General features: G+C 51.7%; 50 protein-coding genes and 1 pseudogene (2 of these 51 cut by a window edge). 37 read left to right on the top strand and 14 right to left on the bottom strand.

Annotated features, from left to right (window positions below; genetic code table 11):
• Together LY264_RS23020 and LY264_RS23015 are read right to left on the bottom strand one after the other, a co-directional pair.
• A protein-coding gene (locus tag LY264_RS23020) for an SDR family oxidoreductase (protein ID WP_048227498.1) crosses the window boundary here: on the bottom strand, window positions 1–653 show its 5' portion. It extends 154 nt beyond the left edge of the window; the window shows 653 of its 807 coding nt (coding positions 1–653); the start codon lies at window positions 651–653; the stop codon falls past the left edge of the window.
• 69 nt (window positions 654–722) lie between these two features.
• On the bottom strand, window positions 723–1,676 hold the full coding sequence (locus LY264_RS23015) for a sugar-binding transcriptional regulator (RefSeq protein WP_032942077.1): 954 nt from the start codon (window positions 1,674–1,676) through the stop codon (window positions 723–725).
• Window positions 1,677–2,019: 343 nt separating this feature from the next.
• On the opposite strand from LY264_RS23015, the gene rluF reads away from it, so the two are divergent.
• Window positions 2,020–2,895, top strand: a complete 876-nt coding sequence (gene rluF, locus LY264_RS23010) for a 23S rRNA pseudouridine(2604) synthase RluF (protein WP_008786901.1) — start codon at window positions 2,020–2,022, stop codon at window positions 2,893–2,895.
• Here the strand turns inward: rluF and LY264_RS23005 are convergent.
• Window positions 2,892–3,164, bottom strand: coding sequence for a YjbD family protein (locus tag LY264_RS23005; RefSeq protein WP_003826541.1), 273 nt, complete (start codon window positions 3,162–3,164; stop codon window positions 2,892–2,894). The two genes, rluF and LY264_RS23005, sit on opposite strands and share 4 nt — an antisense overlap.
• A gap of 191 nt (window positions 3,165–3,355) precedes the next feature.
• Between LY264_RS23005 and LY264_RS23000 the strand changes: the two are divergent.
• Both LY264_RS23000 and LY264_RS22995 read left to right on the top strand, forming a co-directional pair.
• Window positions 3,356–3,711: pseudogene (locus LY264_RS23000) on the top strand (type II toxin-antitoxin system RelE/ParE family toxin).
• A complete protein-coding gene (locus LY264_RS22995; protein ID WP_048227497.1) occupies window positions 3,708–4,046 on the top strand; it encodes a helix-turn-helix domain-containing protein in 339 nt (112 codons plus the stop codon). The pseudogene LY264_RS23000 and the gene LY264_RS22995 overlap by 4 nt, the downstream one beginning before the upstream one ends.
• A 13-nt stretch (window positions 4,047–4,059) precedes the next feature.
• Here LY264_RS22995 and rtcR read toward each other — a convergent pair whose 3' ends face one another.
• The gene (gene rtcR / locus LY264_RS22990) at window positions 4,060–5,646 is read right to left on the bottom strand and encodes an RNA repair transcriptional activator RtcR (RefSeq protein WP_048227496.1); all 1,587 of its coding nucleotides are present in this window, start codon (window positions 5,644–5,646) and stop codon (window positions 4,060–4,062) included.
• 450 nt (window positions 5,647–6,096) lie between these two features.
• Here rtcR and LY264_RS22985 point away from each other — a divergent pair, with 450 nt between their 5' ends.
• The gene (locus LY264_RS22985; protein ID WP_048227495.1) at window positions 6,097–7,224 is read left to right on the top strand and encodes a slipin family protein; all 1,128 of its coding nucleotides are present in this window, start codon (window positions 6,097–6,099) and stop codon (window positions 7,222–7,224) included.
• 5 nt (window positions 7,225–7,229) lie between these two features.
• Window positions 7,230–8,015: a nucleotidyltransferase domain-containing protein gene (locus LY264_RS22980; protein WP_048227494.1), complete on the top strand. Its 786-nt coding sequence runs from the start codon at window positions 7,230–7,232 to the stop codon at window positions 8,013–8,015.
• Between the two features lie 42 nt (window positions 8,016–8,057).
• Here the strand turns inward: LY264_RS22980 and lysC are convergent, their stop codons facing one another.
• Window positions 8,058–9,407 (bottom strand): lysine-sensitive aspartokinase 3, encoded by a 1,350-nt coding sequence (lysC, locus tag LY264_RS22975; RefSeq protein WP_048227493.1) that lies wholly within the window; start codon window positions 9,405–9,407, stop codon window positions 8,058–8,060.
• Between the two features lie 314 nt (window positions 9,408–9,721).
• On the opposite strand from lysC, the gene pgi reads away from it, so the two are divergent.
• The 5 genes from pgi (at window position 9,722) to LY264_RS22950 (ending at window position 15,592) form a co-directional block, all read left to right on the top strand.
• Window positions 9,722–11,371: a glucose-6-phosphate isomerase gene (gene pgi, locus LY264_RS22970; protein ID WP_003826559.1), complete on the top strand. Its 1,650-nt coding sequence runs from the start codon at window positions 9,722–9,724 to the stop codon at window positions 11,369–11,371.
• 391 nt (window positions 11,372–11,762) lie between these two features.
• Window positions 11,763–12,005 carry an exopolysaccharide production protein YjbE gene (yjbE, locus tag LY264_RS22965; RefSeq protein WP_003826562.1) on the top strand — a complete coding sequence of 81 codons (243 nt, stop codon included), beginning with the start codon at window positions 11,763–11,765 and terminating at the stop codon, window positions 12,003–12,005.
• A gap of 118 nt (window positions 12,006–12,123) precedes the next feature.
• Window positions 12,124–12,762 (top strand): YjbF family lipoprotein, encoded by a 639-nt coding sequence (locus tag LY264_RS22960; RefSeq protein WP_020996091.1) that lies wholly within the window; start codon window positions 12,124–12,126, stop codon window positions 12,760–12,762.
• Window positions 12,759–13,496, top strand: coding sequence for a capsule biosynthesis GfcC family protein (locus LY264_RS22955; RefSeq protein WP_048227492.1), 738 nt, complete (start codon window positions 12,759–12,761; stop codon window positions 13,494–13,496). The genes LY264_RS22960 and LY264_RS22955 overlap by 4 nt, the downstream gene beginning before the upstream one ends.
• A complete protein-coding gene (locus tag LY264_RS22950; protein WP_048227491.1) occupies window positions 13,496–15,592 on the top strand; it encodes a YjbH domain-containing protein in 2,097 nt (698 codons plus the stop codon). Before LY264_RS22955 ends, LY264_RS22950 begins: the two co-directional genes overlap by 1 nt.
• Window positions 15,593–15,689: 97 nt before the next feature.
• Here LY264_RS22950 and LY264_RS22945 read toward each other — a convergent pair whose 3' ends face one another.
• Window positions 15,690–16,142 carry an acyltransferase gene (locus tag LY264_RS22945; protein WP_008786912.1) on the bottom strand — a complete coding sequence of 151 codons (453 nt, stop codon included), beginning with the start codon at window positions 16,140–16,142 and terminating at the stop codon, window positions 15,690–15,692.
• A gap of 138 nt (window positions 16,143–16,280) precedes the next feature.
• Between LY264_RS22945 and psiE the strand changes: the two genes are divergently transcribed.
• Complete coding sequence (gene psiE / locus LY264_RS22940; RefSeq protein ID WP_003031674.1) at window positions 16,281–16,691, top strand: phosphate-starvation-inducible protein PsiE; 411 nt, start codon at window positions 16,281–16,283, stop codon at window positions 16,689–16,691.
• Between the two features lie 45 nt (window positions 16,692–16,736).
• Here the strand turns inward: psiE and xylE are convergent, their stop codons facing one another.
• The 4 genes from xylE to malE all read right to left on the bottom strand — a co-directional run bounded on the left by xylE (window position 16,737) and on the right by malE (window position 22,306).
• The gene (gene xylE / locus LY264_RS22935; RefSeq protein WP_249457473.1) at window positions 16,737–18,212 is read right to left on the bottom strand and encodes a D-xylose transporter XylE; all 1,476 of its coding nucleotides are present in this window, start codon (window positions 18,210–18,212) and stop codon (window positions 16,737–16,739) included.
• A 323-nt stretch (window positions 18,213–18,535) separates the two neighbouring features.
• Window positions 18,536–19,426 (bottom strand): maltose ABC transporter permease MalG, encoded by an 891-nt coding sequence (malG, locus tag LY264_RS22930; protein WP_003826575.1) that lies wholly within the window; start codon window positions 19,424–19,426, stop codon window positions 18,536–18,538.
• A 14-nt stretch (window positions 19,427–19,440) separates the two neighbouring features.
• Entirely contained in the window at window positions 19,441–20,985 is a 1,545-nt protein-coding gene (gene malF / locus LY264_RS22925; RefSeq protein ID WP_048215136.1) for a maltose ABC transporter permease MalF, read from the bottom strand.
• Between the two features lie 130 nt (window positions 20,986–21,115).
• Entirely contained in the window at window positions 21,116–22,306 is a 1,191-nt protein-coding gene (gene malE, locus LY264_RS22920; protein WP_048215135.1) for a maltose/maltodextrin ABC transporter substrate-binding protein MalE, read from the bottom strand.
• Between the two features lie 360 nt (window positions 22,307–22,666).
• Between malE and malK the strand changes: the two genes are divergently transcribed.
• From malK to ubiA, 5 genes are all read left to right on the top strand, one after another.
• Window positions 22,667–23,776 carry a maltose/maltodextrin ABC transporter ATP-binding protein MalK gene (gene malK, locus LY264_RS22915; RefSeq protein ID WP_008786916.1) on the top strand — a complete coding sequence of 370 codons (1,110 nt, stop codon included), beginning with the start codon at window positions 22,667–22,669 and terminating at the stop codon, window positions 23,774–23,776.
• Between the two features lie 91 nt (window positions 23,777–23,867).
• A complete protein-coding gene (locus tag LY264_RS22910; RefSeq protein ID WP_038636248.1) occupies window positions 23,868–25,223 on the top strand; it encodes a maltoporin in 1,356 nt (451 codons plus the stop codon).
• Window positions 25,224–25,336: 113 nt separating this feature from the next.
• The gene (malM, locus tag LY264_RS22905; RefSeq protein ID WP_008786918.1) at window positions 25,337–26,284 is read left to right on the top strand and encodes a maltose operon protein MalM; all 948 of its coding nucleotides are present in this window, start codon (window positions 25,337–25,339) and stop codon (window positions 26,282–26,284) included.
• 180 nt (window positions 26,285–26,464) lie between these two features.
• Window positions 26,465–26,962, top strand: a complete 498-nt coding sequence (gene ubiC, locus LY264_RS22900; RefSeq protein WP_032942095.1) for a chorismate lyase — start codon at window positions 26,465–26,467, stop codon at window positions 26,960–26,962.
• Window positions 26,963–26,975: 13 nt separating this feature from the next.
• Window positions 26,976–27,848: a 4-hydroxybenzoate octaprenyltransferase gene (ubiA, locus tag LY264_RS22895; RefSeq protein WP_048227490.1), complete on the top strand. Its 873-nt coding sequence runs from the start codon at window positions 26,976–26,978 to the stop codon at window positions 27,846–27,848.
• Between the two features lie 60 nt (window positions 27,849–27,908).
• On the opposite strand, the gene plsB is transcribed toward ubiA, so the two are convergent.
• Window positions 27,909–30,329: a glycerol-3-phosphate 1-O-acyltransferase PlsB gene (plsB, locus tag LY264_RS22890; RefSeq protein WP_008786919.1), complete on the bottom strand. Its 2,421-nt coding sequence runs from the start codon at window positions 30,327–30,329 to the stop codon at window positions 27,909–27,911.
• 170 nt (window positions 30,330–30,499) lie between these two features.
• Here plsB and LY264_RS22885 point away from each other — a divergent pair, with 170 nt between their 5' ends.
• The 4 genes from LY264_RS22885 (at window position 30,500) to LY264_RS22870 (ending at window position 33,383) form a co-directional block, all read left to right on the top strand.
• On the top strand, window positions 30,500–30,868 hold the full coding sequence (locus tag LY264_RS22885) for a diacylglycerol kinase (RefSeq protein WP_003826594.1): 369 nt from the start codon (window positions 30,500–30,502) through the stop codon (window positions 30,866–30,868).
• Between the two features lie 109 nt (window positions 30,869–30,977).
• Complete coding sequence (gene lexA, locus LY264_RS22880) at window positions 30,978–31,586, top strand: transcriptional repressor LexA (protein ID WP_003826596.1); 609 nt, start codon at window positions 30,978–30,980, stop codon at window positions 31,584–31,586.
• Window positions 31,587–31,717: 131 nt separating this feature from the next.
• Window positions 31,718–33,037, top strand: a complete 1,320-nt coding sequence (gene dinF, locus LY264_RS22875; RefSeq protein WP_048227489.1) for an MATE family efflux transporter DinF — start codon at window positions 31,718–31,720, stop codon at window positions 33,035–33,037.
• Window positions 33,038–33,173: 136 nt separating this feature from the next.
• A complete protein-coding gene (locus LY264_RS22870) occupies window positions 33,174–33,383 on the top strand; it encodes a CsbD family protein (RefSeq protein ID WP_003031706.1) in 210 nt (69 codons plus the stop codon).
• Between the two features lie 48 nt (window positions 33,384–33,431).
• Here LY264_RS22870 and zur read toward each other — a convergent pair whose 3' ends face one another.
• Window positions 33,432–33,950 (bottom strand): zinc uptake transcriptional repressor Zur, encoded by a 519-nt coding sequence (zur, locus tag LY264_RS22865; protein ID WP_003031709.1) that lies wholly within the window; start codon window positions 33,948–33,950, stop codon window positions 33,432–33,434.
• 115 nt (window positions 33,951–34,065) lie between these two features.
• Between zur and LY264_RS22860 the strand changes: the two genes are divergently transcribed.
• The 3 genes from LY264_RS22860 (at window position 34,066) to pspG (ending at window position 36,036) form a co-directional block, all read left to right on the top strand.
• Entirely contained in the window at window positions 34,066–34,554 is a 489-nt protein-coding gene (locus LY264_RS22860; protein ID WP_003031710.1) for a cupin domain-containing protein, read from the top strand.
• Window positions 34,555–34,661: 107 nt separating this feature from the next.
• Window positions 34,662–35,660 (top strand): tRNA dihydrouridine(20/20a) synthase DusA, encoded by a 999-nt coding sequence (gene dusA, locus LY264_RS22855; RefSeq protein WP_048227488.1) that lies wholly within the window; start codon window positions 34,662–34,664, stop codon window positions 35,658–35,660.
• Between the two features lie 133 nt (window positions 35,661–35,793).
• Window positions 35,794–36,036, top strand: a complete 243-nt coding sequence (gene pspG, locus LY264_RS22850) for an envelope stress response protein PspG (protein ID WP_048227487.1) — start codon at window positions 35,794–35,796, stop codon at window positions 36,034–36,036.
• A 178-nt stretch (window positions 36,037–36,214) separates the two neighbouring features.
• On the opposite strand, the gene LY264_RS22845 is transcribed toward pspG, so the two are convergent.
• Entirely contained in the window at window positions 36,215–37,198 is a 984-nt protein-coding gene (locus LY264_RS22845; RefSeq protein ID WP_008786924.1) for a quinone oxidoreductase, read from the bottom strand.
• A 64-nt stretch (window positions 37,199–37,262) separates the two neighbouring features.
• Between LY264_RS22845 and dnaB the strand changes: the two genes are divergently transcribed.
• The 5 genes from dnaB (at window position 37,263) to LY264_RS22820 (ending at window position 42,676) form a co-directional block, all read left to right on the top strand.
• Window positions 37,263–38,678 (top strand): replicative DNA helicase, encoded by a 1,416-nt coding sequence (dnaB, locus tag LY264_RS22840; RefSeq protein WP_003826610.1) that lies wholly within the window; start codon window positions 37,263–37,265, stop codon window positions 38,676–38,678.
• A 214-nt stretch (window positions 38,679–38,892) separates the two neighbouring features.
• On the top strand, window positions 38,893–39,972 hold the full coding sequence (alr, locus tag LY264_RS22835; protein WP_003826612.1) for an alanine racemase: 1,080 nt from the start codon (window positions 38,893–38,895) through the stop codon (window positions 39,970–39,972).
• 128 nt (window positions 39,973–40,100) lie between these two features.
• The gene (gene tyrB / locus LY264_RS22830) at window positions 40,101–41,294 is read left to right on the top strand and encodes an aromatic amino acid transaminase (protein WP_048227486.1); all 1,194 of its coding nucleotides are present in this window, start codon (window positions 40,101–40,103) and stop codon (window positions 41,292–41,294) included.
• Between the two features lie 184 nt (window positions 41,295–41,478).
• Complete coding sequence (aphA, locus tag LY264_RS22825; RefSeq protein WP_048227485.1) at window positions 41,479–42,192, top strand: acid phosphatase AphA; 714 nt, start codon at window positions 41,479–41,481, stop codon at window positions 42,190–42,192.
• Between the two features lie 127 nt (window positions 42,193–42,319).
• Window positions 42,320–42,676, top strand: a complete 357-nt coding sequence (locus LY264_RS22820; RefSeq protein WP_008786927.1) for an MmcQ/YjbR family DNA-binding protein — start codon at window positions 42,320–42,322, stop codon at window positions 42,674–42,676.
• Between the two features lie 282 nt (window positions 42,677–42,958).
• Here LY264_RS22820 and uvrA read toward each other — a convergent pair whose 3' ends face one another.
• Entirely contained in the window at window positions 42,959–45,781 is a 2,823-nt protein-coding gene (gene uvrA / locus LY264_RS22815) for an excinuclease ABC subunit UvrA (protein WP_048227484.1), read from the bottom strand.
• 251 nt (window positions 45,782–46,032) lie between these two features.
• Between uvrA and ssb1 the strand changes: the two genes are divergently transcribed.
• The 9 genes from ssb1 to LY264_RS22770 form a co-directional block, all read left to right on the top strand.
• Window positions 46,033–46,557, top strand: a complete 525-nt coding sequence (gene ssb1, locus LY264_RS22810) for a single-stranded DNA-binding protein SSB1 (protein WP_003826621.1) — start codon at window positions 46,033–46,035, stop codon at window positions 46,555–46,557.
• Window positions 46,558–46,776: 219 nt separating this feature from the next.
• Window positions 46,777–47,949, top strand: a complete 1,173-nt coding sequence (locus LY264_RS22805; protein WP_072667565.1) for a tyrosine-type recombinase/integrase — start codon at window positions 46,777–46,779, stop codon at window positions 47,947–47,949.
• 5 nt (window positions 47,950–47,954) lie between these two features.
• Window positions 47,955–49,538: a site-specific integrase gene (locus LY264_RS22800; RefSeq protein WP_064115021.1), complete on the top strand. Its 1,584-nt coding sequence runs from the start codon at window positions 47,955–47,957 to the stop codon at window positions 49,536–49,538.
• Window positions 49,531–51,540 (top strand): integrase, encoded by a 2,010-nt coding sequence (locus tag LY264_RS22795; RefSeq protein ID WP_072667564.1) that lies wholly within the window; start codon window positions 49,531–49,533, stop codon window positions 51,538–51,540. The genes LY264_RS22800 and LY264_RS22795 overlap by 8 nt, the downstream gene beginning before the upstream one ends.
• A complete protein-coding gene (locus LY264_RS22790; protein ID WP_064115023.1) occupies window positions 51,533–52,009 on the top strand; it encodes a hypothetical protein in 477 nt (158 codons plus the stop codon). The genes LY264_RS22795 and LY264_RS22790 overlap by 8 nt, the downstream gene beginning before the upstream one ends.
• A gap of 89 nt (window positions 52,010–52,098) precedes the next feature.
• Window positions 52,099–52,338 carry an HTH-like domain-containing protein gene (locus LY264_RS22785; RefSeq protein ID WP_050185833.1) on the top strand — a complete coding sequence of 80 codons (240 nt, stop codon included), beginning with the start codon at window positions 52,099–52,101 and terminating at the stop codon, window positions 52,336–52,338.
• Between the two features lie 52 nt (window positions 52,339–52,390).
• On the top strand, window positions 52,391–54,850 hold the full coding sequence (locus LY264_RS22780; protein ID WP_072667563.1) for a type I restriction-modification system subunit M: 2,460 nt from the start codon (window positions 52,391–52,393) through the stop codon (window positions 54,848–54,850).
• On the top strand, window positions 54,847–56,346 hold the full coding sequence (locus LY264_RS22775) for a restriction endonuclease subunit S (RefSeq protein ID WP_072667562.1): 1,500 nt from the start codon (window positions 54,847–54,849) through the stop codon (window positions 56,344–56,346). The genes LY264_RS22780 and LY264_RS22775 overlap by 4 nt, the downstream gene beginning before the upstream one ends.
• Window positions 56,339–57,671, top strand: the 5' portion of a protein-coding gene (locus tag LY264_RS22770; RefSeq protein WP_072667561.1) for a TrlF family AAA-like ATPase. Its footprint extends 1,295 nt past the window's final position; 1,333 of the gene's 2,628 nt are visible here — the first part of the coding sequence; its start codon is at window positions 56,339–56,341; its stop codon lies beyond the right edge, outside the window. Before LY264_RS22775 ends, LY264_RS22770 begins: the two co-directional genes overlap by 8 nt.

The following is a 57,671-nucleotide window of genomic DNA, read 5'->3' as shown; positions in this document are numbered from 1 at the left end:
TGTTCGACGGTGATGTTGCGGGTCCAGGCCAGCGCTTCTTCATACTCGGGGGTCCGCAGTCCGGTTTTTTCCAGAATGCCAGGTGCAATACCAACCACGCGGATGCCGTGTTTGCCCAACTCTTTCGACCAGGAACGGGTAAAACTATTCAATGCGGCTTTGGTCGCGGCGTAACAGCTTTGACCTTCAGAACCTTCCAGTCCGCTTTCGGAAGAGACATTCACAATCACGCCGTTACGCTGTTTTATCATTTGGCGTGCCGCTGCCTGCGACATTAAGAACACACCTTTCTGGTTGATATTAACCATTTTTTCGAAAGCAGCTTCGTTGAGTTCGTATTGCCCGGCGGGTGCTTTTTCATCGACCAGCAGACGCGGAAAATTAACGCCAGCATTATTTACCAGCCCATCAATATGTCCGTAGCGTTGGATAATTTCAGCGACAGTATGATTAACCTCTTTGGCACTGGAAATATCCGTTGGCCAGAATTGATACCCGTCATGGCTATCGTATTTACCTTCTCCACCATGAATATCTGCCATTTGTACATTAGCGCCTTGCGCTAATAACTCTTCGACAATCGCCAGACCAATTCCGGATGCACCACCGGTAACAATAATGACTTTGTCCTGCAAGTTTAACCACGTTTGCATAATAAACTCCCGATTCAGATAAGGGGATCCCACATAAAATTAATTATGGCAGGACCAATTAGAATTTATTTACTTCAACAATAATTCAGCGGTATGACTGTTGGTGACTAAACAGTTAATATAATTCCCACGTAATGCGCCTAATATCCCACTGTATTTTTCTTCACCCATTGCAATGCCAATGGAGTAACGCGCCTGTTTTAATTTATTGGTTTCGATGGAGAGCGTCTTTTCACTCATATTGGTCTCTACGGTTACACCGTTGATATCGTAAAAGCGCGAGCAAATGTCTCCGGCGACCTGGCGGGCATGCAGGTCATCACTCTCTTCACTGCCGTAAAAGGCGTGCCAGTTGGCGCCATCACGTATCGCCGGAGATCCAATCCCGACCAGCGCGATGTCCAGATTATCCCAGTACGCAGAAATCGATTTAAAATGTCGTGACTGCATGATCCCGTTACGGATCAGCGGGTTTTCCAGCAGCGCCGGGAAATCTGCCAGGTGTGATTCCCCTTTGAGCTTTGCCGCAGCGCCGTAGGTCAGCGTATTGACGTGGTAGCGGCTTTCAAGCTTGCCGGATGGTCCGCCGATAATCGGCACACAGATCAGCTGGCGCGACTGGCTGGCAGGAGATAATCCTTCCACCAGTCCCCGTACCGCGCGGCCCCATGAGAACCCGATAATGTCCCCAGGTTCCAGTAAGCGTTCCAGCAACTGTGCGCCATGTACGCCCATCATATTAAGTTGTTCATCTTCCTGCTCGCTATCGCAGGAGACTACGACCGCCTCTTTCAGGCCAAATTTCTGTTTTAGCTGCTGTTCCAGCCACAGATTTTCGTTGTAGTCGTAATTAATGGCGATGGTGACGATACCCTGCTCGCGTCCACGTTTTAGTAACCGGCTGATCGTGGTGCGATAAATACCCAGCTCGCGGGCGATTTGCGCTTGTGTCATATCCTGTTCGTAATACAGCTGCGCTATTTTTACGATCAGGCGGATATCATCGCTGTTTTCCGTCGCCATTTTTGGACTCCTGCACATTTGTGCAAATCACGAAATTGCCTTCTTAATCTGATATAACCCCATCTGTTCTCCATCTCAAAGCTATTTTCACTTATTTCAGCGCCCTGAAATGACCGATTGTGTTGCACATTTGATGTGGTGATGGCGCGTTGTCGGCACAGATGTGCATACCTCTCTAATGTATTGATTCTGCTTGTTTTCACTCAACAAAATTGCAGGGATGGATCGCTGACACTTTTGTGTCAAAAGGTGTGACGGATCACAAATAGCGCGTGGACAGTCGAACACGATTATTTTTTATCGTCCGCAAGGTAGGGTATATTTCGCTGTCAAAGGAGAAACTATGCTGCCCGACTCATCCATCCGATTAAATAAATACATCAGTGAAAGCGGAATCTGCTCGCGCCGCGAGGCGGATCGCTTTATCGAACAAGGGAATGTCTTCCTGAATGGTAAACGCGCCACCATCGGCGATCAGGTGATGCCTGGCGACGTCGTAAAAGTAAATGGTCGGTTGATTGAGCCGCGTGAAGCGGAAGATCTGGTTTTTATCGCGCTGAATAAGCCGGTAGGGATTGTCAGCACCACCGAAGACAGCGAACGCGACAACATTGTTGATTTCGTGAATCACAGCAAGCGCGTGTTTCCAATTGGTCGTCTGGACAAAGATTCTCAGGGACTTATCTTTCTGACCAACCACGGCGACCTGGTGAATAAAATCCTGCGTGCCGGTAACGATCACGAAAAAGAATATCTGGTGACGGTCGATAAGCCGGTCACTGATGACTTTATCCGTGGTATGGGGGCCGGTGTGCCCATTCTCGGTACCGTCACCAAAAAATGTAAGGTGAAGAAAGAAGCGCCGTTTGTGTTTCGTATTACGCTGATTCAGGGGCTTAACCGTCAGATCCGTCGTATGTGCGAACACTTTGGCTATGAAGTTACCAAGCTTGAGCGTACGCGTATCATGAACGTTGGTTTGTCTGGTCTGCCGCTTGGTGAATGGCGCGACCTGACAGATGACGAACTGATCGATCTGTTCAAGCTGATTGAGAACTCGTCCTCAGAAGCCAAACCGAAGGCGAAAGCGAAGCCCAAAACCGCAGGCATTAAGCGCCCGGTAGTGAAAATCGAAAAATCGGCGGAGAAAGAGAAATCGCGCCCGGCGGCAAACGGTAAGCGTTTTACCTCGCCGGGGCGTAAGAAGAAAGGGCGTTAACGTCTGCCGCGCGTTGGCGTATTTGCTGACCAGGAAAACGATGCTTCCGCATCCGGTTTATAAGCCTGCTTTTTCTTCAACTGGCGGGCTTTTTTCGCTTCTGCTTCGCGCAAGGCCATCAGTTTATCGATGTACTCTTTCTTGATGCTGTTGGTCTCTGCGTTGGTCAGCAGGCGACCATGCGCAATGCGCGCGCGGTCGAGCAGCGTTTTCAGTTCACGCTGTTCGCGCTCGGTCATCTCTTTTTGGGTAATGCGGGGGAGTGCCATATGGGTGCCCTCTGTTAGCCGATATCCTCAGTGTACGGTAATTCGTGCAGAATAAAACTAATCCTGAAAGAGCCTCGCAAAATATAGCTTGTTGAAGTGACGGAATTTCTATTCTGATTTAGCGTAATGACAGGAAAACGTGTGGGTGACGCATTTTATTGTTTGTATAAAATTTTATACAAGGATGTGTTATGCTTTCAATAAAGCGGGCCTTAAAGCCCATTGTCTGGATTGGCAGTTCATTTGATGATTTACGAAGCTTTCCTGAAGATATACGTAAAACCGCTGGTTTTCAGCTACATCGTTTACAGGCTGGATTAGAAGCTGCTGACTGGAAGCCGATGCCAGAGATAGGTCGAGGTGTTAGGAGGTAAGGCTCAGGTATGAATCTGGCGCATACCGAATCATCTACATTGCTCGCTATGCTAACGCGGTCTATGTACTGCATTGTTTCAATAAAAAGACGAAACGTACTTCTGAGCACGATAAACACATTGCTAAAGTTAGATATCGAACCGCTTTGCAAGAAGACAGGAATCAGAAATGAACAATACCGTTGATAATAAGGTTCGCCATGTAACCTCTCCGGATGTCAATATTTTTGCCGAACTGGGGTTTGCAGAAGCGGAAGCGAAGAGCTTAAAGCATGATGCTGAATGCGAGGTCGAACAACTCATTCGCCTGAAGCAGCAGTTGATGCAAGAAATTTCCGGATGGATTGATGAAAACCATCTGAAACAAGCGGAAGCTGCTGTGAAACTGAATATTTCCCGGCCCCGTGTTTCAGATGTTGTTAATCAGAAAATCAACAAATTTACCCTTGATGCGCTGGTCATGATGCTGGTGAAGTTAGGAAAACCAGTAACAGTTCAGATTGGGTAATGTTAGATATTGTTTATTGTATCTGATCGCTGCGAACGCTTTCCCAGCTCAGCCCGAAGCGGGCGAGATATTTTCGCAAGCGGTCTGCATCGTTAGGATTGGCTTTCTTCTGCCGTGAGACGGCAAACAGTTCGCGCCCCGCCTCCGACAGCGACGCGCTGCGGCGGCACACTTCCAACACCGTTTCTAACTGGCGGCGATCGAACAGGTCAATGTCCATGTTCAGTTCAGGTTGCGAAGCGGTAATCTGCCAACTCTCCTTTAACAGCGCAATTTCTTCTTCGACAAGGGATAAGGTGATGCGCCCCTGTTCGGCAAGTGTCGCCATTCGCGCGATGGATGAACTTAGCTCGCGAAAATTGCCGCGCCACTGCGCCTGTGGGGAACAGGCAAATGCCAGATAACAAACGCGAGCCTCTTTGTCGAAACGGATCTGCATCTGTTTACGGCTGGAAAAACGGTGTAGCTCATACTCGACGTTCGGAGCGATATCTTCCCGCCGCTGCGCCAGACCGGGCAGGGCGAAGTTCCACATATTGATACGCGCGTAGAGATCTTCGCGAAAACGGCCCTCGGCGACCCATTGCTGCATGTCGCGATGGGTTCCGGCAATCAGCTGAAAATCGCTGTGTACTTCTTTGTCCGATCCAAACGGGAAAAAGGTTTTTTCCTCTATCGCTTTTAGCAGCATGGCCTGCTCGTCCAGCCCTAACTCGGCTATCTCATCAAGGAACAGCACGCCGCCATCCGCTTCACGCAGCAGTCCGCTGCGCGCCGTGAGTGCGCCGGTAAACGCCCCTTTCACGTGACCGAACAACGTAGACATCGCATTGTCGCCACGCAGGGTTGCGCAGTTGACGGCGACCAGTTTCCCTGCCACCAGATGCCGCGACTGGCGTAGCTGAAAAATACGTTTCGCCAGAAAGGATTTACCCGCGCCGGTGGGGCCGGTGAGCAGGATCGGGTCGGTCGAACGTAGAGCCACACGCTCAATGCGATCGATCAGTTTATTGAAGGTGGCGTTGCGCGTATCAATCCCGGCCTTCAGAAAAGAGACTGACTGCTGCTGTTCGCGCTGAAAACGACTGGTGAGCGTGGCGTAGCGGCTTAAATCGAGATCGATTATCGAGCAAACGCCGGCGGTGACGGCCTCATCCGATGAACCGGCTGGTGCCGGGCTGGTTTGCAGCAGGCTGGCGGGCAGGTAGCGGGCTTCCGTTAGCAGAAACCAGCAGATCTGCGCGACGTGCGTCCCGGTGGTGATGTGCACCAGATACTCTTCGTTTTCTGTATCAAAGCTGTAGTGGGTGGCGAAGTCGAGGAAAGCGGCGTAGACCTCTTCAAAATCCCAGGGGTCGTTAATAGTCACGGCATGCGGGCGTACTTCGGTGTCAGGTGAGAGCAGCGCGACGTCTTCAATCAACCTTTGCGCCATGCCTTCATCGCGTGGCTGGTGGAGTAGTTCCAGTCTGTCGACAGGGAAATCAGGCTGTTGGCACAATCCAACCGTGGGGCGCCACTTTTTAAACCGATTGGCGCGTTTACCGCGTTTGTCCAGCACCGTACCCAGTACGCCAATTACAACCCGCCGCTTTTTCATGGTTTATCCAAAAAGATAAGTTAAGAGATTAAAAGATAAAAAAATTAACCGAGTGAGACAACTGCCAATATTGGCGACAACAATTAAATTTATATAAATCAATTTATTAAAAATAAATTCTGACGATTTTCATTTCTGGCACGCTTCTGGCAATAACTCTTACGTCAATCACGCTGAAAACGCAGGGGGTTAAACCCCGCCGGCACGTCAGGAACGGCACAGGCTGTTTTCCGGGAGTGTTCCGTCAGCCGCTGACACACAGTGGGTTCGATTCCCAATTTCATCCTCCGAATGAAAACTGGTTGTTAATCATAGAAATAAAACGGAGCGATGCGCAGTTAGCACGCTCCAGAACAGGCTGCCGGTAAAGATGCCGTGCGACAGGCAAAAGGGAATTCCCCTGTCGCTTCGTCCCTGCACCCGCACCTGACTCACAATAAGGAATAAAAAATGAAGAAAAAAATCACTATTCGTAAAGGCCAGCTTGGCCTGTTATCCCGACAGGGTGATTACTATCAGGTACTGGATGCAGGTGAACACCGTTTGCCATGGTTTAACACACCGGATGTTCTGGTGATCAATACCGATGGCAGCGAAATTCCGGAAGCTCTGGCGGAGTATTTACGTCGCTTCCAGCCTGCATGGGTGGAGCAGTACTGTGTGGTGGCCGATTTAACCGATACCGAAGCGGGTGCGCTGTATGTGAACGGCGTCTTGCAGGAAATTTTGCCACCGGGAACGCGCCGTCTGTATTGGCGCGCAGAGGAAGCACTGAAGCTGGTGCGTATGGATACGCGTCAGGTTTCGGTACCGGTTGAGGTGATGAATGCAGTGTTACAGCCACGACGTAACGGTACGGTGAAAGGCCGTGAAGCTATCTTAACGGTACAGGTTCCTGCGTGGCATGTTGGTGTGCTGAAAATTGATGGCGAAACCCAGACGCTGTTGCCGCCGGGGTTGACCGCATACTGGAAGATAAACCATCTGATTGAAGCCGAAGTTGTTGATACTCGTTTACAGGTACTGGAGGTCGGTGGACAAGAGATCCTGACCAAGGATAAGGTCAACCTGCGTTTAAATCTGGCCGCAAACTGGCGTTATGGCGATGTGTTGCTGGCTTTTGGCCAACTAACCAAACCGCTGGATCACCTTTACCGCGAATTGCAGTTTGCCCTGCGGGAAGCGGTGGGAACGCGCACGCTGGACGAGCTGCTGGAAGATAAGCAGGTGATCGATGAGGTGGTGAGCGCACAGGTGAAAGCCCGAATGACACCGTTTGGTATCGAGGTCGCTTCGCTCGGCGTGAAAGATATTGTCCTGCCGGGTGATATGAAGGCCATCCTGTCCCAACTGGTTGAAGCTGAGAAATCCGCCCAGGCCAACGTGATCCGCCGTCGTGAAGAGACTGCCGCGACGCGATCGCTGTTGAATACCGCGAAAGTGATGGAAAACAACCCGGTGGCGCTGCGCTTAAAAGAGCTGGAAACCCTTGAAAGAGTCGCTGAACGTATCGATAAAATCTCGGTGTTCGGAGGCCTGGACCAGGTGCTGCACGGTCTTGTGAACATAAAAGGATAAGAATAATGAGCTACAACACAGTGGACGGCGCGATGCGCGAAAGGGTATTGCGCCAGCTAAAAGAGGTAGAGCAGCGCTATGGCGTCAGGGTGCTGTATGCCTGTGAATCCGGCAGTCGTGGCTGGGGATTTGCCTCGCCGGACAGCGACTACGACGTGCGATTTCTCTATGTTCATCCGCCTGAGTGGTATCTGCGGGTTGAAGCGCCACGAGATGTTATCGAGTTGCCGATAGATGATGAGCTGGACCTCTGCGGCTGGGAATGGCGCAAGGCGCTGGGGTTACTGAAAGGCGCAAACCCTACGCTTATTGAGTGGCTGGATTCGCCAGTGGTCTATCAACAGGATGAAGTGACCGTGTCGGCGCTGAAAGCGTTGGTGCCCAAATGGTTTTCCCCGCTACGTGCCCGCTGGCACTACTACTCGATGGCGCGGAAAAACTTCCGTGGCTATCTGCAAGGTGACGACGTGCGATTGAAAAAGTACTTTTACGTCATTCGCCCGCTGCTGGCGGTGCGTTGGGTGGAGGAGGGGAAAGGCGTGCCACCGATGCGTTTTGCCGATCTGCTGGCGGGAAGTGAACTGGATGCGCCATTGCGTCAGGAAATTGATGAGCTGCTGGAGCGCAAGCAGTGTGCGGGTGAAGCGGAATACGGCCCGCGTCGTCCACTGTTGCATGCGTTTATCCGCGCCGAGCTGGAAAGAGGAGAGATTCCGCCGACGTTACCGGATAGTCGGGAAGGCGATGTCAGGGAGTTGGACAGATTGTTATATGAAACGGTGATGCGGTGAAAATGCCCGATGGGACAAGAGCCATCGGGCGTTGGCATCTACTCACTCAAACAAATTATGGTGCAGCTTCTGTACCACCTGTTCGGCTTCAGTACCGGGCACCAGGAAGCACAGGTTATGGCTGGACGCGCCGTAGCAAATCATGCGGATGTTGAATGGCTCCAGTACGCCGAACACCTCTTTACCCACGCCACAGGCTTTGGACAGGTCGTTGCCAATCAGTGCCACCAGCGCCAGGCCTTCTTCCACTTCAACCCGACACAGGGCAGACAGTTCCATCAGCAGAGACTGTGTTAACAGTGTATCGCCGGTGGAGGTCGAACCGGTGGTATCCAGCGTCAGCGCCACGCTGACTTCGGATGTGGTAATTAAATCGACCGAAATATTGTGGCGTGCCAGGATGCCGAACACTTCCGCTAAAAAGCCGCGAGAGTGCAGCATATTCAGGCTATGCAGCGTCAGCAGCGTTTGCTTACGACGCAGTGCCAGCGCCCGGAACAGCGGTGGATTCGCGGTTTTATTGCATACCAGCGTACCGCCTGCTTTTGGAGCCTTACTGGAGCCAACAAACACCGGGATATCGCTACGCACGGCAGGTAACAACGTTGCCGGGTGCAGCACTTTCGCGCCAAAGGTCGCCATTTCTGCGGCCTCTTCAAAGGCGATTTCATCAATACGCTGCGCCGCCGGAACAACGCGCGGATCGGTCGTGTAAATGCCAGGAACATCGGTCCAGATATCGACGCGCGTGGCGTGCAGCGCTTCGGCCAGCAGGGCAGCCGTATAATCGCTCCCGCCGCGCCCCAACGTGGTGGTGCGGCCTTTACCTTCACTGCCGATAAAGCCCTGAGTAATCACCAGACCTTCGCTCAGACGCGGGGCCAACTGGAGCGTTGCCAGTTCGGCCAGCGCCGCGACGTCAGGTTCTGCGCGGCCAAAACGATCGTTGGTGCGCATCACTTTACGTACGTCAAACCACTGCGCCTGCACGTTGCGCTCACGCAGGATCTCGACGAACAGCAGGGTAGACATCAGTTCACCGTGGCTAACCAGTTCGTCGGTCAGCGCGGTTGAGGTCGCCAGTGACGCTGCTTCTGCCAGCGTGGTGATGTTTTCCAGCAGACGTTCAATCTCTTCACGTATCACGTTTGGATAACGCAGGCGTTCCAGAATATTGAACTGAATTTGACGAATGGCATCGAGTTTTTCGAAGCGCGCGGTTGGCTCCAGCCCTTCAGCCAGTGCGACCAGCAGGTTGGTGATTCCCGCAGAAGCGGAAAGTACCACTACACGGACGTTAGCATCAGAAAGTACTACATCAGCGCTGCGATTCATGGCATCAAAATCCGCCACGCTGGTACCGCCAAATTTGGAGACAACTACATCAGTCATAACTACCTCGTGTCAGGGAATGAATAGAGCGACCATGGCACATAAGGCAGAACAGAAACCGGTGCAGGCGCAAATGCAAATACCGTATTTATAAATAAAATGTGTAGCTTGCACTGTCAACGCTGGGATTATGCGGATTTTTCATGCTGCAACTGCGTTGAGTAACGGTACTAATAACAATGCTGATAACCGCTATACTTTTTAGCCACGTTTGGCGGATGCCCTGGCAATGGCATTAAAACAATCACACTTTTCTGTGACTGGCGTTACAATCGATCTCAGTCACAATTCTCAAAATCAGAAGAGTATTGCTAATGAAAAACATCAATCCAACGCAGACCTCAGCCTGGCAGGCACTACAAAAACACTTTGAAGAAATGAAAGACGTTACTATCGCGGATCTTTTCGCGAAAGATAGCGATCGTTTCACTAAGTTTTCCGCGACGTTTGACGATTTGATGCTGGTGGATTTCTCCAAAAACCGCATCACTGAAGAGACGCTGGCTAAACTGCAGGATCTGGCGAAAGAAACCGATTTGGCGGGTGCCATCAAGTCCATGTTCTCCGGTGAGAAAATCAACCGCACTGAAGACCGTGCCGTGCTGCACGTGGCGCTACGCAACCGTAGCAATACGCCTATCATCGTTGACGGCAAAGATGTCATGCCGGAAGTGAATGCTGTGCTGGAGAAGATGAAATCCTTCTCTGAAGCGATCATCTCCGGAAGCTGGAAAGGCTATACCGGTAAAGCCATCACTGATGTAGTAAACATCGGTATCGGCGGTTCTGACCTCGGCCCGTTCATGGTGACTGAAGCGCTGCGTCCTTACAAAAATCACCTGAACATGCACTTTGTGTCTAACGTCGATGGTACGCACATTGCCGAAGTGCTGAAGAAAGTGAACCCGGAAACCACGCTGTTCCTGGTCGCTTCCAAAACCTTCACCACCCAGGAAACCATGACCAACGCCCACAGCGCGCGCGACTGGTTCCTGGCGACCGCAGGCGACAACAAGCACGTTGCCAAACACTTCGCTGCGCTCTCCACTAACGGTAAAGCGGTTGGCGAGTTCGGAATTGATACTGCCAATATGTTCGAGTTCTGGGACTGGGTTGGCGGTCGTTACTCCCTGTGGTCTGCAATCGGTCTGTCCATCATCCTGTCCGTAGGCTTCGACAACTTTGTTGAGCTGCTCTCCGGCGCGCATGCGATGGACAAACACTTCTCCACCACTCCGGCTGAGAAAAACCTGCCGGTGCTGCTGGCGCTGATCGGTATCTGGTACAACAACTTCTTCGGTGCCGAAACCGAAGCAATTCTGCCGTATGACCAGTATATGCACCGTTTCGCGGCCTACTTCCAGCAGGGCAACATGGAATCCAACGGTAAATACGTTGACCGTAACGGCAATGCGGTGGATTACCAGACTGGCCCAATCATCTGGGGTGAGCCGGGTACTAACGGCCAGCATGCGTTCTACCAGCTGATCCACCAGGGCACCAAAATGGTTCCATGCGATTTCATCGCGCCGGCCATCACCCACAACCCGCTGTCGGATCACCATCCGAAACTGCTGTCTAACTTCTTCGCGCAAACCGAAGCACTGGCATTCGGTAAATCTCGTGAAGTGGTTGAGCAGGAATACCGCGACCAGGGTAAAGATCCGGCAACGTTGGACCACGTTGTGCCGTTCAAAGTGTTCGAAGGTAACCGCCCAACGAACTCCATTCTGCTGCGCGAAATCACGCCGTTCAGCCTGGGTGCGCTGATTGCACTGTACGAACACAAAATCTTCACTCAGGGCGCTATCCTGAACATCTTCACCTTTGACCAGTGGGGCGTTGAGCTGGGCAAACAGCTGGCGAACCGCATTCTGCCAGAGCTGAAAGATGGTTCCGAAGTGAGCAGCCACGACAGTTCTACCAACGGTTTGATTAACCGTTATAAGTCCTGGCGTGCCTGATAGCACACACTTGTAGGCCGGATAAGGCGTTTAGCCGCATCCGGCATTAATGAAATAAAAAGCCGATATTAATATCGGCTTTTTTATAAGAATGCTCCAGGATATCTACGTTTTAACTTCATACCTTAATTGAGCTTAATCCTAAAATAATTTTATTAATGTTATTCAATTTCTGATGTTTTCGGATTTACCGGATATTGCATTTTAATTTTTATATTTTAATTTATTGATTTAATTGTTTTTGTTGTATTTTTTAATCATTTTTCCTTTCGTTATCTAATTATCCTAAATTCCCGCGTGGCGTAATTTGCACACTTTGGCTTGTGTATACTCGATCTCGCCCGAAATTCTTTTGGGTAAATCTCCATTCATACAATGAAGGGAATTTGTGATGAAAAAAGTTCTGTATGGCCTGTGGGCTATATCTGCGCTTGCGGCGACTTCTGTCTATGCCGCCCCCGTTCAGGTGGGTGAGGCAGCAGGGTCGGCTGCCGCGTCGGTTTCGGCAGGAAGTTCCTCCGCAACCAGCGTGAGCACCGTAAGTTCTGCAGTGGGGGTCGCCCTGGCGGCGACCGGTGGCGGCGATGGTTCTAATACCGGAACCACAACCACCACAACCACCAGTACCCAGTAATAAAGGTACGTTTAATTCTAACCACACTTCGGTGTGGTTATTTTGAATTGCCAAAAGTATGTGGGATTTGTAGGCCGGATAAGCGTTGCGCCACCCGGCAATAATGCGGAGAAACGTCGTGAAGCGACCAGCGCTCATAATGGTTTGCCTGTTACTGCAGGCGTGCTCAGCCACCACCGAAGGGTTGGGGCATTCGCTGTGGGATAGCGTGTTTGGTACTCCCGGCGTACAGATGACGGACGATGAAATCCAAAATATGCCCTACGCCAGCCAGTATATGCAGCTAAACGGCGGTCCCCAACTGTTTGTGGTACTCGCATTTGCGGAAAACGGACAGCAGAAATGGGTGACTCAGGATCGGGCTATTCTCGTCACGCAGCATGGGCGCATTGTGAAAACGCATCTCGGCGGGGACAACCTAATTGAGGTGAATAATCTGGCGGAAGACCCACTCATCAAACCCAATCAGATAGTCGATGGCGCAACGTGGACCCGCACAATGGGCTGGACTGAACATCAGCAGGTACGCTATGCCACCGCGCGATCGGTTTTCAAATGGGATGGCGCAGACACCATCAAGGTCGGCAGCGATGACACCCCGGTACGGATCCTCGATGAAGAGATAACTACCGATCAAACGCGCTGGCATAACCGCTACTGGATCGACAGTGAAGGGCAGATTCGCCAGTCGGAACAGTATCTTGGCGCGCATTACTTCCCGGTGAAAACCACGCTGATTAAGGCGGCAAAATCATGATCAAACGAGTCGTTATGGCGCTGCTGTTGAGCCTGAGCGCAGCGTCTGTTTTTGCTGCGGGCAGCGTCAAGGTCTTTACCTCCGCCAGCGAAGAGCCAAAAACGCTGACCGGGGCCGAACATCTGCTCGACCTGGTCGGACAGCCGCTGTTGAGCAATAGCTGGTGGCCAGGCGCGGTTATCAGCGAAGAGCGGGCAACGATGGAGGCGGGGCGTCAGCAGCAGGCATTACTGGCTCGTCTGGCAGCGCTGAGTGCTGAAGAAAGCGGTGACGATGCCGAGGCTATCAACACCTTACGCCAGCAAATTCAGGCGCTGAAGGTGACTGGCAGGCAGAAAATTAACCTTGACCCGGATGTGGTGCGCGTCAGCGAGCGAGGTAACCCGCAGTTGCAGGGCAATTACACGCTGTGGGTCGGAGCGCAGCCAACGCATATCACGCTGTTTGGCCTGCTAAGCCATCCGGGTAAACAACCGTTTATGCCCGGGCGTGATGTTGCCAGTTATCTCGATGGGCAAAGTCGGCTCAGCGGCGCGGATTGTAGCTTCGCCTGGGTTATCTATCCTGACGGGCGCACGCAAAAAGTACCTGTCGCTTACTGGAACAAACGTCACGTTGAGCCGATGCCCGGCAGCATCATTTATGTCGGACTCTCTGATGCTGTCTGGAGCAGCACCCCGGATGAAATTAATGCCGACATTCTTCGCACCCTGACCCAGCGGATACCCGAATAATGAGAAAAACTTACCTGCTCAGCTTACTGGCGCTGGGCGTAAGCGTTGCCTGCCACGGTGAAAGCTGGCCCGCGCCCATTGGACCTTCGCAGTCCGATTTTGGCGGCGTGGGGCTGCTGCAAACCCCAACCGCACGCATGGCACGTGAGGGCGAAATGAGCCTCAATTACCGCGATAACGATCAGTACCGCTACTACTCTGCGTCGGTGCAGCTCTTCCCGTGGTTGGAAACCACGCTGCGCTACACCGATGTGCGTACCAAAAAATACAGTAGCGTGGAGTCGTTTTCTGGCGATCAGACTTACAAGGATAAAGCTTTTGATCTCAAACTACGGCTGTGGGAAGAGAGCTACTGGATGCCGCAGGTGGCGGTTGGCGCGCGAGATATTGGCGGAACTGGCCTGTTCGATGCGGAGTATATTGTGGCGAATAAAGCCTGGGGGCCGTTTGATTTCTCGCTTGGCCTGGGCTGGGGATATCTCGGGACCAGCGGTAACGTCAGCAATCCGTTTTGCTCATACAGCGATAAATTCTGCTATCGCGATAACAGCTACAAGCAGGCCGGTTCTATTGACGGCAGCCAGATGTTCCACGGCCCGGCATCACTGTTTGGCGGCGTCGAGTATCAGACACCCTGGCAGCCGTTGCGTCTGAAACTGGAGTATGAGGGAAACAATTACCAACAGGATTTTGCGGGCAAGCTGGATCAGAAGAGCAAGTTTAACGTCGGCGCTATTTATCGCGTCACCGATTGGGCCGACGTTAACCTCAGCTATGAGCGCGGGAACACCTTTATGTTTGGGGTCACGCTGCGGACTAACTTCAACGATCTGCGGCCAAACTATAACGACAACGCCCGCCCGAAATATCAGCCACAGCCGCAGGATGCCATCCTGCAACATTCGGTGGTGGCGAATCAGCTAACGCTGCTGAAATATAACGCCGGACTGGCCGATCCTAAAATTCAGGTGCAGGGCGATACGCTGTATGTGACCGGTGAACAGGTGAAATACCGTGATTCGCGCGAAGGGATCGAACGTGCCAACCGGATCGTGATGAACGATCTTCCCGACGGGATCCGCACGATCCGTATTACGGAAAATCGTCTTAACTTGCCGCAGGTGACGACCGAAACGGAGGTTTCCAGCCTCAAGCGTCATCTGGAAGGTGAACCGTTGGGCCATGAAACCCAGCTGGCGCAAAAACGTGTTGAGCCCGTGGTGCCGAAAAAGACCGAGCAGGGCTGGTATATCGATAAGTCACGCTTCGATTTCCACATCGATCCGGTGCTTAACCAGTCGGTGGGCGGCCCGGAAAACTTCTATATGTATCAGTTGGGCGTGATGGGAACGGCGGATTGGTGGGTTACCGATCACCTGCTGACCACCGGGAGTTTGTTCGCCAACCTCGCCAATAACTATGACAAATTTAACTACACCAACCCGCCGCAGGATTCGCATTTGCCACGAGTGCGTACCCATGTGCGCGAGTATGTGCAAAACGATGTCTACGTGAATAACCTACAGGCCAACTACTTCCAGTCACTCGGAAACGGGTTCTACGGACAGGTTTACGCTGGTTATCTGGAAACCATGTACGGCGGAGCGGGGGCAGAAGTGCTGTATCGTCCGTTAGACAGCAACTGGGCGTTTGGTGTTGATGCCAACTACGTGAAACAGCGTGACTGGCGTAGCGCGCAGGACATGATGAAATTCACCGACTACAGCGTGAAGACCGGGCATTTGACGGCGTACTGGAATCCGTCATTCGCTCAGGATGTACTGGTGAAAGCCAGCGTGGGCCAGTATCTGGCGGGAGATAAGGGCGGAACGCTGGAAGTGGCGAAGCGCTTTGACAGCGGCGTTGTGGTAGGCGGCTATGCGACCATCACCGACGCCTCGCCGGATGAGTACGGAGAGGGTGATTTTACCAAAGGGGTGTACGTATCCGTGCCGCTGGATCTGTTCTCGTCAGGTCCGACCCGCAGCCGTGCGGCGATTGGCTGGACGCCGCTAACGCGAGATGGCGGCCAGCAGCTTGGACGTAAGTTTGGTTTGTACGACATGACCAGCGACAGAAGTGAAAACTTCCGTTAATCGAGCCGTTTGCCAGCCGGATGGCGCTACGCTTATCCGGCCTACAAACTGCCTGTACTGCTGGCCGGATAAGGCATTTACGCCGTCAGCAGGCAAGTTACAGGCGACGCAATAATTTTGCCGGGTTTCCTGCATACACGCCTTTCTCGGTGATCGATTTGGTCACCACACTCCCCGCACCGATGACCGCGCCATCGCAGATGGTGACCGCCAGAATGGTCGCTCCACTGCCGATTGAGACATCGTTGCCAATCGAAATTCTTCCCCAACTGTTGCGGTCGGCGTTGGGTTTTCCTTCGCGAAACATATCGTTGGCGAACATCACGCCATGACCGATAAAACAGCGGGCACCCAGGGTGACATATTCGCAGATGAAGGTGTGCGACTGAATTTTGCTGTCTGCGCCAATTTGCGTATTACCCTGGATTTCAACAAATGGCCCGACAAAAACGTTGTCACCCAATGTGCAATTGTAGAGATTTGCGGGTTCATAAATCACCACGTTCTCACCGCAGGTAACGTTGCGGACAGCGGATTGTCTTAGCTGCATACTTCATCCTGTGAAATGTGTCGTGACATTCATCATTCCCCGCTGACCTTTCTTGCACAAAACATAAACAAAAAATGTAGATCTCTGTCACATTTTTGCGTTATACAGGAACCTCGCCACTGAGTAAGAGGTGCTGTTATGACGTCGCTATCTCGTCCGCGCGTGGAGTTTATCTCCACCATCTTACAGACCGTGTTGAATCTGGGACTGCTGAGTCTGGGCCTGATCCTGGTTGTATTCCTCGGGAAAGAAACGCTGCATCTGGCGGATGTGCTGTTCGCGCCGGAACAAACCAGCAAGTATGAGCTGGTGGAAGGGCTGGTGGTTTACTTCCTCTATTTTGAATTTATCGCGCTGATTGTGAAGTACTTTCAGTCGGGGTTTCACTTTCCGTTGCGCTATTTTGTTTATATCGGGATCACCGCGATTGTGCGGTTGATCATTGTCGATCATAAAGCACCGATGGATGTGCTGATCTATTCTGCGGCGATCCTGCTGCTGGTGATCACCTTGTGGCTGTGTAATTCAAAACGGCTGAAGCGAGAGTAAAAGACAACACGCCGCAATCGGGCTGCGGCGTGTTGCAGGTCAGGATTACTGCGCAGAGGCAGGCTGGGTTTTCTCTGCGGCGGGTTCCCACAGTTCTTCAAGTTCTTCCAGCGTTTTGCCTTTGGTTTCTGGTACAAACTTCCACATAAACAGCGCCGCCAGAATACCCATACAACCGTAAATCCAGTAGGAGAAACCGTTGTGAAAATGGGAAACCAGCCACGAATTTTTGTCCATCATCGGGAAGGTCCAGGAGACGAAATAGTTCGCCAGCCATTGTGCGGCCACCGCAATGGCGAGCGCTTTGCCGCGAATCGCATTGGGGAAGATTTCTGCCAGCAGCACCCAGCAAACCGGTCCCCAGGACATGGCGAATGCGGCGACGTAAAACAGCATCGACAGCAGTGCAACCAGCCCGGAAGCCTGGGTATAAAACGCGGTACCGAGGCTGAACATACCGATGGCCATGCCCAGAGCGCCAATAATCTGCAGCGGTTTGCGACCAAATTTATCCACCGTCATAATCGCCAGCACGGTAAAGCTCAGGTTGATCACGCCAACAATGATGGTCTGTAACAGCGCCACATCGGTGCTGGCTCCCAGCGTTTTAAACACCTCTGGGGCGTAGTAGAGCACGACGTTAATACCGACGAATTGCTGGAAGATAGACAGCATTACGCCGATGACGATAACGCCTGCGCCAAACATCAGCAGGCGACCACCGGTTTTACGACCATGGTCCAGAGACTGATTGATCTCCTGCATGGCCTGGGTGGCGAGGGTGCTGCCCATAATTTTGCGCAGAATACCTTCCGCCTGCTCGTGTCTGCCACGCGCCATCAGCCAGCGCGGGCTTTCTGGCACGGTGTACAGCAGTAGTAAAAACAGCAGGGCGGGAATACTTTCGGACGCAAACATATAGCGCCAGCCATCGGTATTCAACCAGTTAGCGTCGCCAGAACGGGCGATAAAATAGTTAACGCAATACACCAACAGTTGACCAAAAATAATGGCGAATTGGTTAAATGACACCAATTTTCCACGAATATGTGCGGGTGCCAGTTCAGCAATATACATTGGTGAGAGCATTGAGGCTAAACCTACGCCAATACCACCAATGATACGATAAATAACAAATTCGGGAACGTATCCGGCCAAATAAACAGGTACGGTGTTATCTGGATTAATAGTTGTAAAACCTAATTCTGGCCAGGCGGAACCAATACCGGAAATAAAGAACAGCAGAGCCGCGATTTTCAGCGAGTCCCGGCGGCCAAACCGGTTACTGCAATAGCCGCCCAGTGCACCGCCGATGATGCAGCCTATCAACGCACTGGCGACGCAAAAGCCCAACAGCGAGTTGGCGGCGGATTCACTTAAATGTTGTGGCGCGACAAACACGGTATTCAGGGATTCTACCGTACCGGATATGACCGCAGTGTCGTAGCCGAATAATAGCCCTCCTAACGTTGCCACTAATGTAATCGAAAAAATATAACTGGAATTATATTGAGAGTTCATTCAGACCTGCCTTAGAGGATACAGCTCTTTTGATCAGTGCCGTGATGTTGAATTTAACAGGCAGGGAAGACAATTATCATTTTTTACATTGCAATTACGTTTTGTCTTTTCTGTGATCTTAATTCTGTTTGATTTATCTATATTCAGACAGGAAATAGAATTGCAGTGATGGAGAGCACGAAAGGAAATAATCGTAACAGTGATGCAAAATAACATAAAAAAGGGCGCTCCGTAGAGCGCCGAATAACAGTCACAGGTTGGGATAACATAAGTTGAGGGTTGCAGTGGCATTGCCCGTTGCCGGGCAGGTACTTCGGTAAAACTTAACCTTTCACACCACCCGCGGTCAGACCGTTGACTAGCCAGCGCTGCGCCAGCAAGAACACCAGAGTGATCGGAATGGCTGAAAGTACAGCCGCGGCGGCAAAGTCGCCCCACAAATAGTTCTGTGGGTTGAGGTACTGCTGCATACCTACCGCAAGGGTATAGCTGTTCACATCACGCAGCAGCAGTGACGCGACCGGTACTTCGGTAATAGCGGCAATGAAAGACAGAATAAACACGACCGCCAGAATCGGAACGGAAAGCGGCAGCAGTACCAGGCGGAATGCCTGCCACGGTGTGGCGCCATCCAGCGCGGCCGCTTCTTCCAGCGAACCGTCGATGGTTTCAAAATAGCCCTTAATCGTCCAGACATGCAGTGCGATACCGCCGAGATAGGCGAAGATCACGCCGCCGTGCGTGTTCAGGCCGATAAACGGAATGTACTGGCCCAGGCGATCAAACAAAGCATACAACGCGACCAGAGACAGCACCGCTGGGAACATCTGGAAAATCAGCATCCCTTTCAGCAGGGTTGCTTTGCCCGGGAAACGCATACGGGCAAAGGCGTAAGCACAGGTAGTGGAAAGCGTCACGATACCGATCGCGGTAATGCTGGCCACTTTCACCGAGTTCCACAGCCATAACAGTACCGGGAACGGCGGTGGCGTCACGCGGCCATCCGCGTGTTCAACGCTAAAGCCCAGCGCCAGTTTCCAGTGTTCCCAGGAGATGTTTTCCGGGATCAGGCTGCCGGTGGCAAAGTTACCTTCGCGCAGCGAGATAGCGATAACCATCAGCAGCGGGAACATGATCGCCGCGATAAAAATCAGCAGCCCTAAGTGCGTTGCGAATAAACGTAACTTTTGTGATTTCGGTTGGACCATAGCCATTGTCGTTATCTCCCTTAATCAAACTTCATACGTGTGGCTTTCAGGTTCACAATCGCCAGCGCACCAACCAGCAGGAAGATCAGCGTGGCAATCGCCGCCGCCAGACCGAAGTCCTGACCACCGCCGCCTTCAAAGGCGATACGGTAGGTGTAGCTCACGAGCAGGTCGGTATAACCGGCTGGTGTGGTGGTACCAAGACGGTCCGGACCACCGTTGGTCAACAGCTGAATCAGCACGAAGTTGTTAAAGTTAAAGGCGAAGCTGGCGATCATCAGCGGCGTCAGCGGCTTAATCAACAGCGGTAGCGTTATCTTAAAGAAGTTCTGGAACGGACCTGCGCCATCCATCGCCGAGGCTTCATATAGGTCGTCAGGAATCGCTTTCAGCAGACCCATGCACAGGATCATCATGTATGGATAACCGAGCCAGGTGTTGACGATAATAATCATCGAACGCGCGGTGGTTGGGTCGCTGAACCAGGCCGGTTTGATGCCAAACAGCGCGCTCAGCATCATGTTGATTTCACCAAAGCTCTGGTTGAATAAGCCCTTGAAAATCAGAATCGAGATAAACGACGGTACGGCATACGGAAGAATCAGCAGGACGCGGTAAATCGCTTTGCCTTTGAGAGACTCCCACTGTACGAGACAGGCCAGCACCATGCCCACGGCAACGGTCAAAATAACGGTCAGTACCGAGAAGACCACCGTCCAGACGAAGATGGCGAAGAATGGTTTCTGGATGCCTTCGTCGGTAAACACGCGGGTGAAGTTATCCCAGCCGATGGCAACGGTGTAGCCCGGGCTGAGTTTTTCGCTACCCCAGCTACCGTCAGCGTTAATCGCCTGATAATAACCAATATCGTTGTTGGCGCGGTATTTTACGCCGCTCTGGCTGTTGGTGAGTGTGCCGTCTTCAGTGAGCGTATAAAGTGGCTGCGTGCCGGAAAACTGGCGCAGCGAACTCATGGTAACTTTGCTTTCATCCGGCAGGATGGCGGTCAATTGGGTAAGCGCCTGGCGATTCTGCGTGATGATACGCAGCGTTGCACGTTCGCCTGCCGGTAGCGCCTCGGCTTCTTTCAGTTGCAGTTTCTGCTCGCCGCCAAATTTAAAGGCGTCAGAAAGGTAATTCTTGCCGGTTTCACCGTCGGTGAGGGCCAGTTGCCACTCATCACCCGCCGGATACAGGCCAAAATTGTAGGTTTTACCCGCCTGATAAGAACGATCCATCAGGACTTCCTGAGCACGTTCAAATGTCAGCTGGTTGGTACTGCTGTAGTTGGTAAAAGCAATGGCGATCGTACAAACCAGCGGAAACAGGACAAACAGCCCCATACCGGCAACGCCCGGGTAAACATAGCGCCAGGCATAGGCTTTACGGTTAGCGAAAATATACAGGCCAGCAGAGCTTAAAATCAGCGTCATGATGGCAAACAGGTACTCCCCCTGAGCGTACATCAAAACAACAAGGTAACCGACCAGCAGCCCAAGCAGACCCATCACTGACCATTTCAGCGTGTCGCTTTGCCACCAGTGTTTCTTTTTAATGACATCCATGGGGTTCAATCCTCAACAACAATGAAAACCTGTTGGTCAGCGTGCCTGATGACGCTGCGCTTATCCGGCCTACATACCCTGTAGGCCGGATAAGGCATTTATGCCGCCATCCGGCACGTTCACAACTGCATTACTTGGTGATACGACCCTGCGCGTCTTTCAGTGCGGCATCGACGGTCTGACGGCCGCTGGCTGCGTTGATCACTGCGGTACGAACGGCATACCAGAATGCGGACATCTGTGGGATGTTCGGCATGATTTCGCCTTTCTGGGCGTTATCCATGGTGGCGGCGATACGTGGGTCTTTCGCTAACTGATCCTGGAAGGATTTCAGCGCAACGGCACCCAGCGGTTTGTCCTTGTTCACTTCATCCAGACCTTGATCGGTCAGCAGGTAGTTTTCGAGGAACTCTTTCGCCAGTTCTTTGTTCGGGCTGGCGGCGTTGATACCGGCGCTCAGAACGCCAACAAACGGTTTAGACGCTTTGCCTTTGAAGGTTGGCAGTAGCGTGACGCCGTAGTTGATTTTGCTCTTATCGATGTTGGACCACGCCCACGGACCGTTGATGGTCATCGCGGTATCGCCTTTGTTAAAGGCCGCTTCGGCGATGGAGTAATCGGTATCCGCGTTCATGTGTTTGTTCTTGATCAGATCAACCAGGAAGGTCAGACCCGCTTTCGCGCCAGCGCTATCCACGCCAACATCTTTCACGTCGTACTTGCCGTTTTCAAACTTGAACGCGTAACCACCGTCGGCGGCAATCAGCGGCCAGGTGAAGTACGGTTCTTGCAGGTTAAACATCAGCGCGGATTTACCTTTCGCCTTCAGCTCTTTATCCAGTGCAGGAATTTCTTCCCAGGTTTTCGGTGGATTTGGAACGAGGTCTTTGTTGTAAATCAGCGACAGCGCTTCAACCGCGATCGGGTAGGCAATCAGTTTGCCGTTATAGCGTACGGCATCCCAGGTGAAGGGATAGAGCTTGTCCTGGAACGCTTTGTCAGGCGTGATTTCAGCCAGCAGGCCAGACTGAGCGTAGCCGCCAAAACGGTCATGTGCCCAGAAGATGATGTCCGGACCGTCGCCAGTCGCGGCAACCTGCGGGAATTTCTCTTCCAGTTTGTCAGGGTGCTCAATAGTGACTTTGATCCCGGTGTCTTTCTCGAATTTTTTGCCCACTTCAGCGAGGCCGTTATAGCCTTTGTCGCCGTTAATCCAGATAACCAGCTTACCTTCTTCAATCTTGGCGAGAGCCGAGGCGGAAAACATCATCGTCGTTAATGCAGACAATGCGAGGATGCGTGCGCCAGTTTTGATTTTCATAGTTCCCATCCTGTTTGGTGATTTTGCAGAGGTGGCTTAACGGTTACTAGTTTCTTTATACGACAACCTCTTTCCATCCTCCTTACCCCTACGCCCCACCCGCTCTTTATGTGATCTGTGTTACATAAATGTGAGTATTGCGTACTGGCGCACATAAAAACCCACCGATTTTTGCAGGCTGCATCACGAAATTCCTCTGAGGCTGGTGGCCCGGGTCTCAGACGCTGCTCTCTCATCCTCCCGCCTCCTCCCCCATAAAAAAGCCGGGGGGTGGAGGATTCACGCAGTCAAGGGATCGCGCATAGTCAGCCCATCATGAATGTTGCTGTCGATGACAGGTTGTAACGAAGGGAGAAGGGCATGGCGAGCGTACAGCTACGAAATGTAACGAAAGCCTGGGGTGACGTGGTGGTATCGAAAGATATCAATCTCGACATTCACGAAGGGGAATTCGTGGTGTTTGTCGGACCGTCAGGCTGCGGTAAGTCGACCTTGCTGCGTATGATCGCCGGACTTGAAACCATCACCAGTGGTGACCTGTTTATCGGGGAGACCCGGATGAACGACATTCCGCCCGCCGAACGCGGTGTGGGCATGGTCTTTCAGTCCTACGCGTTGTATCCCCATTTGTCTGTCGCGGAGAACATGTCGTTCGGCCTCAAACTGGCCGGGGCGAAAAAAGAGGTGATGAACCAGCGTGTGAATCAGGTTGCGGAAGTTCTGCAACTGGCGCACCTGCTGGAGCGTAAACCGAAAGCGCTTTCCGGCGGACAACGTCAGCGTGTGGCGATTGGCCGTACGCTGGTCGCCGAACCGCGCGTATTCCTGCTGGACGAACCACTGTCGAACCTCGACGCTGCTCTGCGCGTGCAGATGCGTATTGAAATATCCCGCCTGCATAAACGTCTCGGCCGCACGATGATTTACGTCACCCACGATCAGGTCGAAGCGATGACGCTGGCCGACAAAATTGTGGTGCTGGATGCCGGTCGCGTCGCGCAGGTTGGTAAGCCTCTGGAACTGTATCACTACCCGGCTGACCGCTTTGTCGCGGGCTTTATCGGTTCGCCAAAAATGAACTTCCTGCCTGTGAAAGTTACCGCAACGGCGATTGATCAGGTGCAGGTTGAATTACCAAACCGCCAGCAAGTCTGGCTCCCGGTAGACAGCCATGCGGTACAGGTTGGCGCCAACATGTCTTTAGGTATCCGCCCGGAACATCTGCTGCCCAGCGATATCGCCGATGTCACCCTCGAAGGTGAAGTGCAGGTGGTCGAGCAGCTTGGTCACGAAACACAAATTCATATCCAGATCCCCGCCATCCGTCAAAACCTGGTTTACCGCCAGAACGACGTGGTGTTGGTAGAAGAGGGTGCCACATTCGCTATCGGCCTGCCGCCAGAGCGTTGCCATCTGTTCCGTGAAGATGGCACTGCATGTCGTCGGTTGCACCAGGAGCCAGGCGTTTAAGGTCCCCATAAAAAAACGAAACGCAAAACCATTCGCAGTTTTAGAAGGTGGCAGCGTTTAAAGAAAAGCAATGATCTCAGGAGATAGAACGATGATTACTCTGCGCAAACTTCCTCTGGCGGTTGCTGTGGCAGCAGGCATTATGTCTGTTCAGGCAATGGCTGTGGATTTCCATGGTTATGCTCGTTCCGGTATCGGCTGGACGGGTAGTGGCGGCGAACAACAATGTTTCCAGGCAACAGGTGCACAAAGTAAATACCGTCTCGGTAACGAATGTGAAACCTACGCTGAAATTAAATTAGGCCAGGAAGTGTGGAAAGAAGGCGATAAGAGCTTCTACTTCGACACAAACGTCGCCTACTCCGTAGCACAGCAGAATGACTGGGAAGGGACTGACCCGGCCTTCCGTGAAGCCAACGTGCAGGGTAAAAACCTGATTGAATGGCTGCCAGGCTCTACTATCTGGGCCGGTAAGCGCTTCTACCAACGTCATGACGTGCACATGATCGACTTCTACTACTGGGATATTTCAGGTCCTGGTGCCGGTATTGAAAACATCGATCTGGGCTTCGGTAAACTGTCTCTGGCCGCGAGCCGTTCTCAGGAAGCGGGTGGTTCATACGCGTTCAGCAGCCAGAATATCTATGATCGTACCAAAGACACCGCTAACGACGTATTCGACGTTCGTTTAGCGCAATTGGCAACAAACACTGATGGTATGTTGGAACTGGGTGTTGACTACGGTCGTGCGAATACGACAGATGATTACAGCCTGGCAGACGGCGCATCAAAAGATGGCTGGATGTTCACCGCTGAACATACCCAGAGCATGCTGAAGGGCTACAACAAGTTTGTTGTTCAGTACGCGACAGACTCCATGACCACGCAGGGTAAAGGTCTGAACCAGGGTTCTTATGGTTCTTCTTCCTTCACCATTACTAACCCAGACGGTAGTAAAACCAATTACGCCAATAACGTGATTAATAACAACGGTAGCCTGGTTCGTATTCTCGACCACGGTGCCATCTCCCTGGGCGACAAGTGGGATCTGATGTACGTCGGTATGTACCAGAACCTCGATATGGATAACGATCTGGGTACTGAATGGTACACCGTCGGTATTCGCCCGATGTACAAATGGACGCCAATCATGAGCACCCTGATGGAAGTCGGCTACGACAACGTCAAATCTCAGCAGACCGGCGATCGCAACAGCCAGTACAAAATCACCCTCGCGCAACAATGGCAGGCTGGCGACAGCATCTGGTCCCGCCCGGCAATTCGTGTCTTCGCAACCTATGCCAAGTGGGATGAGGAGTGGGGCTACGTCAAAAATGGTAACGACGTAACCAAATATGCAGCTGCAACGAACTCTGGTATCAGCACCACCAGCCGTGGTGACAGCGATGAGTGGTCCTTCGGTGCTCAGATGGAAATCTGGTGGTAATTCAGCACTAACCTGACGTAAAGACCGAAAGAGGGGCGTAAGCCCCTCTTGATTACGGTTTAGCGCGCTATTGCCTGGCCACCGCTGAACCCATGCTATCTGAGGTGATAACAATGAAAATGAAGAAAAGTCTCGTTGCCCTTTGTTTATCTGCAGGGTTATTTGCCAGCGCGCCTGGCATCAGCCTGGCCGATGTAAATATTGTTCCGCAGAACACTACCGCGGCCCCAACCATTCCCACTGCGGCGCTGCAACAGTTAACCTGGACGCCAGTTGATCAATCCAAAACTCAGTCCACACAACTTGCCAATGCAGGTCAGCGTTTAGATGTTGCTGGTATTACTGGCCCGGTCGCGGCCTATAGCGTACCGGCGAACATTGGCGAACTGACCCTGACGCTGTCCAGTGAAGTCAACAAACAAACCAGCGTATTTGCGCCAAACGTCTTAATTCTTGACCAAAACATGACGCCATCTGCGTTCTTTCCCAGCAGCTATTTCACCTACCAGGAGCCCGGCGTGATGAGTGCCGATCGTCTGGAAGGCGTAATGCGTCTGACGCCAGCGCTGGGCCAGCAAAAACTGTATGTTCTGGTCTTTACCACAGATAAAGATCTCCAGCAGACCACGACCCTGCTCGACCCGGCGAAAGCTTATGCCAAGGGCGTCGGTAACGCTGTTCCCGATATTCCGGACCCGATCGCCCGCCACACCACCGATGGTCTGCTGAAACTGAAAGTCAAAACCAGCTCCTCCTCCAGCGTGCTGGTCGGGCCGCTGTTCGGTTCTTCCGGCCCTGGCCCTGTCACTGTCGGCAATACCGCAGCGCCTGCAGTGGCCTACGCGGCTCCGGCAGCAGCCGTTGCCGCTCCAGCGCCGCAGCCGGTGAAGAAAAGTGAGCCGATGCTGAACGACACGGAAAGCTATTTTAATCAGGCGATTAAGGATGCAGTTGCAAAAGGCGATGTTGATAAAGCGCTGAAGCTGCTTGATGAAGCGGAACGTCTGGGATCCAAATCTGCCCGATCCACCTTTATCAGCAGTGTAAAAGGCAAGGGGTAAACATCTCCCCACATTGTTGATTTTGCAACAACTGGTGCGTCTCCTGGCGCACCTTTTTTTATCCTTCGGTGCGAATTGTTACACTTATGTTGCCCTACCGATCACTTAATCGTGTTTGCTCACCCCGTAATGCCTTTTCTGCGATACAATGCCTTTAGGTTATAAATCGGAGAGTAAGGCATGCCACACCCTGCGTTAACGCAACTGCGTGCGCTGCGTTATTTTGATGCGATCCCGGCGCTGGACGCCCAACTGCTCGACTGGTTGTTACTGGAAGATTCCATGACCAAACGTTTTGAGCAGCAGGGCAAAGAAGTCACCGTCACGTTGATTCGCGAAGCGTTCGTTGGGCAAAATGAGGTGGCTGAAGAACTGACTCTGCTGCCCAAAGAGTCCCGCTATTGGTTACGCGAAATCCTGTTATGCGCGGATGGTGAACCCTGGCTTGCCGGGCGTACCGTGGTGCCTGAATCAACCTTGTGCGGCCCTGAACTGGCCTTACAGAACCTGGGGAAAACCCCGCTCGGACGCTACCTGTTTACGTCATCGACATTGACCCGAGATTTTATTGAGATTGGCCGCGATGCAGCGCTGTGGGGGCGTCGTTCCCGCCTGCGGCTGAGCGGTAAGCCACTGATGCTTACCGAGCTTTTTCTGCCTGCGTCGCCGTTGTACTGAGAGGAAGATAAAGATGGAGTGGAGTCTGACGCAGAATAAGCTGCTGGCGTTTCACCGCTTGATGCGTACGGATAAGCCAATCGGCGCCTTACTGCTGCTCTGGCCTACGCTGTGGGCTCTGTGGGTGGCGACCCCAGGCATGCCGCAACTGTGGATCCTGGCAGTTTTTGTCGCTGGCGTTTGGTTAATGCGCGCCGCCGGATGCGTGGTGAATGATTATGCCGACAGGAAATTTGACGGGCACGTCAAACGCACCGCGAATCGACCGCTGCCGAGTGGGGCTGTCACCGAGAAAGAAGCCCGAACGCTGTTTGTGGTACTGGTGCTGCTGGCCTTCCTGCTGGTTTTGACCCTCAACACGATGACCATTTTGTTGTCCGTTGCGGCATTAGCATTAGCGTGGGTTTACCCGTTTATGAAGCGCTATACGCATCTGCCGCAGGTGGTGCTGGGGGCGGCGTTTGGCTGGTCGATCCCGATGGCGTTCGCCGCCGTGAGTGAATCCGTACCGCTGAGTTGCTGGCTGATGTTCCTTGCGAATATTCTCTGGGCGGTGGCCTATGATACGCAGTACGCCATGGTTGACCGGGATGATGACCTGAAGATCGGCATTAAATCGACCGCGATCCTGTTTGGTAAGAACGACAAGCTGATTATCGGTGTTTTGCAGGTTGGCGTGCTGGTGTTGATGGCGCTGGTGGGTTGGCTAAACGGGTTAGGGCTGGGTTATTACTGGTCTCTGCTGGTGGCGGGCGCGCTGTTTGTCTATCAGCAGAAACTGATCGTCAATCGCGAACGTGATGCCTGTTTTAAAGCGTTTATGAATAATAATTACGTCGGTCTGGTGTTGTTCTTAGGACTGGCGATGAGCTACTGGCATTTTTGAGTTTGGTCTAGTCTGCAAAATAAAAAACCGGTCAGTTCATTCCGACCGGTTTTTTTATGCTTACTCGCCTTGTGTAGCGCTCTCGATGGTCAGACGCACATCTGACGTGACCAGTTCGGCCAGCATCTGATAGATCTTCATCGTCTCTTCCGGTTCGGCATCTCCGGTATCGCTGATGAATCCCTCGTCACGCAGCGTCAGCACCAGAGAGCTGAACACGGCTTTATCGAAGAATTCCGGCGCGTTAATGCCGTGCAGCACTGAGAGGCGTTGCGCCACGGTGCGGCTTTCTTTCTCCAGCGTGCCACGGTTGATGGACGGGTTCGCGCTCAGCAGCCAGAAGGTAATGGCGTAGCGCTGCAACGTCTCGCGAGCACCTGCGGCCAGCAGCTGTAGCGTGCGGGAGCGGGCTGGATTGATATGCAGTTCGTCATCGGTCAGGGTGATGAGTCCCTGGCGCTGCATTTCGCTGGCCAGTTCGTCAATCACTCCGGCAAGTTCATCACGCTCCCAGCGTAAGAACAGCTCCGCTTTCAGCATCGGATACAGCGCATCAATATGCTGCTGTAGCGCGGCGCGTGAAATACGACGATGCTGAGTCACGATGGCTGCCATCAACGAAGGCAGAACCAGCATATGCGCAATGTTGTTGCGGTAGTAGGTCATCAATACCGCCTGCTCGCGCGGCAAAATGATGATGTCGCCGATGGTGTCTTTCTCGACCTCAAACTTGTTCATCTGCAAGGCGTGATCGATCAATTCACTGGCGCTCTGTGCCGGCACCGTCGAATCCGCAGCATACGGCACGTTGCGCAGCAGGCTCAGGTAGCAGTCGAGTTGTTCGGTCAGCTGTTCACGGGTCAGAGAGCGCTGGCGAGAGGCCAGTAAAGCAGTACAGCACAGGTTCATGGCGTTGGCCGCGCCTGCGTTGTTAATGCGCACCATCAAATCGGCGGCAATGTTATTCACCGTCGGCGTCAGCCAGGCCGGGCGGATAGACTCGATAGGGTCGATAGATTCACGCCACTCCGGCACATGCTGGTTGAGGTAAGTCATCAATGGCATTGGTTCACCAAAGTTGACGTAGCCCTGACCCAGGTTACGCAGCTTGCTTAAGCCACGCAGCATTTGCGGCAGGCTTTCTTTCTCTTTCGTCGCGCCACGCAGCTCTTTTGCGTAGGTGCCCACTTCCATTACGTGCTCATAGCCGATGTAAATAGGAACGAGGGTAATCGGACGTGTACCGCCGCGCAGCATCGCCTGAATAGTCATCGACAGCGTGCCGGTTTTCGGGTCGAGCAGACGACCGGTACGTGAACGGCCCCCTTCGACAAAGTACTCAACCGAGTAGCCGCGGCTGAACAGCTCGCCCAGGTATTCGCGGAAAACGGTGGAATAGAGCTTGTTGCCCTTGAAGGTACGACGAATAAAGAACGCGCCCAGACGGCGGAAAATCGGACCCGCTGGCCAGAAGTTCAGGTTGATACCGGCTGCGATGTGCGGCGGCACCAGACCCTGGTGGTACAGAACGTACGACAGCAGCATATAGTCCATATGGCTGCGGTGGCACGGAACGTACACGATTTCATGCCCATCGTGCGCCAACTGGCGTACACGTTCAGCATTGTGAACGTTAATCCCCTGATACAGACGGTTCCAGGTAAAGCCCAGAATACGGTCCGTCAAACGAATCATTTCGTAGGAGAAGTTGGCGGCAATCTCTTCCATCAGCGCAATGGCATTTTGCTGTGCTTTTTCGTGGGAGATTTTTTTACTGCGCGCTTCATCTTCTACCGCACGAGCGATCGCTTTTGAAGCTAACAGCTTATTAAACAGATCCTGGCGGGCAGGGAGGCGCGGGCCGACAGCGGCCAGACGCTGGCGAGCAAAGTGCATGCGCGCCACGCGTGCCAGCTTCTGAGCGATGATCTTATCCGTACCATGTTCATCCGCCATACGGCGCAGAGAGACCGACGGGGAGAAGCGGACAAAACTGTCGCGACCCAGCCAGGACACCGCAAAGAATTTCTGTACGCCGTTTAGCATACGTAACGGCGGATTGACCTCGCCTTTTTCACGCCCTGGCGCACGGCCAAACATCACCGAAACTGGCACCATCTGCACATCCAGATCTGGATTGCTGCGATGCAAGTCGAGATAGTTGTGGAACAGCTTGATGGACTCTTCTTTCGGCGTGTAATAGGTGAATACACGCGGACCGCCGTGAATAAACACGTAGCGCGGTAACAGCGTTCCGTCTATCTCTAGTGGTTCCAGGGGATCGGGGAGGTCGTGCACCAGACATTGGGCACGCAGCGTCAGCAAGTCAGCTTTCGAATTGTACGGTAGGACGTACATAATGGGACGCGAAGTATCGAGTCCCAATTCCGGAGCAGGTTCTGCTGGAATAGACTTGCTTTTTACCAGGACGCTTAATGGTAAATTCAGTAATTTGTAGTAAATTCGTGGCCAGCCGGACATAAACGATGTAAAGCCTCTGGTTAATAATGCAAATGCGCTGCAAGGATATCAGAAAGTTTAGTGAATTTCTGTGGTATCCGGTCATACTTCGCGCTGCTTTGCCACACCCTGAACAAACGGGGTAACGTTACAATGACATTGACGCTAATAATGTAAAAAGGTTCTTTTTGATGGCCAATAATACCACTGGATTCACCCGAATTATCAAAGCTGCAGGTTATTCCTGGAAAGGTTTTCGCGCCGCATGGATTAATGAGGCGGCATTCCGTCAGGAAAGTGTTGCTGTCCTGCTGGGCGTCGCCATCGCCTGCTGGCTGGATGTTGATGCAATTACCCGCGTGTTGTTGATTGGTTCTGTGATGCTGGTGATGATCGTTGAAATCCTCAACAGTGCGATTGAAGCGGTGGTTGATCGTATTGGTTCTGAGTACCACGAACTTTCCGGCCGGGCGAAAGATATGGGGTCGGCTGCGGTATTGCTGTCTATTTTTGTCGCTCTAATCACTTGGGGCATCCTGTTGTGGTCGCATTTGCGATAAGGCTTCCACAACTGCATAAATCTCCTGTTTTTTGTGCAGTTTGCGGTTCCAAAATCGCCTTTAGCTGTATATACTCACAGCATAACTGTATATACACCCAGGGGGCGGAATGAAAGCGTTAACGGCCAGGCAACAAGAGGTGTTTGATCTCATTAGAGATCACATCAGCCAGACAGGTATGCCACCGACGCGTGCGGAGATCGCGCAGCGTTTGGGGTTCCGTTCCCCAAACGCAGCTGAAGAACACCTGAAAGCGCTGGCGCGTAAAGGTGTGCTGGAAATTGTATCCGGCGCATCGCGCGGTATTCGACTGTTGCAGGAAGAAGAAGAAGGGTTACCGCTTGTGGGGCGCGTGGCAGCCGGTGAGCCACTTCTGGCGCAGCAGCACATCGAAGGCCACTATCAAGTCGATCCTTCACTGTTCAAACCGAACGCCGATTTTCTTCTGCGCGTTAGCGGTATGTCGATGAAAGATATCGGGATTATGGACGGTGATTTACTCGCTGTGCATAAAACCCAGGACGTGCGTAACGGCCAGGTTGTTGTTGCCCGTATTGATGACGAAGTTACGGTTAAGCGCCTGAAAAAGCAGGGAAACAAGGTTGAACTCCTGCCAGAAAACAGTGAATTTAAACCTATCGTTGTCGACCTGCGCGAACAAAACTTCACTATTGAAGGGCTGGCAGTAGGCGTCATCCGTAACGGTGAATGGCTGTAATTTTCTGTTGAATCCCTGTAGGCCGGATAAGACGATGACGTCGCCATCCGGCAACGTGCCCGGTAGCGCTGCGCTTGCCGGGCCTGCATTACATTGTCCAGTACGTCTAACTTCTTCTCAGGCCCTCCTGTATGCCTTTCTTTACCTCTTCTGATAAAGCACTCTGGCACCTCGCCTTACCCATGATCTTTTCCAATATCACCGTTCCCCTGCTGGGACTGGTGGATACCGCGGTGATTGGTCATCTGGATAGTCCGGTCTATCTTGGCGGTGTTGCGGTTGGTGCTACGGCAACCAGTTTTCTTTTTATGCTGCTGCTTTTTTTGCGCATGAGCACCACCGGTCTTACCGCCCAGGCATTTGGTGCGAAAAATCCGCAGGCGCTGGCGCGCGCACTGGTGCAGCCGCTCATGCTGGCGCTGGGAGCAGGGTTGCTTATCGCACTTTTTCGTACGCCGATTATCGATCTGGCTCTGCACATTGTTGGCGGAAGTGAAGCGGTACTGGAGCAGGCCCGACGTTTCCTCGAAATTCGCTGGTTAAGCGCACCCGCCTCGCTGGCGAATCTGGTGCTGCTCGGCTGGCTGCTTGGCGTTCAGTATGCGCGTGCGCCGGTTATCTTGTTGATTGTCGGTAATATTCTCAACATTGTGCTCGATATATGGCTGGTGATGGGCCTGCATATGAACGTGCAAGGTGCGGCACTGGCAACGGTGATTGCTGAATATGCCACCTTGCTGATCGGCCTGATGATGGTGCGCAAAGTCCTGCATATGCGCGGAATTTCGCTGGCAATGCTGAAGCAGGCGTGGCGTGGCAACTTCCGCCGTTTGCTGGCGCTTAACCGTGACATCATGTTGCGCTCGCTACTGCTGCAGCTCTGTTTTGGCGCAATCACGGTGCTGGGTGCGCGTCTGGGAGGCGATATCATTGCGGTTAATGCCGTTCTGATGACCCTGTTAACCTTTACCGCCTACGCGCTGGATGGATTTGCCTATGCCGTGGAAGCGCATTCGGGCCAGGCCTATGGGGCGCGAGATGGTAGCCAGTTGCAGGACGTCTGGCGGGCGGCCTGCCGACAGTCCGGTATTGTGGCTATTTTGTTTTCGCTGGTTTATGCCCTGTTTGGCGAGCAGATTGTTGCGCTGCTGACCTCGCTGCCGCAGATCCAACAGCTGGCCGATCGCTATCTTTTCTGGCAGGTGGTGTTACCGCTGGTGGGTGTCTGGTGTTATCTGCTCGACGGAATGTTTATTGGCGCGACGCGCGCGGCAGAAATGCGCAACAGTATGGCCGTTGCTGCCACAGGATTCGCATTAACGCTGCTGACTTTGCCGTGGCTGGGAAACCATGGCTTGTGGTTGGCGTTAACCGTTTTCCTGGCGTTGCGCGGGCTTTCACTGGCCTTTATCTGGCGACGTCACTGGCGTAATGGAACCTGGTTTGCCTGAGCGGGATGGTTAAAAATTCCGAATAGTAAATAAAACCCAGAATCACTGACTACACTTATTCTCACGTCCAGCAAAAACAGCATGTGTCTGGACATGGCACTCTCGCTATTCACAACCTAACGATGAGGACTTGATGATGAATAAAGACGAAGTCGGCGGCAACTGGAAGCAGTTTAAAGGTAAAGTGAAAGAGCAATGGGGCAAACTGACCGATGATGATATGACGGTCATTGAAGGTAAACGTGACCAACTGGTCGGTAAAGTCCAGGAGCGTTACGGTTACGCGAAAGATCAGGCGGAGAAAGAAGTTAACGATTGGGAAAAACGTAATGATTACCGCTGGTAATTAACCCTTCCCTCCTGAGAGTACAAGGATGTACGCTCTCCCGCTTACCTAGCGCCCAACTTTCTTCTTCACCTGAATCGTATGGTCATGCTGGCACTCGCCAGGATGGCGGCAAGATTCAACTTCCACACAGGCCGGACACAGCCCGTGGGCTTCAATAACGTTATGCCGCAGTGCAAAGCCCATTTTTGCCGCCAGCGTATGCATAATGTCTTCCACGCCTTCCGCACACTCTTCTTTTACCACGCCACAGCGGTCGCAAATGAACATTGCGGAACTGTGGGTTGGCTGATCGAACAGATGACAAAGCACATAGCTGTTGGTGGATTCCACCTTGTGCACGAAACCTTGTTCCAGCAGAAAATCGAGCGCACGATATACGGTAGGTGGTTTAGCCTGTGGCTCAGTTTCCCGCAACAGGTCGAGCAGGTCATAGGCGCTGATCGCACCTTCCTGCAGGCTCATCAGACGCAGTACTTCGAGGCGTTGTGGCGTAAGCCGCACGTTGCGTTGCGCGCAGAGTTTTTCAGCTTGAGCCAATAACTCTTGCGTAGTGGTTTTGTCCATTTGGCGCCTCGATTTGCGTGGAAGGTTAATCCCTTACTTTAACATGTTCTGCTTAAAACGCCGAGATCCACCGTGGTGTGCTATACCTGACGCATCGCAATACTGGAAAATAACCATGAAAAGACCCGATTGTATTCGCCACTGGCGTGAGGTTGAGGGGGCTGATGACTCCACTTATCCTGACAGCGATGAGCTATTTGCTATTGGCGCGCCGCTTGCCCGCAAGTTGGGGTTAGGACGACTCGGCATTCATCATGAACGCCTGCCGCCGGGTCGGCGCACGTCGTACCCGCACGCTGAAAGCGATGAAGAAGAATTTATCTACGTGCTGGAAGGTTATCCTGAGGCCTGGATTAACGGGTATTTATGGAAGCTGGAACCGGGCGACAGCGTCGGTTTCCCGGCAGGTACAGGCGTGTGCCATACCTTTATCAATAACACCAGTGAAGAGGTGCGCCTGTTAGTCGTGGGTGAGGCGAACAAAAAATACAACCGCATTTATTATCCGCTTAACCCGGTCTACGCCGCTACACGTGAGGATCGCTGGGTCGACCATCCGCCACAGTTTTTTGGATCTCACGACGGAAAACCGGGGCGTAAATAGCTTTTGTTTAGGGTCAGGGGGAGTGAGCCGCGAGGATGTGGCTCACTATCGTAACGGTCTATGCTATAGTAGCGCCCCTTTTTTAACCGGATGCTTGAATATTCGCCATGCTGCCTGAATCTCAGTCTACCGCTTTTCCCGCTCATCGTTTTTCTATCGCGCCGATGCTCGACTGGACGGACAGACACTGCCGCTACTTTTTGCGCTTACTGTCCAGCCAGACGCTGCTCTATACGGAGATGGTAACCACTGGGGCAATCATTCATGGTAAAGGCGATTATCTGGCGTATAGCGAAGAAGAACATCCGGTCGCATTGCAACTGGGCGGGAGCGATCCTGCGGCGCTGGCGCAGTGTGCTAAGCTCGCTGAACAGCGGGGCTACGACGAAATTAACCTCAACGTGGGTTGTCCTTCCGACCGCGTACAGAATGGTATGTTTGGTGCCTGCCTGATGGGGAATGCGCAACTGGTCGCCGATTGTGTCAAAGCGATGCGCGACGTGGTGTCGATTCCGGTTACGGTGAAAACTCGTATCGGCATTGATGACCAGGACAGCTACGAATTCCTCTGCGATTTCATCAACACGGTATCTGGCAAAGGCGAATGTGAGATGTTTATCATTCACGCCCGCAAGGCCTGGCTGTCAGGGTTAAGCCCGAAAGAAAACCGCGAAATTCCACCGCTGGATTATGACCGTGTTTATCAGTTAAAGCGCGATTTTCCGCATCTGACGATGTCGATCAACGGCGGCATTAAATCGTTGGAAGAAGCGAAAATTCATCTGCAACATATGGATGGCGTGATGGTGGGGCGTGAGGCGTATCAAAACCCAGGCATTCTGGCGTCCGTTGACCGCGAGATTTTTGCAGCTACCACCAAAGATTCCGATCCAGTCGCCGTGGTGCGTGCCATGTACCCGTATATTGAGCGTGAACTGAGTAAGGGAACCTATTTGGGACATGTGACACGCCATATGTTGGGGCTGTTTCAGGGTATTCCCGGTGCGCGCCAGTGGCGTCGTTACCTGAGCGAGAATGCACATAAAGCCGGGGCAGATATTAACGTTCTGGAGCACGCGCTGAAGCTGGTGGCAGACAAGGGTTAAGTTTTCACCAAAAGTTAGTTAATTTCACCACGCCCTGCGCTTTGTCGCGGGGCGTTTTCTTTATAAATCAACGCATTATTTTTGGCATGTTTCTTGTAAAGCAATGGAGAGAATTTCATTTCGGGAGAGAGCCATGCTGGAACTACTTTTTGTGATTGGATTTTTTATCATGCTGATGGTCACCGGCGTATCTTTGCTGGGCGTTCTGGCCGCATTGGTCGTAGCCACCGCCGTGATGTTTCTGGGCGGACTATTTGCCTTGATGATTAAACTGTTGCCCTGGCTGCTACTGGCTGTTGCCGTGGTGTGGGTGATCAAGACGATAAAAGCGCCAAAAGTCCCACAGTATCAGCGCAATAACCGCCGGTTTTACTAAGGTATTGAGCGGTACGTCACAACCTGCAACATTGCCTTTAGAACCAAATAGGAATTGATTATCAAATCTGTCACTATTGCCAGGTTAACGAATTCATCGAGCTGTACCCTACATACAGCCGAACTAAAAAAGAAAGGGCTTCCTGCGGGAAGCCCTAATTCTTTCTTTCCCCGTCATCTTAAGGAATTAGCAAACTCGATCCCTGCGTGGCACGGCTTTCCAGTACTTCATGAGCACGCTGTGCATCGTGCAGTGCGAACGTTTGACCAGGCGCGACATCCACTTTGATCACTCCGCTGGCAATCAGCGAGAAAAGCTCATTGCTGGCTTCGGTTAATTCGCGGTGGTTGGTGATGTAACCCTGTAGAGAAGGACGGGTCACGTAGAGCGAACCTTTCTGGTTCAGAATGCCTAAGTTCACGCCAGTAACCGGCCCGGAAGCATTACCAAAGCTGACCATTAGTCCCCGGCGCTGCAAACAATCCAGCGAGGCTTCCCATGTATCTTTCCCCACCGAGTCATACACCACCCGCACTTTTTTACCGCCAGTTACCTCTTTCACTCGCTCAACAATGCTCTCTTCACGATAGTTGATGACCTGCCATGCGCCAGCCTGCAGCGCAATTTGCGCTTTTTGCGCACTGCCGACAGTACCAATCAGCTTCGCACCCAATGCTTTTGCCCACTGGCAGGCAATCATACCGACGCCACCTGCGGCTGCGTGGAATAAAAACGGTTCGTCAGGCTGGATTTCATAGGTTTTGCGTAACAGATAAAAAACGGTTAGCCCTTTAAGAAACGAGGCGGCAGCTTGTTCAAACGAGATAGCGTTAGGCAGGATGGCGGCTTTATCGGCCGGAACGTTATGCACTGAGCTGTAGGCGCCAAGAGCAGACTGGGCATACACCACGCGATCGCCAGCTTTAATGTGTGTTACTTTGCTGCCAACTTTGCTGACTACGCCGGCGGCTTCGGTACCCAGCCCGCTGGGCAGAGATGGCGGCGGATAAAGACCACTGCGGATGTAGGTGTCGATATAGTTGATCCCAATCGCTTTGTTCTCGACCTGGATTTCGTTTTCCGCCGGGTCTACGGGCGTAAACTCCACCGCCTTGAGTACATCAGGGCCACCATGCTTGTGAAATTCAATACGTGTTGCCATGCTTCCTCCAAAAGAAATGTGGTAATCTTTCGACCCAATCATTATCTCGGTAACTCCATTCACTATGGCAGGAAATAAACCCTTCAACAAACAACAGACTGATGCTCGTGAGCGCGATCCCCAGGTCGCCGGGCTGAAAGTACCGCCGCACTCGATTGAAGCGGAACAGTCGGTGTTGGGCGGTTTAATGCTGGATAACGAACGCTGGGACGATGTCGCCGAGCGTGTGGTGGCGGAAGATTTTTATACCCGTCCGCACCGGCATATCTTCACGGAAATGCATCGCCTGCAGGAGATGGGAAAACCCATCGATCTGATCACGCTGGCAGAGTCGCTGGAAGTTCAGGGACAACTGGACAGCGTCGGCGGTTTTGCTTACCTGGCTGAGTTGTCTAAAAACACGCCAAGTGCGGCCAACATTAGCGCCTATGCGGATATCGTCCGCGAACGTGCCGTTGTCCGTGACATGATTTCGGTGGCTAACGAAATCGCGGAAGCCGGGTTTGATCCGCAGGGACGTTCCAGTGAAGACCTGCTGGATCTCGCGGAATCCCGCGTCTTTAAAATCGCTGAAAGCCGCGCCAACAAAGACGAAGGCCCGAAAAACATTACCGATGTGCTCGACGCCACCGTCGCGCGTATCGAGCAGCTGTTCCAGCAACCGCACGACGGCGTCACCGGGGTGAATACCGGTTATGACGACCTCAATAAAAAGACTGCTGGTTTGCAGCCGTCAGACTTAATTATTGTCGCCGCGCGTCCGTCGATGGGTAAAACGACATTTGCAATGAACCTCGTTGAAAATGCGGCGATGTTGCAGGATAAGCCGGTTCTTATCTTTAGTCTTGAAATGCCCTCAGAACAGATCATGATGCGTTCCCTGGCCTCGCTCTCACGCGTAGACCAAACTAAAATCCGTACCGGTCAACTGGATGATGAGGACTGGGCGCGAATTTCCGGAACAATGGGTATTTTGCTGGAGAAACGAAACATCTATATTGATGACTCTTCCGGCCTGACGCCAACGGAAGTGCGTTCGCGTGCCCGTCGTATCGCCCGTGAACACGGCGGTATCGGACTTATCATGATCGACTACCTGCAGCTGATGCGCGTGCCGTCGCTTTCCGACAACCGTACGCTGGAAATTGCTGAAATTTCCCGCTCGCTGAAAGCGTTAGCGAAAGAACTGCATGTACCGGTGGTGGCGCTGTCGCAGCTTAACCGCTCTCTGGAACAACGTGCCGACAAGCGTCCGGTCAACTCGGATCTGCGTGAGTCTGGCTCCATCGAGCAGGATGCCGACTTAATCATGTTTATCTATCGTGATGAGGTTTATCACGAAAACAGCGACCTGAAAGGGATCGCAGAAATCATTATTGGTAAGCAACGTAACGGCCCGATCGGTACGGTGCGCCTGACGTTTAACGGTCAGTGGTCGCGCTTCGATAACTATGCGGGCCCACAATACGACGACGAATAAATCTCCGTCATCCTTCATGCTGCAGATGCGTTGACTACGCCCGTTCACCCCAGTCACTTAGTTTACTAAGCTCCCGGGGATTCTCTGGCTTGTCGCGTGACTTGGACTGCGTCCTCGCCCCTTCGGGGCCAGCGCAGGCGCTGTTCAAAAACGCCAAAGCGTTTTTGTCCTGCAACACGAATGATTTAGGAAATTCTTTTATTAAGGAATACAAATGCAAGCGGCAACTGTAGTCATTAACCGCCGCGCTCTGCGACACAACCTGCAACGTCTGCGTGAACTGGCTCCAGCCAGCAAACTGGTTGCGGTCGTGAAAGCGAACGCCTACGGCCATGGTCTGTTAGAGACCGCGCGAACGCTCCCCGATGCGGACGCTTTTGGTGTCGCTCGTCTTGAAGAAGCCCTGCGCTTGCGAGCGGGAGGGATCACGCAGCCCATCCTGCTGCTGGAGGGATTTTTTGATGCCTCCGATCTGCCGACTATTTCCGCGCAGCGCCTGCATACTGCCGTCCACAACCAGGAGCAGCTCGAAGCTCTGGAAGCCGCTAAACTGGCTGAACCCGTTACCGTCTGGATGAAGCTCGATACCGGTATGCATCGCCTGGGCGTACGCCCTGAGCAGGCCGAGGCGTTTTATCAGCGCTTAACACAGTGTGAAAACGTGCGCCAGCCGGTCAATATCGTCAGCCACTTTGCTCGTGCGGATGAGCCTGAGTGTGGCGCGACCGAAAAACAACTCGATATCTTCAACAGTTTTTGTGAAGGCAAACCGGGGCAGCGTTCGATTGCCGCGTCGGGTGGTATTTTGCTGTGGCCGCAGTCTCACTTCGACTGGGCGCGTCCGGGGCTGATTCTGTATGGCGTATCGCCACTGGAAAATCACTCCATCGGCGCTGATTTTGGCTGCCAGCCGGTAATGTCGCTGACCTCAAGTCTGATTGCGGTGCGTGAGCACAAAGCGGGCGAGCCGGTTGGTTATGGAGGAACCTGGCTGAGCGAGCGCGACACGCGTCTTGGCGTGGTAGCGATGGGCTATGGCGATGGTTATCCGCGCGCAGCGCCTTCGGGGACGCCGGTACTGGTCAACGGCCGTGAAGTGCCGATTGTCGGTCGCGTCGCGATGGATATGATTTGCGTCGATTTAGGCCCCGAAGCGCAGGATAAAGCCGGCGATTCGGTGATTCTGTGGGGCGAGGGCTTGCCCGTTGAACGCATTGCTGAAATGACGAAAGTAAGTGCTTACGAACTTATTACGCGCCTGACCTCAAGGGTAGCGATGAAGTATATCGATTAGCAGCATGATGTGCCGGACAGGTGGTTACGCCGCCTTCCGGCAATATTCCTCTCAACATCCTCTCGATCTTCTCCCACTTCCGGTTTATTGTGTTCTTAACCCCTGCCTGTAAACCCGGAGAACCACACGTGTTTCAAAAAGTTGACGCCTACGCCGGCGACCCGATTTTATCGCTCATGGAGCGCTTCAAAGAAGATTCACGTAGCGACAAAGTGAATCTCAGCATCGGCCTGTATTACAACGAAGACGGCATTATTCCTCAGCTTAAAGCTGTGGCGGAAGCGGAAGCCCGCCTCAATGCCAAACCGCATGGCGCTTCGCTGTATCTGCCGATGGAAGGTCTGAACACGTATCGCCATACTATTGCGCCGCTGCTGTTTGGCGCAGAACATCCGGTTCTCCAGCAGCAGCGCGTCGCAACCATTCAGACGCTGGGCGGCTCCGGTGCGTTAAAGGTTGGCGCAGACTTCCTGAAACGTTATTTCCCTGATTCTGGCGTGTGGGTCAGCGATCCGACCTGGGAAAACCATATCGCGATTTTTGAAGGTGCCGGATTCGAAGTAAGCACTTACCCATGGTATGACGACACGACCAACGGCGTGCGTTTCAACGACCTGCTGGCAACGCTGAATACCCTACCGGCGCGCAGCATCGTGCTGCTACATCCGTGCTGCCATAACCCGACAGGGGCGGATTTAAGGCCTACGCAGTGGGATAGCGTTATTGAGATCCTGAAAGCACGCGATCTGATCCCGTTCCTGGATATTGCTTACCAGGGCTTTGGTGGTGGAATGGAAGACGACGCCTATGCGATTCGCGCCATTGCCAGCGCCGGATTGCCCGCTCTTGTCAGCAACTCATTCTCGAAGATTTTCTCCTTGTACGGCGAGCGTGTCGGCGGACTGTCAGTGGTATGTGAAGACGCTGATACCGCCAGCCGCGTGCTGGGGCAGCTAAAAGCGACGGTGCGTCGAAACTACTCCAGCCCGCCAAACTTTGGTGCGCAGGTAGTTGCCGCGGTACTGGGTGATGACGCGCTGAAAGCCAATTGGCTGGCGGAAGTTGAAGAGATGCGTACCCGCATTCTGGCGATGCGCCAGGAGTTGGTTAACGTATTGAATACGGAGATCCCAGGCCGTAACTTTGACTACCTGCTGCAACAGCGCGGGATGTTCAGCTATACCGGGCTTAGCGCAGCCCAGGTTGATCGTCTGCGCGATGAGTTCGGTGTATACCTGATCGCCAGCGGTCGCATGTGCGTGGCCGGGTTGAATCACGGTAACGTGCAGCGCGTGGCGAAGGCATTTGCCGCCGTCATGTAACCGACTTTGCAGGCCTGATAAGCGTCGCGCTATCAGGCCTGTTTTCCAATGTGATCGTGCTCCTTTTCCAGGACAAAACCAGAGAAAATCCTTCCTTTCCCTCCCCCTAAGGGGTAAGGTCAGATAGTTTTTTGACCAGTTGTTAATAAAAAAATGATAACTAACTGACTACTTAGGGAAAAATATGCGCAAGTTTACGTTGGCACTGAGTGCCGTTTGTTTATTGTTCACGCTTAATCAGCCAGCCCAGGCACTCGTTTCTTCTCCCTCTCAGCTCAATCCAGGCACTAACGTTGCAAAGCTCGCTGAGCAGGCTCCCATTCACTGGGTCTCCGTGGCACAAATTGAAAACAGCCTGACCGGACGTCCGCCGATGGCCGTCGGGTTTGATATCGATGACACTGTCCTCTTTTCCAGCCCAGGCTTCTGGCGCGGTAAAAAAACGTATTCTCCGGACAGTGAGGATTACCTGAAGAATCCGGCCTTCTGGGAAAAAATGAACAATGGCTGGGACGAGTTCAGTATTCCAAAAGAAGTCGCGCGCCAACTGATTGATATGCACGTGCGTCGCGGTGACAGCATCTTTTTCGTGACCGGGCGTAGCCAGACGAAGACTGAAACGGTGTCGAAAACGTTGTCTGATAACTTTCACATCCCAGCTGGAAATATGAATCCGGTCATTTTTGCCGGCGACAAGCCGGGTCAGAACACCAAAACGCAGTGGCTGCAGGATAAAAATATCCGCATGTTCTACGGTGACTCCGATAATGACATCACTGCCGCTCGCGACGTGGGTATTCGCGGTATTCGCATTTTGCGCGCCTCTAACTCCACTTATAAGCCGCTGCCACTGGCCGGTGCGTTTGGTGAAGAGGTGATCGTCAACTCGGAATATTAAGGACGCTGGCTGCGGATTGCTGTTTTTTTAAACAAATTTACATTGCTGGCTTTTACCTTTTGCGGACTTGCTGCACACTGAATAAAAGATGTTCTCATGAGGCAATATGCTGGTAAGGGGAATAAAGATGACGAATTCGGAGTTGCTGCAATACTGCATGGCAAAAACGGGCGCGGAGCAGAGCGTTCACAGTGACTGGAAGGCCACGCAAATCAAAGTCGAAGATGTGCTTTTTGCCATGGTAAAAGAGGTGGAAGAACGCCCGGCGGTGTCTCTGAAAACCAGCCCTGAACTGGCAGAACTGTTGCGCCAGCAGCATAGCGATGTTCGGCCAAGCAGGCATCTCAATAAGGCGCACTGGAGTACGGTGTATCTGGACGGCTCGCTGCCGGATTCACAGATTTATTATCTGGTCGACGCCTCTTATCAGCAGGCTGTGAACACGTTGCCGGAAGATAAACGCCGGATACTGACGCAGCCCTGATCCGTTTCGCCGGATGCGGCGCAAGCGCCTTATCCGGCCTACAGGCTTTATGCATATTCTGTAGTTTCGTAGGCCTGATAAGCGTAGCGCCATCAGGCACAACGGTTGCCGGATGCGGCGCAAGCGCCTTATCCGGCCTACAGGCTTTATGCCCGGTCTGTAGTTTCGTAGGCCTGATAAGCGTCGCGCCATCAGGCACAACCGTAGCCGGATGCGGCGCAAGCGCCTTATCCGGCCTACAAGCTTTATGCATATTCTGTAGGCCAGACAAGTGTTGCGTAATTACAACAGCGGTTTGAGGAAGCGGGCCGTGTGTGAGGCTTCACACTCAGCGACCGTTTCTGGTGTGCCGGAGACAAGGATTTCGCCGCCGCCGCTGCCGCCTTCCGGACCGAGATCGACAATCCAGTCTGCGGTCTTAATCACGTCCAGATTGTGCTCAATCACTACGATGGTGTTGCCCTGATCCCGGAGTTGATGCAGCACGTCCAACAGTTGCTGAATATCCGCAAAATGCAGACCGGTGGTCGGCTCATCGAGAATATACAGCGTTTTCCCGGTACCGCGTTTGGACAGTTCGCGCGCCAGCTTCACGCGCTGTGCTTCACCGCCCGAGAGCGTGGTAGCGGACTGGCCCAGTCGAATGTACGTCAGGCCAACGTCCATCAGCGTTTGCAGCTTACGCGCCAGCGCCGGAACGGCATCGAAGAACTCACGTGCTTCTTCAATCGTCATATCCAGCACTTCGTGGATAGTCTTGCCTTTGTACTTAATTTCTAACGTTTCGCGGTTATAGCGCTTGCCTTTGCACTGATCGCACGGCACGTAGATATCCGGCAGGAAGTGCATCTCGACTTTGATCACGCCGTCGCCCTGACAGGCTTCACAGCGCCCGCCGCGGACGTTAAAGCTGAAACGCCCCGGCGTGTAACCGCGTGCACGTGACTCCGGTACACCGGCAAACAGTTCGCGCACTGGCGTAAACACGCCGGTGTAGGTTGCCGGGTTAGAACGCGGCGTACGGCCAATCGGGCTTTGGTCAATGTCGATCACTTTGTCGAAATGTTCCAGGCCCTGAACGTCGCGATACGGCGCAGGTTCAGCCAGCGTCGCACCGTTCAGCGCCGTCTGCGCAATCGGGAACAGTGTGTCGTTAATCAGCGTCGATTTACCCGAACCGGAAACACCGGTAATGCAGGTAAATAAACCCACCGGCAGCGTCAGGGTGACATCTTTCAGGTTGTTACCGCGTGCGCCGGTGAGCTTCAGCACTTTCTCTGGGTCAGCCGCAACGCGCTGTTTAGGCACTTCAATCTTGCGTTTACCGCTCATGTACTGGCCGGTCAGCGACTCAGGCACTGCCATGATGTCGTCAAGCGTCCCTTCGGCGACGACCTGACCGCCGTGAACTCCCGCGCCCGGGCCGATATCGATAACGTGGTCAGCGGCGCGAATCGCGTCTTCATCGTGCTCGACCACAATAACGGTATTACCCAGATTACGCAGGTGGATAAGCGTACCCAGCAGACGTTCGTTATCGCGCTGGTGCAGGCCAATAGACGGCTCATCCAGTACGTACATTACACCGACCAGACCCGCGCCGATCTGGCTTGCCAGGCGAATACGCTGGGCCTCACCGCCGGAGAGTGTTTCCGCCGACCGCGATAGCGTCAGGTAGTTGAGGCCGACGTTGACCAGGAACTTCAGACGATCGCCAATCTCTTTAAGAATTTTCTCGGCAATCTTCGCCCGCTGACCTGCGAGCTTCAGATTGTTGAAGAAATCCATTGCATGACCGATGCTCATGTCAGAAATCGCAGGCAGCGGCGTATTTTCAACAAATACGTGACGGGCTTCCCGGCGTAAACGCGTCCCTTCACAGCTGGCGCAAGGACGGTTACTGATGAACTTGGCTAATTCTTCACGTACCGCACTGGATTCCGTCTCTTTATAGCGGCGCTCCATATTGTGCAATACGCCTTCGAACGGATGGCGGCGTACGGATGTATCACCGCGATCGTTCATGTATTTAAATTCGATATTCTCTTTACCGGAACCGTACAGCACCACTTTATGCACGGTAGGATTAAGGCTGGCCCACGGGGCTTCGACATCGAACTTATAGTGTTCTGCCAGAGACTTAAGCATCTGGAAGTAATAGAAGTTACGGCGATCCCAGCCGCGGATAGCGCCACCGGCCAGCGACAGTTCCGGGTTTTGGATCACCCGATCAGGATCGAAATACTGCTGCACGCCGAGACCGTCACAGGTTGGACACGCGCCCGCCGGGTTGTTAAACGAGAACAGCCGCGGTTCCAGTTCGCGCATGCTATAGCCGCAGATAGGGCAGGCGAAGTTGGCGGAGAACAGCAGCTCTTCCGCTTTCGGGTCGTCCATATCGGCAACGACCGCTGTGCCGCCGGACAGTTCCAGCGCGGTTTCAAAGGATTCCGCCAGTCGTTGGGTGAGATCGTCACGGACTTTAAAGCGGTCAATCACCACTTCAATGGTGTGTTTCTTTTGCAGCTCAAGCTTGGGCGGATCGGAAAGGTCACACACTTCACCGTCGATACGGGCGCGGATATAGCCCTGGCCTGCCAGGTTTTCCAGCGTTTTGGTGTGCTCGCCTTTACGCTCTTTAATCACCGGTGCCAGCAGCATCAGACGCTTACCTTCCGGCTGCGACAGGACGTTATCCACCATCTGGCTTACGGTCTGCGCTGCCAGGGGGACGTCGTGATCCGGACAGCGCGGCTCGCCAACGCGGGCAAACAGCAGACGCAGATAGTCGTGAATTTCGGTAATTGTACCTACCGTGGATCGCGGGTTATGGGACGTCGATTTTTGTTCAATTGAGATGGCAGGAGAGAGCCCCTCAATGTGGTCGACGTCCGGTTTTTCCATCAGCGACAGAAATTGACGCGCGTACGCGGAAAGGGATTCAACGTAACGACGCTGCCCTTCGGCATATAAGGTGTCGAAAGCGAGCGAAGATTTGCCTGAGCCCGAAAGCCCGGTGACGACAATCAGCTTGTCGCGCGGGATGACGAGGTTGATGTTTTTGAGATTATGGGTGCGGGCGCCCCGAACTTCGATCTTATCCATTCATCTTTTCCGGATTAAACGCTTTTTTGCCTGGCTGCATGGTGCTACCGGCGATCACAAACGGTTAATTATGACACAACCTGACCTGAATGGATATACAGTATTGGAATGCAAAACGCAGACGTCTGTGCAACAATGTCTGGCTGGGGTTGTTTACTGGAATCAACTTCGCAACGTAGTAAAAGCGCTATTGGAAATGCTACAATCCCGCGCTTACACTTATTCAGTAACGTTTTTCAGGAGACACGATCATGGCCAGCAGAGGCGTAAACAAGGTGATTCTCGTCGGTAATCTGGGCCAGGACCCGGAAGTACGCTATATGCCGAATGGTGGCGCAGTTGCCAACATTACGCTGGCTACTTCCGAATCCTGGCGTGATAAAGCGACCGGTGAAATGAAAGAGCAGACTGAATGGCACCGTGTTGTGCTGTTCGGCAAACTGGCGGAAGTGGCCAGCGAATATCTGCGTAAAGGTTCTCAGGTCTATATCGAAGGTCAGCTGCGTACCCGCAAATGGACCGATCAGTCCGGCGTAGAAAAGTACACCACAGAAGTTGTGGTTAACGTTGGCGGCACCATGCAAATGCTGGGTGGTCGTCAGGGTGGTGGTGCTCCGGCAGGTGGCGGTCAGCAGCAGGGCGGTTGGGGTCAACCTCAGCAGCCGCAGGGTGGCAACCAGTTCAGCGGCGGCGCACAGTCTCGCCCGCAACAGTCAGCGCCGGCAGCGCCGTCTAACGAGCCGCCGATGGATTTCGACGACGATATTCCGTTCTGAATGACATAAAGCAATTATTGTTAAGTAACTCACAATCAGGTCTATCTAATAGATTGGTTTTACAGGCAATAAATGAAAAATAAAGCCCTTTGAGTGTGTAAACATTTGAAGGGCTTTTTTGTTTTACATGGTTTTGCTTCTTTGTGAAATCGTATAATTTAAAATATTGTAAAGATAGGATTTTATGACTATCCTTGTTTTGTCAACAAGGGTGCTGTAATGAAAATAGAGCTAGTCACACACAAAACGGGCGAACAAATACCAATGATACTGGATGCTTCTGGTATGCCAGTTGTCTTACCCAATGAGTTTGTCCTTTCCAGACGATCCCTTAGTACCAATACATTGGTTCGGAATTTGAGAGAGCTGTCAGTGCTCTATCGTTGGCTGGATAAATCAAATTGTGACCTATCTGCGAAATTACTGGCTCAAAACTCATTCAACGAAGCGGAATTAAAAGGTGGTTTGATCGAAGCGTTAAGAATCGATCAGGCCAATGGGCGTATGAATGCAGTAGCGCCTAATACCTTCAATCAACGGTTAACAACTATCCGACAATTTTTCAGTTGGTGCATGGACGTCCTGACTAGTCAGCTGCCCCTATCTTCCTTGGACTATGAGCGTTTAAGGGAGAGAAAGTCATTTTTGCTTAAAACGCTCGATGGTAGCTTTATGTCTGCCACACCAATGAGAAAGAGTCTAAGAAAGGGCCTTAACGAGGCAGAGGTTAATTTCTTGTTTGAGGTATTGAACCCCGATGCTGAGCAGGGTTATGGGCGAGATTCTGCTGTAAAATTTAGAAATTATGTATCTGTTGGGCTGATGCTATTTTGTGGTTTAAGGCCAGGTGAGCTGCTTAGCCTCAGGGTAGAGGATGTCCAGGTTGGTGCGATTTCGGCGATAAAGGTTGAGCGTAGACCAGCGGACCCACTAGATGTAAGACGACCGAGGCCTCAAATAAAGCGCAATGGTCGAATCATCCCGATTGAGAATAGGCAGCTTGCATTTGCTTTGAATGAGTACATTGTTACTTGGCGTGAAGTGCTTGAAAGTAAAAGCCAAGACGAATCAGACTATTTAATCTTGAGTGATGAGGGTTCGCCTTTGTCGCAATCCTCAATTACACAGTTCTTTCAATTGTTGCGATCGCAATACGCTGACGATCTTCCTGAAAACTTAACGGCCAAGTCTCTAAGGCATACATTCTCATCCCGGCTAGAACGGGTGTTGCGTGCTTCAGGAATGGATGAGCAGCGCAGAAGGGAGGCCCTAGCCTTGCTGCGTGGCGATAGTAGTTTGGATTCACAAGATACTTACATAGCCCAAGAAGTGGAGGAGCAGGCGGTTAAGTCATTGAGGCGTTATCAGGCAGATATGATGTCCGAGAGGTAGCCAAAGTGAGTACGAACTTATCGAAAACACAATCTGTAGATCAGTCTTGGTCTGAGATGCAGATCTTGGTTACTCGAGAGGGGAAAACAATTGATATATCAGGCGATAAATGGTTGCTCCCCATAGTGATTCGTGGCCACTCAACACTCGATTTTGGCAAAGTCTCAAATTTACAGCTGAGAAATGCGTTGAAGCACTATGTGTCTGACCAAGTTAGACGTACTTCAACATCCGCTGGATACAAAGTTTTTCGTGATGTATGGAGACTAGTTCTTAGGGATTGGGGGAAAGATAATCAACCGGAAAGTGCTAAAGATCATCTTATTGATTTATTTGAAAACTCTATCAACATTCAGCGCTCTCGGCACAAGCTTTGGACAATGTATATGCCAATTCGGTGGTATATCTGGTGTTCTGACAACATTTCAGATAGTACATTTTCAGATGCATATGCCGCTGAACTTGAAGCAATGGTTATACCCGGAGGTCCAAAGGGAGAGGCAGTTAGGATGTCCGACCCCGATATGGGGCCATTACATAAATCCTTAGAGCTCCCTCTTTTGATTGCCGCGCTAAAAGAGGATAAGAGCCTAGAGTTTGAGCATCTCCAGCAAAAAGCTGTTATGGCTTTGTCACTAGCTTTCGGCCGAAACCCCGCAAACCTGACATACCTGAGGGAGGGTGATCTCGTTAAGCTTGATCCATCGAGCGAAGACCCCTGTTATATCATTCGGATGCCGCGTATTAAGAAGAGATTTGTTAATCCTCGCGATGACCTGATGGATGAATATTTAGATCCCCATTTCGGAAGAATTCTAGAAAATCTTGTCGAGCAAAATAACTTAGTGCCTCTTAGCTTTAAAGGTGCAGACTTCTCTACCCCAGAGAATAGACCTCTTCTAATAAAATCAGGCGGTAACCGCGTTGCTATGCTTTCTCTAGATGCAGAGAATGTTTTCAATATGACGAGTGGGGATATATCTCGTTTAATTACAGCCTTTATAAAACGTCATAGCATAATTTCCCCTCTTACTGGTGAATTCATGCATGTCACACCAAGGAGGTTACGATACACCTTGGCAACAGGCCTTGCGACAGAGGGAATCAGCAGGCGTGAGCTAGCCAGGATATTAGATCATACGGATACCCAGCATGTAGGGGTATATTTTGATGTTGCCGGAAAAGTTGTTGAGCATCTCGACAAGTCGATGGCAAAAGGATTCTCGAAGTACCTCAATTTCTTCAAAGGTAAGCTTATTGATAGTAATGAAGACGCTATCAATGGTGAGCGAGATGACAAGTACCTGACGTTTGTCGATGAGGAAAATCCGGATGATCAGTCTGATATTGGTGTGTGTGGGGAGTCTAGTGTCTGCCACCTTGATCCTCCTTATTCATGTTATTTGTGCCCTAAATTTCAGCCTTATCGTCATGCTGCTCATGAGCATGTCTTGGAATGTTTGCTGGCAGGCCGTGAAGAGCGTTTAAAAAAATACGAGAATGCGCGATTGGGTATACAGCTTGATGAGGTAATCGCTGCGGTCGCACAGGTGGCTCAGCTTTGTGAAGAAGGGGGCCAGAATGTCTGATGGTCGCTCCAATCGGAAGGCCAAGGTTATCCCCTTCATTGATCGTCTTGAGCGCGATAGAAAGGCAAATACCCAGGCTTTGGTCGATAAAGCTAAGCTAATGAAGCTAGAAGGGTTTGAGTCGGTTTTTTGGGGTAATCCTGTATGGCAAGTGAATGCTGGCCGCCTAGTCAAGCTTACGGGTAAAAACGCTAAAACTGCGTCGTTTGCTTTTACGCTTCCCCCTAAACTTGGCTCAGAACCTCTACGTCATGACTGGGAGGAGGTTGCCAAGGCATTACTGATTCTTCGATTCCACAGAAAACATCAATCAACACCCAATCAGCGTGACTTCATTACCGCTGTTGGGTATATCTCATTTGCAGCTAACCAACTGGGGCAGGAGTTTGTTGGGATCACGCCAGAAGTGCTGGATAATGCGTGTGAGTTAATCTCTCAACACTACAGAGACACTACTGCCTACAACCTTCACAAGCATGTTGCAGAGTTCGCTGCACACTGTGATGCTAATGGTTTGTGCAGGGTGCTGTTGCAGTATAAATATTCGAAGATGGTACGCCCAGTGAATACAGGAGGTCTGAATTATAAAAGGCTGGATGATCCTGAAGTTCTGGAGACAAAATCTGAGAAGCTTGTTGCTCCTGCCGTGTTTCGGGTTATCGGTGAGCTCTATTTGACGGTTCCAAAAGAACATAAATACAGATTGTATGTCCTGATATTGACTCTGCTTGCTTGTACTGGCCGCCGCTTTAGTGAGATTTTATTACTTCCGCTTCAAGAAGTTACGTTAGACGAAGACCAAAAAGCCTTCATAGAATATTTCCCTCGAAAGGCTAGTCTCGGTGATCTATTTACACCTAAAAGAAAACTCTACTTGCCGTCAGAGGTCGTAACAATAGTTAAAGATGTACTTGATGAGGTACGCGCGGCAACAGATTCGGTGAGAATTACCGCAGAGGAAATGCATCGTTCTCGCGGCCCCGATATTCGTTTTTTGAATAAAATTCCAGAGAAAAGAAAGTTATACATTGATGACCTGTTAAAAATGGGGATAAGCAGCAATACCATTTGTTCTACTGGATGGATTCGAAAGATTGGTCTTGTTTGGCAGGACCATGAGCGAGTGACCAAGCAAGGGAAAAAGCCTAATAACCCTATTTGCTACACAAATAAAGATGGTGTCAAAGCGTATTGTTTTAGAGACTTTTCTGAAAAACTACTACGAGCATTCCATATTGATCAATTTGGTAAAGAATACTATCTGAAAGATCTTTTATTTATTCGCTCATTGGGACTTTCAACTGGAAGCTATGCTCACTGGTTAGCTACAAGCTGTAGCCAGTCTATGTTCACCACATTTCTCCGTTATTTTCCTGCTCTTGCTGCTGAATACGCTTCCAATAGTATCGAGGTAGATTTTACCAGTCACCACTTCCGCCACACGCTCAATACTTTACTTGATGAAGGTGGGTTAAGTGATCTTCTGCAAACTGAATGGTTTGGGCGAACCAATCCCAGGGACACCAAAGCCTATCAGCATACATCCCGCGAAAAACGTGCACTGATGCTCCGCGAAGATATCAAAAAAGGCTTGGTCGGTGGTCTATTGGCTGAGCAACTCAAAGTAGTTCCGGTAGAAGTACAGGATGCCATTCTTAAAGCACGCATTCAGGCTGTGCATGATGTCGGTACAGGTATCTGCGTCCACAACTTTTCTCAAACACCCTGCGAGCGCCATTTACAATGTTCGGCAGATTGTAAAGACTACGTGTGGGTCAAGGATGATAAGGGTAGGCTGGACGAGCAGAAGCGCCAATATGCCCTTACCGCATTGGCCCGAAAAAATGCTGAGAAACAGTTAAGTAGTAACAAGCCCAAAAAGAGCGCTGATTGGATAGCTCATAACGATAAAAAACTCAAAACGCTGGCTGTGCAACTGGCTGATAACGGGGTGGAGTACTTTGATCCCGAACAATATTTAAACGAGGTAGAGCATGGTTAAGCGCTTCAGGCGCATGTCCGACAGTGACATCAATACAATTGTTGCCGATTTGGATCGCTGGGCGCTGGGCGAGCTTGGCTCAAAACTCACCTGGGCTGTGCTAGAAGAGCGCTTTGGCTTTAGCCGCCAGTCGCTCCAGGCTAAATCTGAGATCAAAGCTGCTTATGACAACGCCAAGCGAGCGCTGTCGGGCGGATTGGTGAAAACCAAAGAGCAGGCCACCAAAGAGGCCGAAGAGCTTCAGGTAGAGGTGGATCGCCTCAAGGCTGAGCTAGAAGCCTACAAGCGAAAGGAAGAGCAATGGCTGCGCCGCTGGCAGCAAATCGCCTTTCATGTACGGCAGAAAGGCATACAGATGGCCAGCGTTGATAAGGTCCCGCCAGAAGGGGCTGATCTGCCCTCTAACACTGAAACAGCGCAGATTCTCCGGCCGTTTGATAAAGAGATACCGCCATCCGGGCGGATCTAAGGGCGTGATGCACAAAGGAATTGCGATCCTGTGGTTTTCTATATAAATTAGCTAAATTATCTAGCTGTCACTGTCGCGCAGGCTGAAAAATGAACGAAAACGAGATTTACGAGCGCATCAAGCAGGTTCTTGCGGATGCCCCTCGCAATCAATACACCGCTGAGCTGCATCTGCAAATGATCAAATATGCTGATGAGCTGAAGAACATCACCGCCAAAGAGTTTTGTGAGGGGGTAGGCCTGCGAAGCAGCTTTGGCACCGAATTTAGCAAAATGCGCAATCTGACTCAGCGCCTGAAAGCGGCCGGGCTCGATACAGCCAAGCTATAACAACTCAAATTTAATCGTGCCGGACCAATGCTCGGTACTGTAAGGAACAACCATGGCCATTAAGAAAACCGAACTTTACTCCTCCCTTTGGGCCAGCTGCGATGAGCTGCGTGGCGGTATGGATGCAAGCCAGTACAAAGACTATGTGCTGACCATGCTGTTTATGAAGTATGTCTCCGATAAGTACAAAGGCGACCCTTACGGCATGATTGTAGTGCCACAAGGTGCCAGTTTTGACGATATGGTTGCGCTGAAAGGCGACAAAGAAATTGGCGACAAAATCAACAAAGTCATCAGTGCGCTGGCCGAAGAAAACGACCTCAAAGGTGTCATCGACGTTGCCGACTTTAACGATGAAGACAAGCTTGGCAAAGGTAAAGAGATGGTTGATCGGCTAGGTAAGCTAATCGGCATTTTTGAAGGGCTAAACCTTGGCGATAACCGCGCCGATGGCGATGACTTGTTGGGTGATGCTTACGAATACTTGATGCGCCACTTTGCAACCGAATCAGGTAAATCTAAAGGGCAGTTTTATACGCCCTCAGAAGTGTCACGCATCTTATCTAAAGTGATTGGTATTGATGGCGACACCCCGCAAGATGCCACCGTGTACGACCCAACCTGCGGCTCGGGCTCCCTGTTGTTAAAAGCCAGTGATGAAGCGCCGCGTGGGTTGAGTATTTTTGGCCAGGAGATGGACAACGCCACCAGTGCCTTGGCGCGCATGAACATGATCCTGCACAACAACGCCACCGCCAAAATCTGGAAAGGCAACACCATTGCTGACCCGCAGTGGAAAGAGGCAAATGGCCAACTTAAGACTTTTGATTTCGCCGTGGCCAACCCGCCGTTTTCCAACAAAAACTGGACCAGCGGCATTAACCCGAACGACGACGAATTTGGCCGTTTCACTTGGGGCATTCCGCCAGAGAAAAATGGCGACTACACCTTTTTACTGCACATCATTAAAAGCTTAAAAAGCACCGGTAAAGGCGCGGTCATTTTGCCGCACGGTGTTTTGTTCCGGGGCAATGCCGAAGCCCGTATTCGTGAAAACCTGATTAAACAAGGTTACATCAAAGGCATTATCGGCTTACCGGCCAACCTGTTTTACGGCACCGGCATTCCTGCTTGCATTATCGTGATTGATAAAGAGCACGCGAAGCAAAGAGCCCTCAGCGCGACTGGCGAAGCCAGTGATAAACAGGGCATTTTTATGGTCGATGCCAGCAAAGGCTTTGCCAAAGACGGCAATAAAAACCGCCTGCGCAGCCAGGATATTCACAAAATCGTCGATGTTTTCACCAGGCAGCTAGAACTACCGCGCTACTCCCGTATGGTGCCGCTCAGTGAAATCGCCGGTAACGACTACAACCTCAATATTCCACGTTATATCGACTCCAGCGAACCGGAAGACTTACACGACTTAAGCGCTCATCTTCAAGGCGGTATTCCAAACCGCGACATTGATGCCTTAGAGCGCTTCTGGCAAGTCTTCCCGAGTATTCGAGCAACTTTGTTCAAACCCGCGCGCGAGGGCTATAGTGAGGCCTTGGTAAAAGCCTCACAAGTGAAAAGTACTATTCTGAACCATGACGAGTTCAAAACCTTCGCCGCACAAAGCTTAATGCCCTTTACCGAATGGGCGCAGCGCTCAAACCTGCACGCCATTGAACAAGGTGAGCTGCCTAAACAGATTATCCATCGTATCAGCGAAGACCTGTTGCAAAGCTATGCGCAAACGCCACTGCTCGGTAAATACGACATCTACCAGATCCTGATGGATTACTGGGCGGATAGCATGCAAGACGATGTGTATGTGCTAGTGCAAGACGGCTGGTCAGCGGGCAAGGTGTTGCGTGAGCTAGTCGTTAAAAAAGGTGAGAAGCTCAAAGAAACACCTGATCTAATGATTGGCAAAGCCAAATACAAAGCTGAACTTATTCCTCCGGCGTTAATCGTGGCGCGGTTTTTTGCCGCTGAACAAGCCAAAGTGGGTAGCCTGCAATCGCTACTTGATAGCGCCAGCCAAGCGCTAGAAAGTTTTATTGAGGAAAACTCTTCATCAGGCGACGACGGTTTGCTGAATGATGCGCTGAATGACAAAGACAAAGTCACCAAAGCCACAGTCACGGCACGTTTGAAACTCACCACCGACTCAGATGAAAAAGCCGCGCTAAAACAAACCAAAAAGCTCTTTGATGCCGAGGCCGATGCTAAAAAAGCCCTAAAAGAAGCGCAAGAAGCTCTCGATTTAGCGGTGTTTAAGCAATACCCCAAACTTAGCAACGATGAGATCAAAACTCTGATTGTGAACGACAAATGGCTGGCAACGCTTGAAAGCAATATCGTCGCCGAAATCGAGCGCGTGACACAGCAAATGGCGAATCGTGTCAAAGAGTTGGAAGAACGCTACAGCGAACCACTGCCAACCATCACCCAATCGGTAGAGAACCTCAGCGATAAAGTGGCAGGTCACTTAAAAGCCATGGGCTTGGAGTGGGCGCTATGACAAATTTTTCGGGAGAACCTCTTTCTTCAAAAACAGCGAACGCCGCTTGCGGCGGCCCGAAGGGCGGCGGCATGGATAGCCGACGTAATGGAGTGGCTGAAGTGAGTCCGAAGTATCTGGCGGAAGCGGCTTCGAATGCTGTGCCCGTTGGATATAAACAAACTGACATTGGAGTAATTCCAGAGGATTGGGATGTTTCACCGCTATCGAGAATGACTAGCTTAATGACTAACGGTTTTGTTGGTACTGCGAAAACTCACTACACAGATAGTGATGATGGTGTTACATATATCCAAGGATATAACGTTGAGGAAAATAGCTTTAACTTCAATGGTATAAAACGAGTCACGCCTGAGTTTCACAAGAAGAACTCAAAATCATGTTTGCGCGAAGGTGATGTTCTGATGGTGCAAACTGGCGATGTAGGTTTAGTTACAATTGTGCCGCAGGATTTAGAGGGTGCGAACTGTCATGCCTTGATTATTAGTCGTTTTAAGAAAGAGACATACGATCCTCAGTACTTCTCGTATTATTTAAATTCTCAGAAAGGTAGATCGAGGCTTAAAGAACTCGAAACTGGCACAACAATGAAGCATATCAATGTTGGTGATTTGCTTCACTTCGAGGTTCCATATCCAAGAGCCAAACACGAACAAACCGTCATCGCGAACGCCCTATCCGATGTCGATGCGCTGATCAGCGAGCTGGAAAAACTGATCGCCAAAAAACAGGCCATCAAAACCGCCACCATGCAACAACTCCTCACCGGCCGCGCCCGCCTGCCGCAATTTGCGTTGCGCGACGATGGCACGCCCAAAGGCACCAAACCAAGTGAGTTGGGAGAAATACCGGAGGATTGGGAGGTTAAGACATACGGTGAAGTATTTACCTTTTTATCAACCTCAACTAATTCACGAGCTGACTTGTCTGAAGACGGTGATTTTGGGTATGTCCACTACGGTGATATTCATACCGAATGGAACAATAAGCTCGACTTAAATAAGGAAAGGTTACCGCGAATATCTAAGAATATCGTCAGCTCTGCATTCGTCATGGATGGGGATTTGATTATGGCAGATGCCTCTGAAGACTACGAAGGCATTGGCAAAACCGTTGAAGTCTTTAATGTCGGAGATAAACAGCTTGTTGCGGGTCTACACACATTCCTATTACGTGATAAAGAGAAAGTGCTTGCAGACGGTTTTCGAGGCTATTTACATAGTATCCCAGCAGTGAAAAGCTCTTTTGATCGATTGGCGACTGGTATGAAGGTTTATGGCATTTCTAAAAATAATCTTTCGTCTGTTTGTATTCCCGTACCAAGTCTCGAAGAACAAATCTCCATCGCTACCATTCTCTCCGATATGGACGCTGAGATTCAGGCACTGGAACAACGCCTTGGTAAAACCCACCAAATCAAACAAGGCATGATGCAAGAGCTACTGACGGGTAAAACGCGGTTAATCAAGCCATCAAAGGAGGTTATTCATGAGTGAATCTGTATTTGCATACGGAAGCCGCTGGTTAAAGGCAGACTTCCACCTCCATACTCGCGCTGATAAAGAGTTTACTTATACTGGTGAAGAAAATGACTATGCTAACCAGTATGTTGCGGCGCTTGCGAATGCGGGCATTGGTCTTGGGGTTATCACCAACCACAATAAATTTGATGCAGATGAATTTAAGGCATTGCGCAAGAAAGCCAAAAAATCAGGCATTGGTTTGTTGCCGGGCATTGAGTTATCCATCAAAGATGGTCAGGCTGGTGTGCATACCTTGGTGGTATTTTCGGATGAGTGGATTAATAACAAAGAAAATGAGAATTACATCCAAAGTTTTCTTAGTGTGACATTCGCAGGCCAAGCAAACTTTGAACAAGAAAATGCACGCTCGAACCACGATATTTTGGAAACCATTAAAGTATTGGACGGGTACAACAAGGATTATTTCTTGGTATTCGCTCATGTTGAAGCACCAAATGGCTTATGGGGTGGTCTTGCTCCGGGACGCATCAAAGAGCTATTTGATAATGCGACAGTACGACGCAGAGCGTTAGCTTTTCAGAAAGTAGATACGCATGATAAGCGGATAAAAATCCAGCAAGAGTTAGGTAATCTCTATCCGGCTGAAGTGCAAGGGTGTGATGCCAAACAGCTAACTCAAATGGCAGAGCGTAAAAAAGCCAGTTACCTGAAATTAGGCTCATTCAGTTTTGAGGCGGTCAAGTTTGCGTTGCGCGATAAAGCCTCCCGAGTCCGCGCCGAGCTGCCTAGCTATAAACATTCTTATATTCAAAAAATCCGTTTTGAAGGTGCTGGTACTTTAGGTGGTACAGAAATCTGCCTTTCGCCTGAGCTTAATACCCTGATTGGCATTCGAGGCAGTGGTAAATCATCCGTGCTTGAGGGGGTACGTTACGCACTGAATATTCCCTTTGGCGATAAGTCGTCGGATGTGGAATACAAAGAGGGACTGGTAAAACACTTACTGCGTAGTGGCGGAAAAATTACCATCGACGCCATTGACCGCCGTGGTCAGCCCTATCAAATCCGCCGCATTTTGGGTGAGCGCCCCGATGTGTATGTGAATGGTCAGTTGCAACCCGGCGTGTCGGTGCGTGAAACGGTATTGCATCAGCCGATCTACTTTGGCCAGAAAGATCTTTCCAGCACAGGCGCTGGCTTTGAAAAAGATTTGATTGAAAAGTTGCTTGGCGAAGCGCTGGTGCCCGTTCGACAAAAAATTGAGCAGGGCCGGCAGCGGGTGGTGGATGCGATTAATCAGATTAAGCGTCTTACCCGAGCGGCAACGCAAAAGCAAG

Origin of the sequence: Citrobacter portucalensis (assembly GCF_023374935.1) — a bacterium.
Lineage (GTDB): Bacteria > Pseudomonadota > Gammaproteobacteria > Enterobacterales > Enterobacteriaceae > Citrobacter > Citrobacter portucalensis.
Note: the sequence above shows the minus strand (reverse complement) of the source record. Positions and strands in the feature narration are given on the sequence as shown.

Excerpts from the sequence above, each read along its gene's own strand:
- uvrA (WP_048227484.1), bottom strand. The coding sequence starts at position 45,781 with ATGGATAAGATCGAAGTTCGGGGCGCCCGCACCCATAATCTCAAAAAC.
- dusA (WP_048227488.1), top strand. The coding sequence starts at position 34,662 with ATGCTGCCTGAATCTCAGTCTACCGCTTTTCCCGCTCATCGTTTTTCT.
- LY264_RS23005 (WP_003826541.1), bottom strand. The coding sequence starts at position 3,164 with ATGGCACTCCCCCGCATTACCCAAAAAGAGATGACCGAGCGCGAACAG.
- pgi (WP_003826559.1), top strand. The coding sequence starts at position 9,722 with ATGAAAAACATCAATCCAACGCAGACCTCAGCCTGGCAGGCACTACAA.
- LY264_RS23015 (WP_032942077.1), bottom strand. The coding sequence starts at position 1,676 with ATGGCGACGGAAAACAGCGATGATATCCGCCTGATCGTAAAAATAGCG.
- alr (WP_003826612.1), top strand. The coding sequence starts at position 38,893 with ATGCAAGCGGCAACTGTAGTCATTAACCGCCGCGCTCTGCGACACAAC.
- plsB (WP_008786919.1), bottom strand. The coding sequence starts at position 30,329 with ATGTCCGGCTGGCCACGAATTTACTACAAATTACTGAATTTACCATTA.
- LY264_RS22845 (WP_008786924.1), bottom strand. The coding sequence starts at position 37,198 with ATGGCAACACGTATTGAATTTCACAAGCATGGTGGCCCTGATGTACTC.
- ssb1 (WP_003826621.1), top strand. The coding sequence starts at position 46,033 with ATGGCCAGCAGAGGCGTAAACAAGGTGATTCTCGTCGGTAATCTGGGC.
- LY264_RS22860 (WP_003031710.1), top strand. The coding sequence starts at position 34,066 with ATGAAAAGACCCGATTGTATTCGCCACTGGCGTGAGGTTGAGGGGGCT.
- LY264_RS22995 (WP_048227497.1), top strand. The coding sequence starts at position 3,708 with ATGAACAATACCGTTGATAATAAGGTTCGCCATGTAACCTCTCCGGAT.
- LY264_RS22955 (WP_048227492.1), top strand. The coding sequence starts at position 12,759 with ATGATCAAACGAGTCGTTATGGCGCTGCTGTTGAGCCTGAGCGCAGCG.
- ubiA (WP_048227490.1), top strand. The coding sequence starts at position 26,976 with ATGGAGTGGAGTCTGACGCAGAATAAGCTGCTGGCGTTTCACCGCTTG.
- LY264_RS22785 (WP_050185833.1), top strand. The coding sequence starts at position 52,099 with ATGAACGAAAACGAGATTTACGAGCGCATCAAGCAGGTTCTTGCGGAT.
- rtcR (WP_048227496.1), bottom strand. The coding sequence starts at position 5,646 with ATGAAAAAGCGGCGGGTTGTAATTGGCGTACTGGGTACGGTGCTGGAC.
- LY264_RS22980 (WP_048227494.1), top strand. The coding sequence starts at position 7,230 with ATGAGCTACAACACAGTGGACGGCGCGATGCGCGAAAGGGTATTGCGC.
- LY264_RS22780 (WP_072667563.1), top strand. The coding sequence starts at position 52,391 with ATGGCCATTAAGAAAACCGAACTTTACTCCTCCCTTTGGGCCAGCTGC.
- malK (WP_008786916.1), top strand. The coding sequence starts at position 22,667 with ATGGCGAGCGTACAGCTACGAAATGTAACGAAAGCCTGGGGTGACGTG.
- LY264_RS22910 (WP_038636248.1), top strand. The coding sequence starts at position 23,868 with ATGATTACTCTGCGCAAACTTCCTCTGGCGGTTGCTGTGGCAGCAGGC.
- xylE (WP_249457473.1), bottom strand. The coding sequence starts at position 18,212 with ATGAACTCTCAATATAATTCCAGTTATATTTTTTCGATTACATTAGTG.
- LY264_RS22945 (WP_008786912.1), bottom strand. The coding sequence starts at position 16,142 with ATGCAGCTAAGACAATCCGCTGTCCGCAACGTTACCTGCGGTGAGAAC.
- ubiC (WP_032942095.1), top strand. The coding sequence starts at position 26,465 with ATGCCACACCCTGCGTTAACGCAACTGCGTGCGCTGCGTTATTTTGAT.
- malM (WP_008786918.1), top strand. The coding sequence starts at position 25,337 with ATGAAAATGAAGAAAAGTCTCGTTGCCCTTTGTTTATCTGCAGGGTTA.
- LY264_RS22950 (WP_048227491.1), top strand. The coding sequence starts at position 13,496 with ATGAGAAAAACTTACCTGCTCAGCTTACTGGCGCTGGGCGTAAGCGTT.
- dinF (WP_048227489.1), top strand. The coding sequence starts at position 31,718 with ATGCCTTTCTTTACCTCTTCTGATAAAGCACTCTGGCACCTCGCCTTA.
- zur (WP_003031709.1), bottom strand. The coding sequence starts at position 33,950 with ATGGACAAAACCACTACGCAAGAGTTATTGGCTCAAGCTGAAAAACTC.
- malG (WP_003826575.1), bottom strand. The coding sequence starts at position 19,426 with ATGGCTATGGTCCAACCGAAATCACAAAAGTTACGTTTATTCGCAACG.
- lysC (WP_048227493.1), bottom strand. The coding sequence starts at position 9,407 with ATGACTGATGTAGTTGTCTCCAAATTTGGCGGTACCAGCGTGGCGGAT.
- rluF (WP_008786901.1), top strand. The coding sequence starts at position 2,020 with ATGCTGCCCGACTCATCCATCCGATTAAATAAATACATCAGTGAAAGC.
- LY264_RS22885 (WP_003826594.1), top strand. The coding sequence starts at position 30,500 with ATGGCCAATAATACCACTGGATTCACCCGAATTATCAAAGCTGCAGGT.
- yjbE (WP_003826562.1), top strand. The coding sequence starts at position 11,763 with ATGAAAAAAGTTCTGTATGGCCTGTGGGCTATATCTGCGCTTGCGGCG.
- LY264_RS22790 (WP_064115023.1), top strand. The coding sequence starts at position 51,533 with ATGGTTAAGCGCTTCAGGCGCATGTCCGACAGTGACATCAATACAATT.
- LY264_RS22805 (WP_072667565.1), top strand. The coding sequence starts at position 46,777 with ATGAAAATAGAGCTAGTCACACACAAAACGGGCGAACAAATACCAATG.
- LY264_RS22795 (WP_072667564.1), top strand. The coding sequence starts at position 49,531 with ATGTCTGATGGTCGCTCCAATCGGAAGGCCAAGGTTATCCCCTTCATT.
- LY264_RS22870 (WP_003031706.1), top strand. The coding sequence starts at position 33,174 with ATGAATAAAGACGAAGTCGGCGGCAACTGGAAGCAGTTTAAAGGTAAA.
- psiE (WP_003031674.1), top strand. The coding sequence starts at position 16,281 with ATGACGTCGCTATCTCGTCCGCGCGTGGAGTTTATCTCCACCATCTTA.
- LY264_RS22820 (WP_008786927.1), top strand. The coding sequence starts at position 42,320 with ATGACGAATTCGGAGTTGCTGCAATACTGCATGGCAAAAACGGGCGCG.
- LY264_RS22985 (WP_048227495.1), top strand. The coding sequence starts at position 6,097 with ATGAAGAAAAAAATCACTATTCGTAAAGGCCAGCTTGGCCTGTTATCC.
- lexA (WP_003826596.1), top strand. The coding sequence starts at position 30,978 with ATGAAAGCGTTAACGGCCAGGCAACAAGAGGTGTTTGATCTCATTAGA.
- dnaB (WP_003826610.1), top strand. The coding sequence starts at position 37,263 with ATGGCAGGAAATAAACCCTTCAACAAACAACAGACTGATGCTCGTGAG.
- malF (WP_048215136.1), bottom strand. The coding sequence starts at position 20,985 with ATGGATGTCATTAAAAAGAAACACTGGTGGCAAAGCGACACGCTGAAA.
- pspG (WP_048227487.1), top strand. The coding sequence starts at position 35,794 with ATGCTGGAACTACTTTTTGTGATTGGATTTTTTATCATGCTGATGGTC.
- malE (WP_048215135.1), bottom strand. The coding sequence starts at position 22,306 with ATGAAAATCAAAACTGGCGCACGCATCCTCGCATTGTCTGCATTAACG.
- aphA (WP_048227485.1), top strand. The coding sequence starts at position 41,479 with ATGCGCAAGTTTACGTTGGCACTGAGTGCCGTTTGTTTATTGTTCACG.
- LY264_RS22775 (WP_072667562.1), top strand. The coding sequence starts at position 54,847 with ATGACAAATTTTTCGGGAGAACCTCTTTCTTCAAAAACAGCGAACGCC.